The organism is Pseudarthrobacter sp. NPDC058196 (assembly GCF_042882685.1).
GTDB lineage: Bacteria > Actinomycetota > Actinomycetes > Actinomycetales > Micrococcaceae > Arthrobacter.
Genome location: NZ_JBHVVN010000005.1, coordinates 1 through 57,671 on the forward strand (window position 1 = coordinate 1; position 57,671 = coordinate 57,671).

At 65.3% G+C, this 57,671-nt stretch carries 47 protein-coding genes and 1 rRNA gene (1 of these 48 running past the window's edge); 27 read left to right on the forward strand and 21 right to left on the reverse strand.

The features are described 5' to 3' along the window. From rrf to ACFVVC_RS08260, 5 genes are all read left to right on the forward strand, one after another. Positions 1-106, forward strand: a 5S ribosomal RNA gene (rrf, locus tag ACFVVC_RS08240); the annotation flags it as partial. Between the two features lie 231 nt (positions 107-337). Next, positions 338-622, forward strand: a complete 285-nt coding sequence (locus ACFVVC_RS08245; RefSeq protein ID WP_011693739.1) for an HU family DNA-binding protein — start codon at positions 338-340, stop codon at positions 620-622. 113 nt (positions 623-735) lie between these two features. Further along, on the forward strand, positions 736-2,895 hold the full coding sequence (locus ACFVVC_RS08250; RefSeq protein WP_387451173.1) for a cytochrome c oxidase assembly protein: 2,160 nt from the start codon (positions 736-738) through the stop codon (positions 2,893-2,895). Further along, positions 2,895-4,904 (forward strand): NHL domain-containing thioredoxin family protein, encoded by a 2,010-nt coding sequence (locus ACFVVC_RS08255; RefSeq protein WP_387451176.1) that lies wholly within the window; start codon positions 2,895-2,897, stop codon positions 4,902-4,904. Before ACFVVC_RS08250 ends, ACFVVC_RS08255 begins: the two co-directional genes overlap by 1 nt. Before the next feature lie 155 nt (positions 4,905-5,059). Then, entirely contained in the window at positions 5,060-5,929 is an 870-nt protein-coding gene (locus ACFVVC_RS08260; RefSeq protein ID WP_387451179.1) for a DUF559 domain-containing protein, read from the forward strand. Positions 5,930-5,995: 66 nt separating this feature from the next. Here ACFVVC_RS08260 and ACFVVC_RS08265 read toward each other — a convergent pair whose 3' ends face one another. The 4 genes from ACFVVC_RS08265 to ACFVVC_RS08280 all read right to left on the reverse strand — a co-directional run bounded on the left by ACFVVC_RS08265 (position 5,996) and on the right by ACFVVC_RS08280 (position 11,451). Beyond that, positions 5,996-6,988 (reverse strand): hypothetical protein, encoded by a 993-nt coding sequence (locus ACFVVC_RS08265; protein ID WP_387451182.1) that lies wholly within the window; start codon positions 6,986-6,988, stop codon positions 5,996-5,998. Positions 6,989-7,164: 176 nt separating this feature from the next. Next, the gene (locus tag ACFVVC_RS08270) at positions 7,165-8,874 is read right to left on the reverse strand and encodes a helicase HerA-like domain-containing protein (RefSeq protein ID WP_387451185.1); all 1,710 of its coding nucleotides are present in this window, start codon (positions 8,872-8,874) and stop codon (positions 7,165-7,167) included. A 49-nt stretch (positions 8,875-8,923) separates the two neighbouring features. Beyond that, complete coding sequence (locus ACFVVC_RS08275) at positions 8,924-9,463, reverse strand: GNAT family N-acetyltransferase (protein ID WP_387451188.1); 540 nt, start codon at positions 9,461-9,463, stop codon at positions 8,924-8,926. Positions 9,464-9,483: 20 nt separating this feature from the next. After that, complete coding sequence (locus ACFVVC_RS08280; RefSeq protein WP_387451191.1) at positions 9,484-11,451, reverse strand: FAD/NAD(P)-binding protein; 1,968 nt, start codon at positions 11,449-11,451, stop codon at positions 9,484-9,486. Positions 11,452-11,734: 283 nt separating this feature from the next. Between ACFVVC_RS08280 and ACFVVC_RS08285 the strand changes: the two genes are divergently transcribed. The 7 genes from ACFVVC_RS08285 to ACFVVC_RS08315 are packed head-to-tail and all read left to right on the forward strand — an operon-like array spanning position 11,735 to position 19,022. Further along, positions 11,735-12,778, forward strand: a complete 1,044-nt coding sequence (locus ACFVVC_RS08285; RefSeq protein WP_387451194.1) for an amino acid ABC transporter permease — start codon at positions 11,735-11,737, stop codon at positions 12,776-12,778. After that, entirely contained in the window at positions 12,778-13,587 is an 810-nt protein-coding gene (locus ACFVVC_RS08290; protein ID WP_387451197.1) for an amino acid ABC transporter ATP-binding protein, read from the forward strand. Before ACFVVC_RS08285 ends, ACFVVC_RS08290 begins: the two co-directional genes overlap by 1 nt. 12 nt (positions 13,588-13,599) lie before the next feature. Beyond that, positions 13,600-14,646 (forward strand): transporter substrate-binding domain-containing protein, encoded by a 1,047-nt coding sequence (locus ACFVVC_RS08295; RefSeq protein ID WP_387451200.1) that lies wholly within the window; start codon positions 13,600-13,602, stop codon positions 14,644-14,646. Beyond that, the gene (locus ACFVVC_RS08300) at positions 14,643-15,767 is read left to right on the forward strand and encodes an LLM class flavin-dependent oxidoreductase (RefSeq protein ID WP_387451203.1); all 1,125 of its coding nucleotides are present in this window, start codon (positions 14,643-14,645) and stop codon (positions 15,765-15,767) included. The genes ACFVVC_RS08295 and ACFVVC_RS08300 overlap by 4 nt, the downstream gene beginning before the upstream one ends. Further along, a complete protein-coding gene (locus ACFVVC_RS08305; protein ID WP_387451206.1) occupies positions 15,751-16,584 on the forward strand; it encodes a DUF1684 domain-containing protein in 834 nt (277 codons plus the stop codon). Before ACFVVC_RS08300 ends, ACFVVC_RS08305 begins: the two co-directional genes overlap by 17 nt. Continuing rightward, on the forward strand, positions 16,581-17,639 hold the full coding sequence (locus ACFVVC_RS08310; protein WP_387451209.1) for an LLM class flavin-dependent oxidoreductase: 1,059 nt from the start codon (positions 16,581-16,583) through the stop codon (positions 17,637-17,639). Before ACFVVC_RS08305 ends, ACFVVC_RS08310 begins: the two co-directional genes overlap by 4 nt. A 9-nt stretch (positions 17,640-17,648) precedes the next feature. Then, the gene (locus ACFVVC_RS08315; protein WP_387451212.1) at positions 17,649-19,022 is read left to right on the forward strand and encodes an NtaA/DmoA family FMN-dependent monooxygenase; all 1,374 of its coding nucleotides are present in this window, start codon (positions 17,649-17,651) and stop codon (positions 19,020-19,022) included. A gap of 384 nt (positions 19,023-19,406) precedes the next feature. On the opposite strand, the gene dctA is transcribed toward ACFVVC_RS08315, so the two are convergent. Both dctA and ACFVVC_RS08325 read right to left on the reverse strand, forming a co-directional pair. Then, positions 19,407-20,717 carry a C4-dicarboxylate transporter DctA gene (gene dctA, locus ACFVVC_RS08320; RefSeq protein WP_387451215.1) on the reverse strand — a complete coding sequence of 437 codons (1,311 nt, stop codon included), beginning with the start codon at positions 20,715-20,717 and terminating at the stop codon, positions 19,407-19,409. 56 nt (positions 20,718-20,773) lie between these two features. Continuing rightward, on the reverse strand, positions 20,774-21,910 hold the full coding sequence (locus tag ACFVVC_RS08325) for a PrpF domain-containing protein (protein WP_387451218.1): 1,137 nt from the start codon (positions 21,908-21,910) through the stop codon (positions 20,774-20,776). A 128-nt stretch (positions 21,911-22,038) separates the two neighbouring features. Here ACFVVC_RS08325 and ACFVVC_RS08330 point away from each other — a divergent pair, with 128 nt between their 5' ends. Continuing rightward, the gene (locus ACFVVC_RS08330; protein ID WP_387451221.1) at positions 22,039-22,944 is read left to right on the forward strand and encodes a LysR family transcriptional regulator; all 906 of its coding nucleotides are present in this window, start codon (positions 22,039-22,041) and stop codon (positions 22,942-22,944) included. A gap of 40 nt (positions 22,945-22,984) precedes the next feature. Here ACFVVC_RS08330 and ACFVVC_RS08335 read toward each other — a convergent pair whose 3' ends face one another. The 5 genes from ACFVVC_RS08335 to ACFVVC_RS08355 all read right to left on the reverse strand — a co-directional run bounded on the left by ACFVVC_RS08335 (position 22,985) and on the right by ACFVVC_RS08355 (position 29,196). Further along, the gene (locus ACFVVC_RS08335) at positions 22,985-23,956 is read right to left on the reverse strand and encodes a serine hydrolase domain-containing protein (protein WP_387451224.1); all 972 of its coding nucleotides are present in this window, start codon (positions 23,954-23,956) and stop codon (positions 22,985-22,987) included. 78 nt (positions 23,957-24,034) lie between these two features. Next, complete coding sequence (locus tag ACFVVC_RS08340) at positions 24,035-25,153, reverse strand: ABC transporter substrate-binding protein (protein WP_387451227.1); 1,119 nt, start codon at positions 25,151-25,153, stop codon at positions 24,035-24,037. A 32-nt stretch (positions 25,154-25,185) separates the two neighbouring features. After that, a complete protein-coding gene (locus tag ACFVVC_RS08345; RefSeq protein WP_387451229.1) occupies positions 25,186-26,970 on the reverse strand; it encodes an ABC transporter permease in 1,785 nt (594 codons plus the stop codon). Beyond that, entirely contained in the window at positions 26,967-28,064 is a 1,098-nt protein-coding gene (locus ACFVVC_RS08350; protein WP_387451232.1) for an ABC transporter ATP-binding protein, read from the reverse strand. Before ACFVVC_RS08350 ends, ACFVVC_RS08345 begins: the two co-directional genes overlap by 4 nt. Positions 28,065-28,104: 40 nt before the next feature. Continuing rightward, on the reverse strand, positions 28,105-29,196 hold the full coding sequence (locus ACFVVC_RS08355) for a PrpF domain-containing protein (protein ID WP_387451235.1): 1,092 nt from the start codon (positions 29,194-29,196) through the stop codon (positions 28,105-28,107). 318 nt (positions 29,197-29,514) lie between these two features. On the opposite strand from ACFVVC_RS08355, the gene ACFVVC_RS08360 reads away from it, so the two are divergent. From ACFVVC_RS08360 to ACFVVC_RS08380, 5 genes are all read left to right on the forward strand, one after another. Further along, positions 29,515-30,183 (forward strand): GntR family transcriptional regulator, encoded by a 669-nt coding sequence (locus ACFVVC_RS08360; protein ID WP_387451238.1) that lies wholly within the window; start codon positions 29,515-29,517, stop codon positions 30,181-30,183. 119 nt (positions 30,184-30,302) lie between these two features. Continuing rightward, the gene (gene tcuA / locus ACFVVC_RS08365) at positions 30,303-31,766 is read left to right on the forward strand and encodes an FAD-dependent tricarballylate dehydrogenase TcuA (protein WP_387451241.1); all 1,464 of its coding nucleotides are present in this window, start codon (positions 30,303-30,305) and stop codon (positions 31,764-31,766) included. 40 nt (positions 31,767-31,806) lie between these two features. Next, entirely contained in the window at positions 31,807-32,442 is a 636-nt protein-coding gene (locus ACFVVC_RS08370; protein WP_387451244.1) for a GntR family transcriptional regulator, read from the forward strand. A 333-nt stretch (positions 32,443-32,775) separates the two neighbouring features. Further along, entirely contained in the window at positions 32,776-33,702 is a 927-nt protein-coding gene (locus ACFVVC_RS08375; RefSeq protein ID WP_387451247.1) for an intradiol ring-cleavage dioxygenase, read from the forward strand. 117 nt (positions 33,703-33,819) lie between these two features. Beyond that, positions 33,820-35,286, forward strand: a complete 1,467-nt coding sequence (locus ACFVVC_RS08380) for a polysaccharide deacetylase family protein (protein WP_387451250.1) — start codon at positions 33,820-33,822, stop codon at positions 35,284-35,286. An 81-nt stretch (positions 35,287-35,367) separates the two neighbouring features. Here the strand turns inward: ACFVVC_RS08380 and ACFVVC_RS08385 are convergent, their stop codons facing one another. Next, the gene (locus ACFVVC_RS08385; RefSeq protein ID WP_387451253.1) at positions 35,368-36,594 is read right to left on the reverse strand and encodes an ROK family protein; all 1,227 of its coding nucleotides are present in this window, start codon (positions 36,592-36,594) and stop codon (positions 35,368-35,370) included. 141 nt (positions 36,595-36,735) lie between these two features. On the opposite strand from ACFVVC_RS08385, the gene ACFVVC_RS08390 reads away from it, so the two are divergent. From ACFVVC_RS08390 to ACFVVC_RS08410, 5 genes are read left to right on the forward strand one after another with little or no spacing between them, the layout of a single operon-like run. Then, positions 36,736-38,148 carry an ABC transporter substrate-binding protein gene (locus tag ACFVVC_RS08390; RefSeq protein WP_387451256.1) on the forward strand — a complete coding sequence of 471 codons (1,413 nt, stop codon included), beginning with the start codon at positions 36,736-36,738 and terminating at the stop codon, positions 38,146-38,148. Positions 38,149-38,167: 19 nt separating this feature from the next. Continuing rightward, complete coding sequence (locus ACFVVC_RS08395; protein WP_387451259.1) at positions 38,168-39,088, forward strand: carbohydrate ABC transporter permease; 921 nt, start codon at positions 38,168-38,170, stop codon at positions 39,086-39,088. Then, on the forward strand, positions 39,085-39,954 hold the full coding sequence (locus tag ACFVVC_RS08400) for a carbohydrate ABC transporter permease (protein ID WP_387451262.1): 870 nt from the start codon (positions 39,085-39,087) through the stop codon (positions 39,952-39,954). The genes ACFVVC_RS08395 and ACFVVC_RS08400 overlap by 4 nt, the downstream gene beginning before the upstream one ends. Next, entirely contained in the window at positions 39,954-41,033 is a 1,080-nt protein-coding gene (locus tag ACFVVC_RS08405) for an ABC transporter ATP-binding protein (protein ID WP_387451264.1), read from the forward strand. The genes ACFVVC_RS08400 and ACFVVC_RS08405 overlap by 1 nt, the downstream gene beginning before the upstream one ends. Before the next feature lie 2 nt (positions 41,034-41,035). Continuing rightward, entirely contained in the window at positions 41,036-42,244 is a 1,209-nt protein-coding gene (locus ACFVVC_RS08410; RefSeq protein WP_387451267.1) for a CehA/McbA family metallohydrolase, read from the forward strand. 57 nt (positions 42,245-42,301) lie between these two features. On the opposite strand, the gene ACFVVC_RS08415 is transcribed toward ACFVVC_RS08410, so the two are convergent. From ACFVVC_RS08415 to ACFVVC_RS08425, 3 genes are read right to left on the reverse strand one after another with little or no spacing between them, the layout of a single operon-like run. Beyond that, positions 42,302-45,025: a hypothetical protein gene (locus ACFVVC_RS08415; RefSeq protein WP_387451270.1), complete on the reverse strand. Its 2,724-nt coding sequence runs from the start codon at positions 45,023-45,025 to the stop codon at positions 42,302-42,304. Further along, the gene (locus ACFVVC_RS08420) at positions 45,022-46,155 is read right to left on the reverse strand and encodes a Gfo/Idh/MocA family protein (protein WP_387451273.1); all 1,134 of its coding nucleotides are present in this window, start codon (positions 46,153-46,155) and stop codon (positions 45,022-45,024) included. The genes ACFVVC_RS08415 and ACFVVC_RS08420 overlap by 4 nt, the downstream gene beginning before the upstream one ends. Next, positions 46,155-46,991 carry a TIM barrel protein gene (locus tag ACFVVC_RS08425; protein ID WP_387451275.1) on the reverse strand — a complete coding sequence of 279 codons (837 nt, stop codon included), beginning with the start codon at positions 46,989-46,991 and terminating at the stop codon, positions 46,155-46,157. Before ACFVVC_RS08425 ends, ACFVVC_RS08420 begins: the two co-directional genes overlap by 1 nt. Positions 46,992-47,278: 287 nt before the next feature. On the opposite strand from ACFVVC_RS08425, the gene ACFVVC_RS08430 reads away from it, so the two are divergent. After that, entirely contained in the window at positions 47,279-47,854 is a 576-nt protein-coding gene (locus ACFVVC_RS08430) for an SRPBCC family protein (RefSeq protein ID WP_387451894.1), read from the forward strand. A gap of 2 nt (positions 47,855-47,856) precedes the next feature. Here the strand turns inward: ACFVVC_RS08430 and ACFVVC_RS08435 are convergent, their stop codons facing one another. Both ACFVVC_RS08435 and ACFVVC_RS08440 read right to left on the reverse strand, forming a co-directional pair. After that, entirely contained in the window at positions 47,857-48,123 is a 267-nt protein-coding gene (locus tag ACFVVC_RS08435; RefSeq protein ID WP_387451278.1) for a YciI family protein, read from the reverse strand. A gap of 133 nt (positions 48,124-48,256) precedes the next feature. Beyond that, entirely contained in the window at positions 48,257-49,234 is a 978-nt protein-coding gene (locus ACFVVC_RS08440) for an alpha/beta fold hydrolase (RefSeq protein WP_387451281.1), read from the reverse strand. Positions 49,235-49,418: 184 nt separating this feature from the next. Between ACFVVC_RS08440 and ACFVVC_RS08445 the strand changes: the two genes are divergently transcribed. Next, positions 49,419-50,468 (forward strand): LLM class flavin-dependent oxidoreductase, encoded by a 1,050-nt coding sequence (locus tag ACFVVC_RS08445; protein ID WP_387451284.1) that lies wholly within the window; start codon positions 49,419-49,421, stop codon positions 50,466-50,468. 558 nt (positions 50,469-51,026) lie between these two features. On the opposite strand, the gene ACFVVC_RS08450 is transcribed toward ACFVVC_RS08445, so the two are convergent. From ACFVVC_RS08450 to ACFVVC_RS08460, 3 genes are read right to left on the reverse strand one after another with little or no spacing between them, the layout of a single operon-like run. Next, the gene (locus tag ACFVVC_RS08450) at positions 51,027-53,057 is read right to left on the reverse strand and encodes an AAA family ATPase (protein WP_387451286.1); all 2,031 of its coding nucleotides are present in this window, start codon (positions 53,055-53,057) and stop codon (positions 51,027-51,029) included. Then, positions 53,048-53,530 carry a hypothetical protein gene (locus tag ACFVVC_RS08455; RefSeq protein WP_387451289.1) on the reverse strand — a complete coding sequence of 161 codons (483 nt, stop codon included), beginning with the start codon at positions 53,528-53,530 and terminating at the stop codon, positions 53,048-53,050. Before ACFVVC_RS08455 ends, ACFVVC_RS08450 begins: the two co-directional genes overlap by 10 nt. After that, the gene (locus ACFVVC_RS08460; RefSeq protein WP_387451292.1) at positions 53,527-54,435 is read right to left on the reverse strand and encodes a hypothetical protein; all 909 of its coding nucleotides are present in this window, start codon (positions 54,433-54,435) and stop codon (positions 53,527-53,529) included. The genes ACFVVC_RS08455 and ACFVVC_RS08460 overlap by 4 nt, the downstream gene beginning before the upstream one ends. Positions 54,436-55,306: 871 nt before the next feature. Here ACFVVC_RS08460 and ACFVVC_RS08465 point away from each other — a divergent pair. Beyond that, positions 55,307-55,759: a hypothetical protein gene (locus ACFVVC_RS08465; protein WP_387451295.1), complete on the forward strand. Its 453-nt coding sequence runs from the start codon at positions 55,307-55,309 to the stop codon at positions 55,757-55,759. Between the two features lie 200 nt (positions 55,760-55,959). On the opposite strand, the gene ACFVVC_RS08470 is transcribed toward ACFVVC_RS08465, so the two are convergent. Then, positions 55,960-56,499 (reverse strand): hypothetical protein, encoded by a 540-nt coding sequence (locus ACFVVC_RS08470; protein WP_387451297.1) that lies wholly within the window; start codon positions 56,497-56,499, stop codon positions 55,960-55,962. A 450-nt stretch (positions 56,500-56,949) separates the two neighbouring features. On the opposite strand from ACFVVC_RS08470, the gene metH reads away from it, so the two are divergent. Continuing rightward, positions 56,950-57,671, forward strand: the 5' portion of a protein-coding gene (metH, locus tag ACFVVC_RS08475; RefSeq protein WP_387451300.1) for a methionine synthase. 2,923 nt of this gene lie beyond the right edge of the window; the window shows 722 of its 3,645 coding nt (coding positions 1-722); it begins with the start codon at positions 56,950-56,952; its stop codon lies off the right edge, out of view.

The following is a 57,671-nucleotide window of genomic DNA, read 5'->3' on the forward strand; positions in this document are numbered from 1 at the left end:
TAGCGTGGGGGAAACGCCCGGTCCCATTCCGAACCCGGAAGCTAAGACCCACAGCGCCGATGGTACTGCACCCGGGAGGGTGTGGGAGAGTAGGATACCGCCGGACACACATTGGTCGAGGCCCCAACCACACGGTTGGGGCCTCCCACATTTAAACACCACCACGCCCCGTGAAGGGGTGGATATAGCCTCCGAATTCGGTGATTAACCTCAAAAAGTCGCGGAAACACGCGGAATTTGCGGATCGGAACGTCCCAAGCTGGTAAGTTTTCGAACAGTGGCTTGCGCGCATGCCGCGTGCAGGCTTCAGAATCAAGAATCGTCCAGGAGGACATAAATGGCTAAGAACCGTAGTGAACTTGTTGCAGAGGTAGCTGGCAAGGCCGGCACCAGCCAGGCTGCCGTCAACTCCGTCCTCGACGCTCTGTTCGAGGTTTTCGAGACGTCTGTTGCCGCCGGCGAGAAGATCACCATCCCGGGCTGGCTCGCCGTGGAGCGCACCGACCGCGCAGCCCGCACCGGCCGCAACCCGCAGACCGGCGAAACCATCCAGATCGCAGCTGGCCACAGCGTCAAGCTGACCGCCGGCTCCAAGCTGAAGGCTGCTGTCTCCAAGAAGTAGAGCATTCGCCCGGTCCGGCATGCGCCGGCTGGAAAGGAGCGGCAACCCCATGGGTTGCCGCTCCTTGGCTTTAAGCCGGATTCGCCGCCCGGGCAGGCGTAGCGGACAATGGAATGGTGTCTTCTGCCGCAAAACCCCGTTCTACCGCGCCCCAGTCCGAACCTGGCAAGGGAGCCCCGGTCCGGGACGCCGGGATCCGTGGCATTCCGTTGCCTTGGCAACTGGCGGGACTGGCAGCCCTCATCCTGGGCCTCACGGCAGCACTGCTCTTCTCCGGCGCGGCAGCAGCCCGCAGCGTCGCGGATCCCGGCGCCCTGGTCCGGTGGGGTCTTCCCATCAGCAAGGCCATCCACAACGTGTCCCTGGCCACCGTCGTCGGCGGCCTGATTTTCGCCGTCGGCATCCTCCCCAAGAACCTCAATGCCCGCGGCCGCGACCGGGAAACATCCCGGGATGCAGGCCCCGAGCACCCAGCCTTCACCCGTGTCCTGGCCGTGGCAGCCGCCGCGGGCGCGGTGTGGACGCTGTCCGCCATTGCTGTCCTTGTCCTCACCTACGCCGATGTTGCGGGGCAGGCGCTCTCAGGGGACCCCGCGTTCACCCAGGCCCTGGTGTACTTCATGACGGACATCGAAACGGGCCGGGCGTGGCTCGCCGTCACCATCATCGCCGCCGTGGTGACAACTGCGCTCTTCGGCGTCAGGTCTCCCGGCGGCCTGTTCCTCACCCTCATCCTGGCCCTCATCGGCCTGGTCCCGGCAGCGCTGATCGGGCACTCTTCAAGTTCCTCGGACCACGAAGGGGCCATCAACTCGATGGGCCTTCACCTGGTGGGCGTGAGCGCCTGGGTGGGCGGCATCGTTATCCTGGCTATGCTGTCCGGCATCCTCACCGGGCCCAAGGCCGGTACGGCAGCAGACATTACCGAACCGACGCTCCGCCGCTTCTCCACGCTGGCAGGCTTCGCGTTCGTGCTGGTTTTCGCTTCCGGCATCATCAACGCCAGCATCCGCGTGACCAGCTGGTCGGACCTCTTCGGATCGGCCTACGGCCAGCTGATCCTGGCCAAGACGGCGGGGGCCGTGGTGCTGGGCGGCATTGGCTTCATGCACCGCCAATGGGTCATCCCGCAGCTTGGCCGCAAGGGCTCCACCATGTCGTCCCGACGGGTGCTGTGGCAGCTGATCCTGGCCGAGCTGCTGGTCATGGGGGCCACCTCCGGCATCGCCGTGGCCCTGGGCCGGTCAGCACCGCCGCAGCCCACCACCCTGGCACCGGATGCCTCCCCCGCCTTCATCCTCAGTGGCTATGAGCTGCCCCCGGAACTCACGCCGGGACGCTGGCTGACCGAATGGCGACTGGACTGGCTCTGGGTTGCCGTAGCCCTTTTCGGCCTGGTGTCCTACTTCCTCGGCGTGGCAAAGGTCCGCCGCCGGGGGGACAGCTGGCAGTGGTTCCGGTCCGTGAACTGGGTTATTGGCCTGGTTGTCCTGACGTACATAACGTCCGGGCCGCCGTCGGTCTACGGCCGGGTCCTCTTTTCCGCGCACATGGTGGACCACATGGCCCTGACCATGGTGGCACCGATCTTCCTGGTGCTGGGTGCGCCGGTGACCCTGGCACTGCGGGCCCTCCCCGCCCGCAGTGACGGCTCCCGGGGCACACGCGAGTGGCTGATGGTGTTTGTGCATTCGAAGTTCTCGCAACTGGTGACGCACCCGTTGTTCGCCGCGGCAAACTTTGCCGGCTCGATCGTGCTGTTCTACTACTCGGACCTGTTCGGATATGCGATGCGCGAGCATGTAGGCCACGAACTGATGAACCTGCACTTCCTGCTGACCGGCTACATTTTTGTGCTGACCATGATCGGCACCGACCCGCTCCCGCGCCGGGCGCCTTACCCCATGCGCCTCCTCCTGCTCCTGGCCACCATGGGCTTCCATGCCTTCTTCGGCGTCTCCATCATGGGTGGCACCGGCCTGCTGGCGGCCGACTACTTCGGCAACCTCGGGCGCGCCTGGGGACCATCCGCCCTGGGTGACCAGCAAGCAGGCGGCGCCGTGGCCTGGGGCATTGGCGAAGTACCCACCCTCCTGGTGGCGATCGGCGTCGCCATCATGTGGTCGAGGTCGGACCAGCGGGAGACCAAACGCGTGGACCGGGCGGCGGACAGGAATAACGACGCCGATCTGGCCGCTTACAACGATATGTTTGCCAAATTGGCTGAACGCGACGCCAAGCTGGCTGACCGCAACAAGCTGGAAGGACGCTGATGAGCGAAACCGTACGCACGCACGCCCGGGTCCGGGCCTCCGAACTGGTGGGCCGCAACTGGTTGAACACCGGCGGCAAGAGCCTGGACCTCGAAGCCCTGCGCGGCAAGATCGTGCTGCTGGACTTCTGGACCTTCTGCTGCATCAACTGCCTGCACGTCCTGGATGAGCTGCGGCCGCTGGAAGAGCAGTATTCGGATGTCCTGGTCACCGTGGGGGTCCACTCGCCCAAGTTCGAGCATGAAGCGGATCCGGTGGCGCTGGCCGCCGCCGTGGAGCGGTACGAGATCCACCACCCCGTCCTGGACGATCCCGAGCTGGACACCTGGAAGGCCTACACCGCCCGCGCCTGGCCCACCCTGGTGGTCATCGACCCCGAGGGCTACATCGTGGCGCACCTGTCCGGCGAGGGCCACGCGGACGGGCTGGCGGTACTGATCCCCGAGCTCATCGCCGAACACGAGGCCAAGGGCACCCTCCACCGGGGTTCCGGCCCGTACGTTGCGCCCGAGGCGACCTCCGGCACGCTGCGCTTCCCCGGCAAGGCGTTGTTCCTGCCGCCGGGCCGCGGCTCCACGGCCGTGGCGGAAACGTCCGACGCCGGCACCGCCGCGGATGCCGCCGCCAAGGGTTCCTGGCTGGTCACCGACACCGGGCACCACCGCCTGGTGGAGCTCGGCACGGACTTCCAGACTGTCCTGGCAACCTTCGGCTCCGGCACCAAGGGCCATGCCGACGGTCCGGCCGCCGGTGACGACGCCACCGCCCGGTTCAACGAGCCGCAGGGCCTGGTGCTCCTCCCGGAAGACGTGGCAGCCAAGGCCGGGTACGACGTCGTGATTGCAGACTCAGTGAATCACCGCCTCCGCGGACTCTCCCTCAGCTCCGGCAAAGCTTCCACGCTGGCCGGCAACGGCATCCAGCGCCTGCTGGAGACCGGACCCGCGCGGGTGGACGAGGAGGCAGCCGGCTTCACCGGACGCCTGGGCGGGCACCCCCTGGAGGTCTCCCTCAGCTCACCGTGGGACGTTGTCTGGTCGAGCAAACTCAATGCGGTAGTGGTGGCCATGGCCGGAACACACCAGATCTTCAGCTTCGATCCCCTGACCGGCGCCGTGTCCATCGTGGCGGGCAATGGCTTGGAAGGACTGCTGGATGGTCCGGCCCACGAAGCCTGGTTCGCCCAGTCTTCCGGCCTGGCCGAGGACGCCGACGGCAACATCTGGGTTGCGGACTCCGAAACGTCCGCGATCCGCAAGCTGGTCATTGGCGAGGACGGCTCGGTGACTGTTGAATCCGCCGTCGGCAAGGGCCTGTTCGACTTCGGTTTCCGCGACGGTCCCGCAGCCGAGGCCCGGCTGCAGCACCCGCTGGGCGTGACCGTCCTGCCTGACGGTTCCGTGGCCATCGCGGATACCTACAACGGGGCCGTGCGCCGGTACGACCCCGCATCCGGCACGGTGTCCACCCTGGCCCGTGGCCTCGCCGAGCCCTCCGACGTGATCGTGGACCACACGCAGTCCGCCGGCTCCGAGCCGCTGCTGGTGGTGGTGGAGGCCAACAAGCACCAGCTGGTGTACGTCCCCATCCCCAAGGAAGCGCAGCAGGTGGATGAAGGCGCATCCCAGACCCACCGGCCCAAGAGCCCCGTGGCGTCGGGGCCGCTGGAACTGACGGTCCGCTTCACGGCTCCCACCGGGCAGAAGCTCGATGACAGGTGGGGAGACCCCACGCAGCTGAAGATCTCCTCCACCCCGCCCGAGCTGTTGGTCTCCGGCGGCGGAACCTCCGTGGGGCTGCTGCGCACCCTTGAATTGTCCCCCGACGTCCCCGAGGGCGTGCTGCACATTACCGCCCGTGCCGCGGCGTGCGACGGGCCCGAGACCGAGGACGGCGAGATCCCCGACCACGCAGCCTGCCACCTCTACCAGCAGGACTGGGGCATCCCGGTGGTCCTGCAGGCCGACGGCGACACCGAGCTGGTCCTGGACCTCCGCGGAATGGACTGACCCGGCTGGGCCTTCAGCTGAACTGGCCCGGTTTTCGGCCTTCCAAACCTGAAAACCGGGCCAGTTCTCTTCCTGCCGCACCAAGAACTGGGCCAGTATCCACATAGGCTGACTTTCTCCTCACGTCAGCGCCCGACTCCCAGCAGTGTTGTCGGATGGACGTAACGGAAATCATCACGTCAGCCGGCGGAGTTCTGCTGCGGCGCGATGTGCTGGCGGCAGGTGGCACAGAGACGGGGCTCCGACGGGCGATCCGCAGCGGCTCCGTGGTCCGGCTGGGGCAAGGCCTGCTGGCCGTGCCGGGCGCTGACCCGGAGTTTGTGGCCGCCGGCCGTGTCCGTGGTCTGTTGACGTGTGCCTCGGCCGCACCAAAATACGGCCTGTGGCAGCTGCGGCCCGCCACACGGCCCCACTATTGGCAAAGCAACGGGCGGAGCACAGTCCGCTGTGTCAGCCACCGCCTTCCCCTGACACAGCGGCCACCCCACCGGACCCTGGCGGCACTTCCCGATGTTCTCCTCCACGCGCTGCTGTGCCTGCCCGAGCTTGAGTCGCTCGTGATGGTGGAGTGTGCCTTCAACCGCGGCGACATCGAGCTGTCCTACCTTCTCCGGCATTTGGACGGGAAGCGGTGCGGCAAGGCAAGGACCGTTGTGTCCAAGGTGGAGCGCGGCGCAGACTCGCTGCTGGAGACGCTGGCCCGGGTGCTGTTCAGAGACGCGGGCATAGCCACTGAAACCCAAGTCTGGATTGACGGCATTGGCCGTGTGGACTTTCTGCTGGAGGGATTCCTCATCGTGGAGATCGACGGAATTGCCTTCCACCTTGAACCACGGCAATTCAAAAAGGACCGCCACAGGGACAACATGGCGGTGCGCTACGGCCTGCCCGTGCTCAGGTTCTTCTACGATGACGTAGTCCACGCCCCGGAATCTGTCCTTTTGCAGGTGCAAGAGGTGCTGGCGCGGGGTTCGCTACGCTGGCCGCAGCCAAACCAGCCCAGTTTTCGCCGTTATTGGGTCTAATGCTGCCAAGGCTAAGGCAGGGAGGGCTCTAAAACCGGGCCAGTCTGGCACCGGAGGGGAGGGGGCCTAGAAGCTCAGCATCGGGGTGACCTTGACCGTGTCACCGGCGACGTCCAAACGGGTGGTGAAGCTGAAGTCCACTTCCGCGTCCAGGGGATACCAGGCCCCGGTAAAGGCATTCTGCTGGAGCGCCTCCACCTTGGCCTTGCCGTCCAGCGGTGCCACCACCCAGCGGCCGCCGAACGGTTCCACCGATACGCCCGGGTACTCGGTGACGGTCCACTTGATGGTGCCGTCCTGGACTCTGTTGTTGCTTGCATAGTAGAAGGGGCAGTCGGGCTGGAGCTTCTGTTCCTTGACGGCTTCCGCCGCGCAGCCGTCAAGGAATTCCCGGACCTTGGCCGCAACGTCGCTCTTAAGCTTGTCAGTAGCCTGGGTCAGCAGGTTGAGCGGAGCCACCGGGGTGTCCTTGGAGGTGACGGTGGCGCGGGTGGCCGGCGCCGAGAAGTACTGCCCGTTCAGGGATGCCTCGTACTCGCCGGGATAGAACACGGCAAAGGAATTGCGGCCGCCCGGCATGTTTACCGGAACGCCGTTGACGGTTGCCTCATTGCCGTTGACCACGGTCACGTCCACCGTGGGCAGCCGGGACGGGACAAAGGCCCAGGTGTTGAAGAAGAGCCACTCGGTGCCGGTCTTCTGCAGCAGGAATTCGGTGCGGAGCCGGCTGCCGTCGATCGTGTACTCCAAGGGCACCATCACCTGGTTGCCTGGTCGTTCCTCGGGATCGCCGACGTTGACGTTGGACAGCCGGGATGCCGCCGTCTGCAGTCCGCTGCCGTCAAGCATCGCGGCGTTGCCGGGCGGGACAGTGGCGCGCAGGATGCCCAGCGCCCGTCCGCCGTCACCGCTCCTGAGCGCGTCGAGGTACTCCCTGACGGGCTGCTGCGGACTGGCCACGGTGTTGTTCACAATATTGATGGCCACGACGGCTCCGGCGATGGCAAGCATAAGGCCCAGCAGCCATCCGGCCGCGATCCTCACCAACGCTTGACTCATCTGCACGTTTCTTACAGTAACGGCAGTGCGGACGCACTCTAAAGTTGGGGTCCCCCCTAATCCGGCGGGCGGGACACCGATAAGTCCCGACGGCGGGTGGCCGGGAGGTCAGCGGGCAGGGCGTGCCAGCGGTGCGCAGCGCGTACCGGCAGCCAGGCAGCAGCAGTGCACCGGAGTCAGCGGCGGCGGCGCCGGGTGGAGGAGGTGCCGAACACGCCGCGGAGCAGTTCGCGTCCCAATTGCGTGCCCATGGACCGCGCCATGCTTTTCAGCCCGCCACCCAGGGCGCCGCCGAGCACTCCGCCCAGATCACCCATCACGCCGCCGGGCTGGGATTGAGGCTGCGGCTCGGCGGGCGGCCGGGGAGCTTGGGACGCGGGGGCCGGGGTTTGCGCGGGCCTGCTGCTGGGCCGGCCCAGGATCTCCTCCTCGATCCGGCGGGCCTCGGCGTCAACGTCGTAGCCGGCCGGCGCGGACTGGCCGGCTGGTACGCCGCCGGACGGTTCCGGCGCGGCCGGGCCGGTGGGTGCCGCCCCCTTGCCGGTGAGCTTTTCATAGGCGGACGGGTTGTCCACCGCCGTCCCGTACTTGCCCAGCAGCGCCGAGCCGGCCACCGTGCTCCGCACCAGCGCGTCCTCGGCAGGACCCATCACGGATTCCGGTGCTCGGAGCCGGGTGAGGGCCACGGGCGTGGGCGCCCCCTTCTCATTCATGACGGTGATGACGGCCTCGCCGATTCCCGCCGAGGTCAGCGTTTCCTCGAGGTCGTAGTCGCTGAGCGGGAACGTTGACACCGTGGCCTTGAGTGCCTTGGCGTCCTCGGGGGTGAACGCGCGCAGGGCATGCTGCACCCGGTTGGCCAACTGGCCCAGGACGTCGGCGGGCACGTCTTTGGGGGTCTGGGTGACGAAGAAGATGCCCACGCCTTTGGACCGGATCAGCCGGACGGTGGTGGTGATGGCGTCCAGGAACGCCTTGGAGGCGCCGTTGAAGAGCAGGTGTGCCTCGTCCAGGAAGAACACGAGCTTGGGCTTGTCCAGGTCTCCGGCCTCGGGCAGGTCCTCGAACAGGTCTGCCAGCAGCCACATGAGGAAGGTGGAGAACAGCATGGGCTTGGTCTGCAGCGTCGGCAGTTCGAGGCAGGTGACCACACCGCGTCCGTCCGGAGCGGTGCGGAGGAGCTCGGCAGTGTTGAATTCCGGTTCCCCGAAGAACTTCTCCAGCCCCTGCGCCTCAAGGTTCACGAGTTCGCGCAGGATCACCCCGGCGGTTGCCTTGGACAGGCCACCGAGTTCCTCCAGCTTGTCCTTGCCCTCGTCCGAGGTGAGGAACTGGATGACGGCCCGCAGGTCCTTGAGGTCGATGAGTTCCAGGCCGTTTTTGTCCGCGAAGTAGAAGACCAGCTGCAGGCTGGATTCCTGTGTGTCGTTAAGTTCCATGATCCGCGACAAGAGGACGGGCCCGAAGGAGGTGACTGTGGCGCGGACCGGGACACCGTTGCCGTCGCCGCCAAGGGCGAGGAATTCCACCGGAAACGCCTTCCCCGCCCAGGGCTGGCCGATGCTTTGGGTGCGGGCCGTCAGTTTGTCGCTCCCGACGGCGGCCGTTGCCAACCCGGAGAGGTCGCCTTTGATGTCGGCCAGGAAGACGGGGACACCGGCGGTGGACAGCTGTTCGGCCATCATGTGCAGCGTGACCGTCTTGCCCGTACCGGTGGCGCCGGCCACCAGCCCGTGCCTGTTCATCATGGCCAGCGGCAGCCGCACCGGCGCGTCCTTGTGGAGTTCGCCGTCGATGATGGCGGCCCCCAGCTCGATGGTGGCACCCTCCAGTGTGTAGCCCTGCTGGATGGTGGCAAGCTTCTCTGCTGTGGTTTTCGTGGCCATGGCGTTAGCTTAGCGGCGGGCTGCCCCGGATGGGACGGTAACTGCGTGGTCAGTTCCGCGGCCCGCCGGGCAGGTCTTTCGTGAACGCCAGGGGCCCGATGGTTTCCGGGTCCGCCGCCAGGTCGAACTGCGCCTGGTAGCCGGTGTGCAGGTAGAGGTGTTTGGCCTCCGGCTGCCGTGGACCGGTGGTGAGGTACAGCCTGGTGTAGCCGCGGGCGGCCGCCAGGGCCTCGAGTTCGGCGAGCACCAGGCGCGCCAGGCCACGACGGCGGTGGGCCGAATGCGTCCAGATCCGTTTCAGTTCCGCCGTGGCGGGGTCGTACCGGCGGAACGCGCCGCCGGCGATCGACTCGCCATTTTCCTGGATCACCAGCAGGGCGCCATGGGGGCCCTCGAATTCGGCTGCCGGGTAGCGGTTCAGTTCCTCTGCCGCGGCGCCGCGGCCGAACAGGTCCCCGTAGCGGGTGTCGTATTCGACGGCGAGCTCGTCCAGGAGTGGACGGACGCGGGGATCGTGCATGGGCAGGCTGAGGACGGTCAAGGCATTGGGGTCCAGGGGCTTCGGACGGAGGCCGGGTTCTGCGGTCACTGGTCGTTCCTTGTCACGGGTCAGGTCTTTCCGACGGCGGCTGGTTCTGGAGTTGCTGGTTCTGAAGCTACCGGTTTTGCGGGTTCCGGGGCGGACGGGCTGGCCAGGTCGCGGGCAGCGCCGAGGATGGTCCGGGCGAGGGCGTCATTTTCGCGGAACGGCGCGGCGTTGGTGTGCGGACGGGCGAAGGCGCCGGCGCCCCACCCGGAGGTTCCCGGGCCCACGCCGAAGAGGGCGGGCTGGGGTGCGCCGTCCGAATCCACCAGCTGGTGCCGGGCCGAGACCAGCAGTTTTCCGGTGGAGTGGATCCCGTCCGCGGTCAACAGCTGCTGTTCGCTGCCCAAGCCGCTTCGGTGCAGCGAGGCGAGCACCGGGTTGAGCGAGCGGGCAACGGACGTGGACGGGAGCCGCGCTTCGATCAGGGCCGTGGACGCCACCGAGACTCCGGACTGCCGCGAAGTGGCCACGAAGGTGCCGGTGGCTTCGTCGGCAGCGACGTCCAGGCCCGGCCCCAGGAACTGCAGCAGGCCGGCCCGGTGCAGCGCGAGCATCTGGCGCAGCCGGTGCGGCGGGGGCCCGGAATCGACGAAGCTGAAGAAGCCGTGCCACCAGCCGTGGACCACCTGCTGGGAGCGCGCGTTCAACCGCTCCGGCGGAACCACCCGGCCCACTTCCATGTACACGTGCAGCAGTGCCACGAACAGGGCCAGCGTCTCCGGATGGTCCGGGCTGTCACGCAGGGCAAGGTCGTGTTCGATGTAGCCGGCCACGGCGTCCTGCACGTCCTGGTGCCCGGTGAAGGTGCGCCCGTCGAAGGGCCGGTCCAGCCGCTCCAGGTCCAGGCGCAATGCGGGGTCCGGGACCGCGGCGGCAACCAGCGATTCGCGCCCGCCGCTGTACCAGTCCAGCTCCCCGTAGCGGGCGGCGAACTCGTCCCATCCCATGGCGGCACGTTCGGGGCTGCCCGTCAGGAGCTCGCGGTAATAGTAGGAGCCGGCTTCCTTGGCGATGAGCGGCCACAGGTCCCGGCGGAAGTCCAGTTCACCCTGGCGCTCCAGCAAGGAGTCCACCGCGGCTTTCGTGAAGAACTGCAGCGGCCCCGGTGCCTGTCCGCGCAGGGCTGCGGAAATCTTGGAGTGGTACGGCACGCCCCGGCGCGAGCCCGCCCACAGCCGGGGTTCGCGCCCGGACGGAAGGTAGCGGAGCCCGCCGTCGGACGTTTCCCGGAACCTGCCGCCGCGGCCCTCCATGAGCAGGACCAGCAGGTCCACGAAAGCCAGGCCCATCCCGGAGACGATCACGTCCTGCCCGGCGGCGATGGGGGAGTAGTCGACGTCGGTGGTGTAGCCGGGTGCCGCGTGGTAGCCGCCGTGCCGGGCGGCGAAGTCCGAGAACCCCGCGGATACGGCGTCCGGGCGGGAATCGGTGTGGCCCAGCGCCGTCACCACGATGTCCGCGTGCAGGGTGCGGCCGTTGCCCAGCTCGACGTCGTGCCCTCCGCCGGGCCGGGGCGTGATGCCCACGGCCGTGGTGCGGTGCACGGTGACGCTGCGGTCCAGCGACTTGGCGGCGCGGCGGAAGAACCACTCGAGGTACTGGCTCTGCAGCTGGCGGGTGGGAAACGTGATGCCGGTGAGGGCCCGGAGCTGGTCCCACAGGGGCTGCGGGAAGTCCGGGACATCGATGATGGAGGCGTCCAGCACGCCCGCGGCCCATTCGGCCAGGCCAGGACCGGGTGCCGCGGGTCCGGCGCAGTCCACGGACCCGTCGGTGAACATGGTGATGTCCGCGGCCATGGAGTTAAGCAGGAGGCCCGGGTCCTGGTCGTACCGCCAGATGCGGCCGGAACCCGGGATGTGCGGTTCCACCACATGGAGCTGCAGCGGGCCGGCGAAGACGTCCGGCCGGTTGGCCGCGATCCGTTCGAGCACGCCCGCCGTGCGCGGTCCGCCGCCGATGAAGACGATGGCCGGGATGGTGGCTGGCATGGGTACTCCTGACGGCCGGGGCTGGGTTGATTGCCCATGCTAGGCAGCCGTGACGACGCCGGTCGAGCGCCTGGTCACGGCCGTTAACCCCGCGTCACAGCGCGTTAAGGGACGCAAAAAACCGACGCATGACGCCGTGCGAAGCCCCGTGAAGTATTGCAACCTGCCGCCTTGCTGGCCCGTTCCGGCCGGTCCTAGATTTGCAGCCAGCACCGGCCGCCACGCCCCGTTCCAACGGGCAGCGGCCTACAAGGAAAACCCAGCACGAGAAGCGAGGTGGCGCATGAGTTCAGCAACAGGGGTGGCGCAGTCCCAACAGTCGCAGCCGGTACCGGCTGCGGAAGCGCCGCCGGCAGGAACAGGCACGTCCGGCGCCGGCGGCTCCGCCACGGAGGCGGCGCCCCGGGTGGCAAAGGACTACTCGTCCTACCGTGTGGTGGCCGCCAAGCATCCGTGGCGCTGGGTGGGGACTGCCGTCGTCGCGCTCGGTGTCCTGGCCGTGGCATGGTCGCTGGCCACCAATCCGCGCTGGGAGTGGGGGGTTGTAGCCCAGTGGTTCACCGCCCAGTCCGTGGTCAACGGCCTGGTGGAAACACTGAAGCTGACGGCTATCTCCGGTGTCCTCGGGTTCGTGCTCGGCTTCATCCTTGCGCTCATGCGGCTCTCGGCATCGCCGCTGCTGGTCTCGGTGTCCTGGACCTTCTCCTGGATCTTCCGGTCCACGCCGCTGCTGGTCCAGATGCTCCTCTGGTACAACCTGGGCTACCTGTACGAAAAGATCAGCCTGGGGATCCCGTTCACCGACGTCCGGTTCTTCGAAGTGCAGACCACCACGTTGATCAGCCAGTTCGCCGCAGCCGTCCTGGGCCTGACGCTCAACCAGGCCGCCTACTCCGCGGAGATCATCCGCGGCGGCATCCTGTCCGTGGACCAGGGCCAGCTGGAGGCCGCGGCCGCACTGGGCATCCCGGCCTGGCGCCGCTCCACCCGGATCGTGCTGCCGCAGGCCATGCGCGCCATCCTGCCCACCGCGTTCAACGAGATCATCGGCCTGGTCAAGGGCACCTCGATCGTCTACGTGCTGGCCTACTCGGAGCTGTTCTACACGGTCCAGGTCATCTACAACCGCACCCAGCAGGTCCTGCCCCTGCTGCTGGTGGCCACGCTCTGGTACATCGTGATCACCTCCGTGCTGAGCGTCTTCCAGTACTACATCGAACGCCACTACTCCAAGGGCGCGGTGCGGAACCTGCCGCTGACGCCCCTGCAGAAGGCCCGCAAATTCTTCGCCACCCACGCGGCAGTCCCCAACCGGAGGAACTTCTGATGACTGACACCCTCACCGCCCCCACAGCCACCCGCGGCCTGGTGGAGATCACCGGCGTCCGCAAATCCTTCGGCCCCACGGAAGTCCTCAAAGGCGTCAGCCTCACTGTGGAACCGGGCGGGGTGGCCGTGATCGTGGGCCCCTCCGGCTCCGGCAAATCCACCCTGCTGCGCACCATCAACCACTTGGAAAAGGTGGACGGCGGCCACATCACCATCGATGGACAGCTGGTGGGCTACAAACTCCGCGGCGACCGGCTGCATGAGCTGCGGGAAAAAGAGATCCTGAAGCAGCGCACCGACATCGGCATGGTGTTCCAGAACTTCAACCTGTTCCCGCACCTCACTGCCCTGGAGAACGTGGCGGAAGCCCCCGTCGTGGCCCAGGGGCGGTCCAAGGAGGAGGCACGCCGCCGCGGCCTGGAACTGCTGGACCGGGTGGGGCTCAAGGACCGGGCCGGTGCCTATCCCCGCCAGCTCTCCGGCGGCCAGCAGCAGCGCGTCGCCATTGCCCGCGCCCTGGCACTGGACCCCAAGATCCTGCTGTTCGACGAGCCCACCTCCGCACTGGACCCCGAGCTGGTCAACGAAGTGCTGGACGTCATCCGCGAACTCGCAACATCCGGCACCACCCTGATCATCGTCACCCATGAGATGGGCTTCGCCCGCGACGTGGCGGACACTGTGGTGTTCATGGACCAGGGCCAGATCGTGGAGCAGGGCACCCCCAAGGACATTTTCAGCAACCCCCAGGAACCGCGCACCCGGAGCTTCTTCTCCAAAGTGCTGGAACCGGCCTTCAACATCTAAAGGACCCACCCCATGGCTTTCTCCCTCCGCGGCCTCCACCGCAACCGCGCACTCGCGGTGCTTCCCGCCGTCGTCCTCCTTGGCACCGCCGCGCTGGCAGGGTGCGCCGACCCCGGCGCCTCTGCCGCCGGCAACCCCAGCGGCGGCGCGCAGACGACGGCGGCCCGCAACGGCGTGGTCTACAACACGTCCCCGGACCAGCAGCGGATCCGGGCCGAGAAGGACCCGGCGCTCGCCGTCAAGGTTCCCGCGCTGATCAGCAAGGACGGCAAGCTGACCGTGGCCACCACGGCCGGTTCCATCCCGCTGTCCTTCCACGCGACGGACGACAAGACGCCGATCGGCTCTGAGCTGGACATCGCCCAGCTGGTGGCGGACAAGCTGGGCCTGGAGCTGGATGTCCAGGTCACGTCCTGGGAGAACTGGCCGCTGAAGACCCAGTCCGGTGACTTTGAAGCCGTCTTCTCCAACGTGGGCGTGAACAAGGACCGGGTGAAACTGTTCGACTTCGCCAGCTACCGCGCCGCCTACATGGGCTTTGAGGCCAAGAAGTCCGCCACCTATGACATCAAGGGCGCGGACGACATCTCCGGCCTGAAGGTCTCCGTGGGGTCCGGCACCAACCAGGAGAAGATCCTGCTGGCCTGGAACAAGGAACTGGAGGGCAAGGGCAAGGCCCCGGCCACCCTGCAGTACTACTCGTCCGACGCCGACACCATCCTGGCGCTCTCCTCCGGCCGGACAGACCTTAACATCGCCCCCTACCCGTCCACGGTGTACCGGGAAAACACCCGGGACGACCTGAAGGTGGTGGGCAAGGTGAACGCCGGCTGGCCGTCCGAAACCCTGGTGGCAGCCACCACCTTGCGCGGCAACGGCCTGGCGCCGGTCATCTCCGAAGCCCTCAACTCGGCCATCAAGGACGGCTCCTATGGCAAAGTGCTGAAGCGCTGGGGCCTGTCCGAGGAAGCCCTGCCCGAATCCAAGACCATCACCGATGAGAACTTCGCGGCCACCCAGGCAACGGCCACCGCCACGCCGTCCGGGAAGGCCTCATGAAGTTCCAGGTCCTGGATATCATCCCGCACCTGAAGAATCCGGTCACGGGGGAGATCGTCTCCACCGCGGACCGGCTGAACCAGGTGGTGGAAACCGCGCGCCGGGCGGAGGAACTGGGCTTTGACAGCTTCTCCGTGGGGGAGCGGCACGCCGGGGAGTTCATCTCCTCCTCGCCCACCACGGTGCTGGCAGCCATCGCCGCGGTCACTGACCGGATCCGGCTCCACACCGGCGTCACCGTACTCTCCGTCCTGGACCCGGTCCGGGTGGCGGAGGACTACGCCACCATTGACCAGCTCAGCCGCGGCCGCCTGGAAATCACCATCGGCAAGGGCAACGAGGTGCTGCAGTACCCGTTGTTCGGGCTGGACCTGGCGGACCAGTGGGACCTGCTGGCGGAAAAGTACCAGCTCCTGCGCCGGCTGTGGCGGGAGGAAGGCGTCACCTGGAGCGGGCGCTTCCGGCCGGCGCTGGTTGAGCCAACCACCACCACGCCGCGGCCGTTCAACGGTCCACCACGTATTTGGCACGGCTCTGCTACAACCTTGACCTCTGCGGCGCTCGCCGGCAAATGGGGTGACCCGCTGTTCACGGCCAACGCCATCCAGCCGCGCGAAAACTACGCGGTGCTGATCAAGCATTACCGCGAGGAATACGAACGGCACGGCCACGATCCGCGGCACCAGTATGTGGGCTCGGGCTGCGGGGCCGGTGGCGTGTTCATCGCCGGCACCACGCAGGAGGCAATCCGCCAGTTCGGCCCGGTGTACGAGGCCCTGACCGCCAACCGCAACGTGCCGGGCAACAATTCGCCCTTCCGCGATATCCAGCACGCAGTGGCCGAGGGTCCGGCGCTGGTGGGCAGCCCTGAGCAGGTCATCGACAAGATCCTGAGCTACCACTCGCTGTACGGGCATGACCTTCAGTCCATCTCCCTGCCCACCACCCTGCCGTTCGAGCAGCAGCTGGAGATCCTGGAGCGGTTTGCGCTGGAGGTCATCCCGGCCGTCCGGGCGGCGGCCCCCACCACGCTGTGGGAAGCCGGCGACCCCTACGGCAACCGCCCCGAATTTGTCCGCCCGTCCACCACCGCCAGGAGTGAGAATGTCCTTGTCCACTGAAACCGCCCTCGAGTCCTTCGACGCCGACTGGCAGGAATGGCACGCCGCCCACGAACAGCACCGTGCCCACCCGCACGGCTTCCTGGCGGTGACCCACCTGCACTGGCTGGGCAGCGAACCCGCCCGGCCGGAAGGTGTCCCGGGCACCTGGAGCGTGGCGGCCGACGTCGTCCGCGTCCTTTTGGAACCGGGTGACAGCCTGCAGCAGGACGGCACGGAGCTGAACACGGAAGCCGGCGCATCGCTGGAGTTCGGGCCTGTCGAAGAACGCGGCGGCATCAACCTGGTCTCCGGCGAGACCGTCATTGAACTGGCCAAGCGGGGCGGCGAGTACATCGTGCGGCCGCGTCACCCGGAAAACCCGCTGTTGCAGGCCTACCAGGGCACGCCCGCCTACTCCCCGGATGCTGCGTACGCCGTCCGCGGGACCTTCGTGCCGTTCGAGGCGCCGCGGCCCACCACCGTGGGTGCCGCCGTGGAAGGCATCCAGCATGTCTACGAGGCTCCCGGCGAGATCCGCTTCAAGCTGGGCGGCCAGGAGCTGGCGCTGACCGCGTTCAACGGCCACGCACCCGGCTCCCTGTCAGTGCTGTTCACCGACCAGACCTCCGGCAAGACCACCTACGCGGCCAACCGCTCCCTCTCCGTGGTGCCCGCCGCGGACGGCTCCGTGGTGCTGGACTTCAACCGGGCCGTGAACCTGCCGTGCGCCTACACGGACCTGGCCACCTGCCCGCTGCCGCCGGCCGAAAACCGGCTGCCCGTGGCCGTCGAAGCCGGCGAAAAGATTCCCTACGAACGTCAGGACCAGCAGTGAGTACCTTTGAAAAGCCGGGCTTCCTGGCGATCGAGCTCGACGGCGCCGGCTGGGACGGTGCGGACCTTGCCCGCGCCGTGCTGGCAGCAGAGTCGGCCGGCTTCCACGCCGCCACCTTCACCGACGCGCCGGCGCCCGGCCGGGCCAACGCCCTGCAGCGGGCAGCCTTCGCGGGGCCGGGGACGCACACCATTGCGCTGGTCCCGGAAGTGGACACCGCCTACACCGAGCCATTCCACGTCTCCACCCAGCTGGCCAGCCTGGACTACGTGTCCGGCGGCCGGGCCGGGTGGATCGCCACCGCCGCAGATGCACCTGAGGCGGCCGCCGCCGTCGGCCGTTCAGCCGTGACCGGCGAGGCGCTGGGGCAGGAAGCGGCCGCCTCCATCGAGGTGTCCCGCCGGCTGTGGGATTCATGGGAGGACGACGCCGTGATCCGCGATGTTGCCACCGGCCGGTACATCGACGTGGACAAGCTGCACTATGTCGATTTCCAGACGCCTGCCGTTTTTGCCGGCGCGGGCTATTCCGTCAAGGGGCCGTCCATCATTCCGCGGCCGCTCCAGGGGCAGTTGCCGGTGCTGGTTCCCGCGTCCCTGCTCGGAGAAGTCCCGGCGGACGCGGTGGATGCCGTGCTGGTGTCCGCGCCCGCAGCGGAACTGCTGGCCGCCGAGGTCCGCGACGTCCGGGCCCGGGTGGGGGCGTCCGTTGCCGTCATCGCCGAGCTCGACGTCGTCCTGGACGCCCGCGGCCAGGACGCGGCGGCGCGGGATGCATCGTTCGACGGCGGCCGGGCGGCTTTTGCAGGTTCTGCGGCGGCTCTCACCGACTTCCTCGCCGACCTTTTAAAGGAGGCCGACGGCGTGCGGCTGCACCCGGCGTCGCTCTTTGTTGACGTGGAGGAACTGGGCCGGCTGGTCCTTCCGGAACTGCGGCGCCGCGGAGCACTCCGCCCGGTGGTGCAGGACGGAACCTTCCGCGACCTGCTCGGCCTGGAGCGCCCGGCCAGCCGCTATGCAACCGCCGCCGCTGCGCCTGCCGGTGCCGGAAAGTAAGGGAAAACCATGACACAGCACACCCGTGCTACATCCGATATCTTCACTCCGAGCGGGCAGATCCAGTTCGGTGTCTTCTTCCAGGGCGTCAACTCGGGCACCATCTGGAAGGCGCCCGAGTCGGGCTCGCAGACGGACTTCGAATCGTTCCGCCGGATCGCCCAGACGGCGGAGCGGGGCCTGTTCGCCGCGTTCTTCCTGGGCGAGGGGCTGCGCCTGCGGGAGCACTTGGGCCGCCCGCACGCGCTGGACGTGGTGGGGCGCCCGGATGCGCAGACCATGCTCGCCGCCCTGGCGTCGGTGACCACGAACATCGGCCTGGTGGCCACCCAGAACACCACCTACAACGATCCCGCCGATTTGGCGCACCGGCTCGCCTCCCTGGACCTGATCTCGGGCGGCCGTGCGGCGTGGAACATCGTGACCACCGACAATGCCTGGACCGGAGCGAACTTCCGCCGCGGCGGCTATCTGGACCACGCCGACCGGTACAAGCACGCCGAAGCATTCGTGGAGACGGCCAAACGGATCTGGGACTCGTGGGAGACGCCGGACGGCCCTGCCCGCCGGGTGCTCCATCAGGGGCAGCATTACACCGTGGACGTCACGCCCCGGCTGCCGCGCAGCGCGCAGTACCGGCCGGTGCTGTTCCAGGCCGGGGACTCGCCGGAAGGCCGCAATTTCGCAGCCCGGCAGGCGGACGTGATCTTCTCCGCCCACCCCAAGTTCGACGCCGCCGTGGAGTTCCGCAAGGACCTCGTGGAGCGGTCCGTGGCTGCCGGCCGCGGGGCTAACGCTGTTCAGATCATGCCGGCCAGCGAATTTATCCTGGCGCCCACGGCGGCCGAGGCCGCTGAGAAGAAGGAATGGGTGCGCAGCCTGCAGATCGGCCCGCAGCAGGCCATTGCCTACCTGGAGCAGTTCTGGGGGCGCGAGCTGTCCTCCTACGATCCGGACGGCCCGTTGCCGGAGATCGATCCCGTGGTGGAGGAAACGTCCGAAACCTGGGGCAGCGGTTTCCACGGCGCCAAGGCCCGGCAGCTGGCGGACCAGTGGCGGGCGGAGGCCAAGGACAAGGGGCTGTCCATCCGGCAGTTCGTCACCTCGAAGACCGCGCGGATCGATTCCACCTTCACCGGCTCCTACACCGCTGTGGCCGACCACCTGGCCGAGTACGCCCGGGTGGGCGCCGTGGACGGGTTCAACATTTCGCCATGGCTGGTCCCGACCGGCCTGGATGACATCGTGAACCACCTGGTCCCGGAACTCCAGGAGCGCGGCGTGTACCCCACCGGGTACCGGGGCAGCACGCTCCGCGAGCACCTGGGGCTGGAAACGCCCGTGCGTACCGCCGATGAAGCGGCCGCGGCGGTCCGCGCCTGATGCGCTGGGCCGGTTTTGCTAGAAGGGCCGGCTATTCCGGGAGGGACGACGACGGCGGCGAGGTTCGTGCCGTCGTCGACCCTTCCGGCGGGGATCCCTCTGTTGTGGCCGGTCCGTCCGGGACCGTCAGCCTGCAGCTGACGGTATGGGAGCAGTGGATCTAGGCTTGCTGCCGCGCTATGCCGGTCCCTAGTCGGTTTCCGGGCTTTGGCAGTAGAAACAGGTGCCGGCGTCGCAGTCTTCCGCTGTGTCCTGGTCCGTTTGTCGCTCACTCATTCCGGTTCCTTTCCGTGGGGGTTGTGAAGTAGTACCCCTGGCAGGGGTTTGCCCGGGACCCCTGCTGGGAGCCCGGGCAAACACTGGGGGTGGTGGCCTGCCGGCCGGTTAGTGGGCCAGGGCCGGCTCGGCCAGCTGCACCTTTTCTGCCTCGGTGGGCACGAAGCCTGCCTGGAGCTCGGAGCGGAGCTTGCCCATGTCCAGCTCGCCCTGCCATTTGGCGATTGCCACGCAGGAGACGATGTTGCAGACGGTGCTGGTCAAGGCGCGGGCCTCGCTCATGAACCGGTCGATGCCAACGATGAGGGCCACGCCGGCCACCGGCAGGGTGGGCATGACGGTCAGGGTCGCCACCAGGGCCACGAAGCCACTGCCGGTGACGCCCGCCGCGCCCTTGGAGGTCAGCAGCATCATGCCGAGCATCAGCAGGATCTGGCCCCAGCTCAGGTGGATGTCGCAGGCCTGGGCGATGAACATGGAGGCGAGGGTGAGGTAGATGGCCGTTCCGGTGAGGTTAAAGGAGTAGCCGGTGGGGACCACGAGTCCCACGACGCTCCGGTCGCAGCCGATCCGCTCGAGCTTGGACAGCAGGCGCGGCAGGACCGGTTCGCTGGAGGACGTGGCCAGGACGATCAGGAATTCGTCCTTGAAGTAGCGCAGGATCTGCCAGAGGCTGAAGCCGGTCACCTTGGCCAGGATGCCCAGGCCCACCACCACGAAGACGATGCAGGCGGCGTAGAAGGCAAGGATCAGCATGCCGAGGTTGCCGATGGAGTGGGCGCCGTACTTGCCAACGGTGAAGGCCATCGCCCCGAAGGCGCCCAGCGGAGCCACCTTCATGATGTAGCCGAACATGATGAAGAGCAGCTTGTTGAAGCTGTTGACCACGTTCAGGGCCAGCTGGCCCGGCGCGCCGAGCTTGCTGAAGGCGAAGCCGCACAGCAGTGCAATGACCAGCACGGGCAGGACTTCACCGTCGGCGAAGGCGCCAACGAAAGTGGTGGGGATGATGCTGAGGATGAAGTCCACGGGGTTGCTGCTGGGCAGCTGCGTGGTGTACTTCTGCGCCACCGAGGAGTCCAGGTGCGTGGGGTCGATGTGCATGCCCGCGCCGGGCTGGAACAGCATCACGGAGGCAAGGCCCAAAGCGAGGGCGAGTGCCGTCAGGGCGTAGAAGAGGCCAAGCGAGCGGACCAGGGTGGGGCCCACCTTCCTGGTGTCCCGCAGGGAAGTGATGCCTCCCACGATGGTGCAGAACACGATGGGCGCGATCATGAACTTCACGAGCTTCACGAATCCGTCGCCGATGGGCTTGAGGGACGAACCGAGGTCCGGCCACAGTGCGCCCACAACGACGCCGAGGGCGACTCCGATAAGTACCTGGACATACAGGTGTCCGAGGATGGATTTGATCTTCATTGAACAACTTCCTGGTTGGTGCAGCCCCTTAATGATGGGGCAAAGAGATGGGGGTTTTAGGCGGACAGCTCTGCGGCCGGGGCCACATCGATATCTGCGGTGGCGATGTGGCGGGCTGCCCGGTGGAGGGCCACTTCGCTGACGGTGCCGGAGTCATCGGTGATGATTTCGGCGGTGATCACCCCGGCGGGCGTCCCGATCCGCAGAACGCGGGGACTTCCGGCGGTGGTGGGCTGGCCTGCCGCGTCAGCTACGACCGAGGACGGCTGCGACGCTGCGAGGGCTACTGCCACGGCTGAGGTCAGGCCTATGGCCGGGTGGGGCGCGAGCATGGACAGCATCCGCACCCGCACGTCGTGGCTGCCGGCGCTGATGGTTGTTCCGTCCGCGGCGGTGTAGTCGCCGGCAGGCGCCACAACACCGACCTTCGGGACAGCGTTCTGCGGCGGATCCTCAGGCTTCCGCAGCCCCATGATGAGGCCTGCTGATGCCCGGGCCGCGATGAGGTCCGGCAGTTGGGCGGTGAGGTTGTCCGTCATCGAGGAAAGATCGACGCCGGCCTCGTCGGCGGGCAGGAACACGGCGGGCGCGCCGGCATCCACCATCGTTGCGCTCAGCGTGGTGCCGTTGACCTCGAGCTGGTCCACCGTGTTGCCGGTAGGCAGGAGTGCGCCGGTGTTCTGGCCCCAAGGACCGTGGAACGAGAGGCTGACGGGAACACCGGCTGCACTGCTGCCCGGAACCCGTGCCAGGCCCGACTTGGGAATGTGGCCGCCGGGAGTTGGAACCGCTCCGCTGAGCACAGCGCCGGACGTGACGTGGCGCATGCGGACCGTGGTCATGCCGTCCCGGGCGGGAACGATACCCGTCTGGACTGCGAACAGGGCAATGGCGGTGGCGCAGTTTCCGCAGTTGGAGCCGAGTTCAACGGTGGGGTCACCGATCCCCACCTGGGCGAAGAGGTAGTCAAGGTCAGCCTCGGGGCCAGGGGTTGCCCAGATGACGGCAGCCTTTGACGTGGTGGACGTTCCTCCCCCGACGCCGTCCAGCTGCCGCGCATCCGCTGCGCCGAAAGCGGCTGACAGCAGTGCGGGGATGTCCTCGCGGGTGGGGGCGTGGACGGCCACGTCCCTGGCATCGAAGAGCCAGCACTTGCTGGTGCCGCCCCGGTACCAATGTCCTTTGAGTCCCACTGTCTATCTCCCTCGTAACTTGCAGGTGCTCTACTTCACAGCACCTCGTACTTCTACGATCCGGGATGCGAGGCTTCAGCACAATCGCAAATAAGTGGACGACTATCTACTTTTGCTAAACTCAGTGCATGGCAATCCTCGATCTCCACCGGCTCCATGTGCTCCGCGAGGTGGGCCGTTCCGGCTCCCTGACCTCCGCTGCCGCCGCCCTGTCCTTCACCACCTCGGCGGTCTCGCAGCAAATAGCCAAACTCGAGCAGGAGATGGGCGTGGTCCTCATCGAGCGCCATCCGCGGGGCGTGGTCCTGACCGAAGCGGGGCATGCCCTCCTGCACTACGCCGACGACATCGACAGGACCGTGGAAGCTGCCCGCGCCGAGATGGGGGAGTTCGCGGGCCTTCGGCGCGGCCAACTCCGGCTCGGGACCTTTCCCACCGGCGGGGCCTCCCTGATGCCGGACGTTGTGCTGGCGTTCCGCGCCCGCCACCCGGAGGTCGCGGTAACAGTGGTGAGCGCCCGCCGGGACGGCCTGTTGGAACGGTTGCGGCGACGGGAAATCGAACTCACGCTGCTGTGGGACTATCCCTGGCAGCAGATCGAGGATCCTGACCTGACCCTGGTCCGCTTGACGAACGATCCGACAGTGCTGCTGGTACCGCGGGAGCACCCCATTGCGAAACTGGGCTCGGTCCGCATCGGTTCATTGAGCGACCAGGAATGGGTGGTGCGGGACGAGCACCCCGTGGCCGACGTCCTCAGCCGGGTGTGCCGCGACGCGGGGTTCGAGCCGCGGATCGCGTTCGCCGCCAACGATTACCAGGAGACGCAGGGGATGGTGGCGGCCGGAATCGGGATCGCCCTGGCCCCCAGGCTGGCGTTGACGGCCCTGCGCCCTGACGTCGTAGCGGTTCCCCTCGCCGGGTCCCCAAAGCGCCGGATCCTCCTGGCCCACCTGGCAAACCGGCGGCTCAGCCCGGCGGCGCAGCAGGCAACCACGGTGTTCCGTTCCATCGCCAAGGGCGCGGCTTCCTGACAATGGATGGTGCCGCCGTCGTGCGGTGCCTTTCCTGGCGCTACCGGGCCAGGGGCCCGGCAACCAGCGCCCTGGCAAGGTCCATGAATTCGGCGTGGGTCACCGGAGGGGGGCCTGCCGTCGAGGCAGTTGCCGTACGGGAGTTCCGTGTGATGGCGAAGCTGTCGCTGACGAAGCGCCGGTGCACAATGACGCTCCCGATCGCCGGCAGGACCAGCAGGAACTGGCCGTAGTTGCCCGCAGCCAGGAACGACCCCTCCCACTGGGGGCCGGATTCCCGGGGGAGCCACCACAGGTAGCCGTAGTCGCAGGTGCCAAAACCGGTGGCCGGCGCCATGTCTGCGCGCCTCACATGTGAGGCCACGGTCTCCCTGACCCACCCCCGGGGGACAAGCTGCCGGCCCTCCCACTGTCCGCCGGCAGCCATCAGCAGCCCTATCTTTGCCAAGTCCCGGGCGGAGAGGAAGAAGTGGTAGGCCGGGAAGGCGGACTTTCGGGCGTCCCCGAGCATCTGCTGGCGTGTGGCGACGTAGTCGTCGAACCCCAGCGGACCGGCCAGGTGCTTCTCGAACGCTTCGAAGACGGTCAGGCCGCTCGCCTTCTCGAGGATGGCGCCGGCCGCGTTGAAATCCCAGTTGTTGTAGAGGAAATATTGCCCGGGCGCCTTTGTGCCACGTGGAGGGAAGGCATCCTCGTCACTGCCCGGGCTGGACGGCGGATGGTAGACCCCCGAGCGCGAGGTCAGGAGGTCACGGAGCCGCGCCGTCCTCTCGATGGGCAGCAGGCCGCCAACATCATCAACACCGAGTTCATCGAGGGTGGCGTCGAGGCTGACCGTGCAGGCGTCCACCTGGATTCCGAAAAGGATCGAGAGCAGGCTTTTGCGGACCGAGGCGACGTAGCTGGCGCGGGTGGTGTCGCCGAGCTCAAGGATGGTCCTGCCGTCCCGGCGGACCAGCAGGGACGAGGTGTTCCGGGGCAGCGGAAGTGCAGCGGCGTGGACGGCGGTCACGGGGCTCCTGGTGGTGGGTGAATGAAAAAAACCTGGGGACCCGGCGGAGGCCGGGTCCCCAGGCACGGGATTTCGGGGTTACTTGGTGTAGCCGAAGACCTGGTTCCACTTGGCAAGGTCGTCCTTGCCGAAGGTCACGGCGTCGGTGTTCTGCATGCGGTACACCTTGCCGGAGTCGACGGCGGGGAGGGTCACGCCCATGATGGTGGGGGGTGCCACGTCCGTGCGGACCGGGTATTCACCGATCTGCGCGAAGACCTGCTGGCCCTGCTTGGAAAGGTTGTAGTTCATGAAGACCTTCGCGGCTTCCACGTTCGTGGCGGTACCCGTCATGCCCAGGTAGTAGTCGTAGGAGACGAGTCCCTCCTCGGGAACGATGAACTTGACCGGAGCCTTGTCCTGGACAGCCGAGATATTGGTGCCGCTGACGGTGACCGTGCCCACGGCCACCTCGCCGCGGGCCAGGGCCGTGGCTTCAGCACCCAGGGAATCGTAGATCTTCGGCTTCTGCGCAGCGTACTTGGCGAAGTAGTCGCCGCCCATCTTGGTTTCCATGAACCTGTTCAGCGCGGCGGTGCTGCCGCCCGAACCACCCTGGACGATGCCCAGCTTGCCTTGCCACTTGCCGCCCACCGCATCGGCCCAGGACTTGGGGGCGTCGGCTTCCTTCACGAGCTGGGTGTTGTAGCCCAGGGTGTAGACCGAGTTGAACATGCGGGTGAACTGGCCGCCGTCGACGGAAACGTCCTTGAGGGCCGAGGCGCCTGGCACGTCATAGGCCTTCCAGACCTTGGCGTCCTCCATGGACTTGGCAATCCGGTAGTCGGACGTGCGGATGACGTCGGCGCTGAGCTTGCCGGCGCCCTGTTCGGACAGCACGCGCTCGGAGAGCTTGTTCGGGGTGAGCCGGACAACGTTGACCTTAATACCGGTGTCCTTGGTGAAGGCGTCCACCAGTGCGCTTTCGGACGAGTCGGTGTAGCCGGAGTACAGGGACAGGGTCTGCGTTTTTGCCTTCTCGTAGGTGGCCTTGTCCGCGATGGACTCACCGTTGATCACCAGGCCGTCGTCGGTGTTCACGGCGGCAGTGGCAGTGACCACGCCGGCACTCTGGGCGGCGCTTCCACAGCCGGTCAGGCTGAGGGCCAGGAGCACTCCGGCGGTGGTGAGGGCGGGGAGTTTGGACGCTAACTTCATTGAGGGTGTCCCTTTCAAAGGTGGGTGTGAGGTCAGTTCTTGGTCTTGCGTTCGCCGCCGACTTTTTGGGCGATAACGGCGAGGATTCCGATGACGAGGCAGTACAGGACGCTGACGGCGGCAGCTGCCTGGCTCTGGCCGTTGTCGAAGTTGTCGAACACGAGGATGGACAGGATCCGGGTGTTCGAGGTGAAGAGGAAGATGGAAGCGCTGAGCTCACGCATGGAGAGCATGAGGAACAGCAGGAACGAGGACATGATGCCCACGCGCATCAACGGCAAGGTGACGTCCAGGACGGACCTGGTCCGCCCGGCGCCGAGCATGACGGCGCTGTCCTCGAGATCCTGATCCATCTGGAGCATCGACGCGGAGACGCCGCGGTAGCCCTGGGGCATGAACACTGCAACGCAGGCGACGGCGAGGATTGCCAGCGTGCCGTAGATGGGCAGTGGCAGCAGCAGCCAGGTCCAGAGCAGTCCGATGCCCATGACGATGGCGGGGACGGCAAGGGGGGTCATGGCCACCAGTTCGATCAGGCGTCCCACCTTGGACTTGGTGCGGTAGCGGATGTAGGAGGCGATGAAGCTGAGGGTGGTGCCGGCGAATGCTGCGATCAGGGCCACCAAGACACTGTTCTTGAGGGCGAGCTGGAAATCGTTGGATCCGAGGACTTCGATCAGCTTGGCGAAGCTGAGGGAGTTGGCCTCCAGCAGCTGCGACATCGAGGAGACGAACGGGGTGGCCTGCATGGACGCGGCGAGCAGTGCGAGCATGGGCAGGACGACGGACACCGCGAAGTAGGCCAGGGCCAGGATGGTGAAGGGCCAGCGCATCTTGCGCAGCGGGACCTGGCGGGGACGGTTGCCCTTGCCGGTCATGGTGGTGAATTTGCGCTTGTTGATGATGCGCTGCTGGATGAGCGTCACGGCCATCAGCGCCACGGTCAGGATCACGGCGACGCTGGCCGCCTGGTTGCTCTTGGCCGGCGTGGCGCTCATGAGGCGGTAGATGTAGGTGGGCAGGGTGTCCACGCCGGCGGGGTTGCCGATGACCTGGGCCACCGGGAAGTTTTCCATCGTCAGGGCGAAGACCAGGACGGCGGAGCCCAGGATGGCCGGCAGGGCCAGGGGCAGGGTGACCGTCCGCAGCATGGTGCGCAGGGGAGCACCGTGGACGGTTGCTGCTTCTTCGAGGTCGGCGTTCATCATCGACAGCGAGCTGTGCAGCAGCAGGAAGGCGTATGGCGCATAGAAGATTCCCAGCACGAACACCAGGCCCGGCAGGCTGTAGATGTTGATGGCGGCATCAATGCCAAGGTCGCGGAGGAAGATGTTGATGTAGCCGGCGCTCGGCGAGCACAGCAGGGACCAGGCCAAGGCGCCCACCAAGGCGGGGATGAACATCGGCGCCATGCCGATGAAGAAGATGAACTTCCGCCACGGCGCATCGGAGCGGGCGCAGACGAAGGCCAGGAATGCCCCGATCAGCAGGGCGATGAGTGCGGAGCCGGCACCGACCATGAGCGAGTTGACCAGGGCCCCGAGTGCTTCCGGGGTGGCCAGCAACGCCAGGTTGGACAGCGTCAGACCGCCCAGGGAGATGCTGCCCGGCCGCGGAACACTGTCGGAGAAGGCGGCGAGCAACACCAGGGCAAGCGGAAGGACGATGAGGACGCCGAGGATGACCAGGACAATGAGGCCCGGCGTGTTCTTCCGGAGGCCCGAGAGGGTCCGGGCAGCGCGGTAGTCCCGGGGCGCCGGCATGGGTGCGAGGCGGGCGTCGGCGCGGGTGGTCGCCTCGGTGGTCTTGAGGCTCATGCGAGGACCTCAGCCGGCAGGATCTGGACTTCGCGGGGGTTGACGGTGACCCATACGCGGTCCCCCACTTTGTGCTGTTCGCCGCGGCGCAGGCCGCCCAGGGCATCCAACTCGGGCCCGGATTCCAGCTGGATGGCGTACCGGATGTCGTTGCCCTGGAATCCCGCTACCCGGACAGTTCCCGGCCAGGAGTTGGGGTGTTCCGTGGGCATCGCGGTGATCTGCAGGTCTTCGGCCCGGATGCAGACCTTGGGGGATGCGCCGGCATCGCCGGCCTGCTGCGCCGACTGGACGCTGAGCTCGCTGTTGGCGATGCGTGCCGTGGTGGCGCCGGTGGCCGTGCCCTCCGGAGTGCAGTCCATGATGTTCGAAACACCCAGGAAGTGGGCAATCGAGGCGCTGGCGGGAGCCTCGTACATGTGCTGCGGGGCGCCCATCTGCACAATCCGGCCGCCCTGGAGCAGGGCGATCCGGTCGGCCAGGGCGAAGGCTTCGTGCTGGTCGTGGGTGACGTACACGCAGGTGAGGCCCAGCTGGAGCTGGATTTCGCGCAGTTCAACCCGGAGCCGGTCACGCAGGCGGGCGTCAAGGTTGGAGAGCGGTTCGTCGAGCATGAGCACGCTGGGCCGCATGACCAGGCTGCGCGCCAGGGCGACGCGCTGCATCTGGCCGCCGCTGAGCAGGCTGGCGCCGCGGTCCGCGTAGGGCTCCAGGCCGACCAGCGTGAGGGCCTCCATGACGCGCTCATCGATCTCGCTCTTGGAGAGTTTCTTCTGCTTCAGCGAGTAGGCAACGTTCTGGGCCACCGTCATGTGCGGCCATACCGCGTAGGACTGGAAGACCATGCCGACGTTGCGCTTGTTCGGGGGCAGGTTGATGCCTTTTTCGGAATCGAAGACCACCACGTCGTCGATGATGATCCGCCCCGAGGTGGGCTCCTCCAGGCCGGCGATGCAGCGCATGGTGCTGGTCTTGCCGCATCCCGATTGGCCCAGGAGGACGAGCGCTTCGCCGTCCTCGATGTCGAGGTTGAGGTTTTCGATGGCAGTGAAGCTTCCGTACTTCAGCTGCAGGTTTTGAATGCTGATTTTCATGGCTGATTCCTTGGGCTGGGTTTTTCCGGTGTGGGTTTCTTCAGTCACTTGGCACCAGGATGGTGCTTTCGCTGATGACGCGGGCCGAGCGTTGGAAGGAGACCTCAGCGGGATCGGCTGCATCCAACGCCAGTGCGGTCTTGCCTGTGAGCAAGTGGATGAAGAGGCCGGCCTCGGCGGCCGGAACCATGCTGCGTTGCACCACGCTGCCGGCTGTCCCGGAGGCGGCAGCGACGGCGACGGCGCTGGTGAGCCCGATGGCAGGGTGCAGGGCGCTCATCGAGATCATCCGGGCGGAAACACCGGTAGTTCCTTCAGGCGGAGGCCCCACAATGCCCACCTTCGGAATAGAGCTGAGATTTTGTGGAAGGCCCATCTTTTGCGCAGCCGCGGCGCGCAACTGCGGAGCCACCCGGACCAAGGCTTCCAAAGCTTCTTCGCTGCCGGTCGCGTCCAGCCCCAGTGCTCGGGCGTCAAAGAGCGCAGCCGGGGCGCCTGCGTCGACCAGGGTCGCCTGGTACCGCCGCCCGTCGACGTCGATGTCATCGATGGCGTTCCCCGTGGGGAACTGTGCCCCGTAGCTGGACCACGAGGTTTTTTGGAAGACAACGTCGATGGGCACGCCGGGGTAGTGCTGGCCATCGAGGCGCCGCCCGCCGTAGGTTGGGACCTGGCCCCCCGGCGTCGGAATCTCACAAACGAGTCGCAGCCCGGTCACGGTGTTCAGGATGGGTACCCGGGTGACTTCCCCGGTGGGAGCGGCGAGCCCGGCATGGAGCGCGTAAAGGCCCAGTGCAGTTGCGCAATTGCCGCAGTTGCTGGCCCACTCAACGGCCGGCTGGTCGATGGCCACCTGGGCGAACCGGTAGCGGACCGTCCCGTCCGGGTCGGTGCCGGCCACGGTGATGGCCTTGCTGGTGGTGGACGAGGCGCCGCCTACTCCGTCGATCTGGCGGAGGTCCGGCGAACCGAAGGTGCGGATGAGGAGGCGGTCCGTCTCCAGGGCGTCAGCTGGAAGGTCCTCGTCCCGGAATATCCAGCACTTGCTGGTGCCGCCACGGACAAGGGTGGCCGGTACCGGCGTGACCGGGAGGGTGCCGGCTTGCGGCTCTTCCCTGAATAGAAGCGTCATTGGTTCTCCTGAAATACCCCGCGCTGCCGTGTGCAGCAACCGGGTAAATGTTCAAAGCCGGGCAAACCAGAATCCGTTCTGTACCCAACTGTATGGCGTTGGTCACAAACGGTATACCGTTAACATTACTTAAGCAACAGTCTAAAAAATATGAATACAGATAGATCGGTTGGGGTTCCGTGGAGGCGCGGGGATTGTGCGGGAATGGCGCACGGTGTTCACAGCACGCCGTAACGGTATGCAGTGCGTTAGAATTGCGGCTACTGGTATGGCGCTGGCGCGTCCTGCCGCTTGTTCCATGAAGACCGGAGGCCGCCCGTGGCGTCGCAACCCGAAACAAGCCCCTACCTGATGATCAGGAACGCCATCATCTCGCAGGAGCTGCCTCCCCGTGCCCAGCTCGTTGAAAGTGCCCTGGCCAAGAAGTACAACGTCTCCCGGACTCCCATCCGGGAAGCGTTGCGCCGGCTCGAAACGGAAGGGCTCGTGGAGCGCTACGGTTCACGCATGCAGGTGCGGGAGTATCGCCCGGAGGAGATGCTGGACCTGTACGAGGTGCGCACCTTCCTGGAGGAGGCGGCTGCAAAAACCGCGGCTCTCCGGCACACGGACATGGACCTCATGCTTATCGACCGCGCGCACCAGGCCATGGTCACCCTTGATTTTGATGCGGCCACCCCGGCTGAGCTGGCCGCCGCCAACCGCACTTTCCACGAGCGCATCTGGGCCGCCAGCCACAGTGCCGCACTCCTTGACCTGCTGGACCGGATCCTGGTGCATTTCATCCGCTACCCCGGCACTACGCTGTCCACCAGGGAGCGGTGGGACCGCGTGCTGAAGGAACATGAGGAACTGCTGGTGGCCATCCGTGCCCGCAATGCAGAAGAGGCCGGCCGGATCGCCAGCGCCCACATGGATGAGGCGAAGAATATCCGGATCCAGATGTACATCGACGCGCAGGAAATCAGTAACCCGCGCGTGGGTTAGCCGCAAAATACGCCACTACGCCTCTCCCGCCGCGCCCCAACACTCGCAGCGAGACCCCATTGCATACGTCGGCATACTTATGTATACAATCGTGTACAGCGATGGAGCTGAGGAGATGGATGATGGTCAAGAGCGACGTCTTGGTAGTAGGTGGCGGTAACGCCGGATTTGCGGCAGCACTTGCAGCCGCTGAGCGTGGACGCAAAGTTGTCCTGCTGGAAAAGGCCCGGGAAGCCGCATCGGGCGGCAACAGCTTCTACACTGCCGGCGCCACCCGCATCTCCCACAACGGGCTCGGGGAGCTGATCGAATTTGTGGAGCCTGACGACCGGCACGCCGCCAGTGAAGTCCCCGCCTATACGGCTGCCGAATACCTTGCCGACCTGTCCAAGGTCTCTGAAGGGCGCAACGACCCCGAACTGTCCGCGGTCCTGGTCAGCGAAAGCAACCCGACGTTGCGCTGGCTTCAGGGCATGGGACTCAAATACCGCTTGATGTATGAACGCCAGGCGTACCGGACCCAGGACGGCGGGTACCTGTTCTGGGGCGGACTGCACGTGGGTAACGTCGGTGGCGGCAAGGGGCTCATGGCCGACCACCGGGCGGCCGCGGAGCGCGTGGGCGTTGAGGTCATCTATGACTGCGCAGCCACCGGACTGATCAGGGAGGACGGCCGCGTCAGCGGAGTCCGGTACCGCACCCCATCCGACGAAGGCGAATTCCGGGCCGAGTCGGTCATCCTCGCTTCGGGAGGTTTTGAAGCCTCACCTGAACTTCGCCGCCAACACCTGGGTGAGGGGTGGCAGAACGCGAAAGTTCGCGGCACGCCGGGCAATACGGGCGAGATGATCCTCGCTGCCCTCGACGCCGGTGCGGCGAGGGGTGGCGATTGGTCCACCTGCCACAGCGTGGCCTGGGACGCCTGGCACCCGGAGAACGAGAGCAACCTTGAGCTCACCAACCAGCTCACCCGCGGCGGTTACCCGATGGGCATCGTGGTGAACACTGAGGGCAAGCGTTTTGTTGACGAAGGCGCCGACTACCGCAACTACACCTACGCAAAGTATGGCCGGGACATCCTTGCCCAGCCGGGATCAGGTGCCTTCCAGATCTTTGACGCCGCCTCCCGTCCCATGCTGCGGGCCGAGGAGTATGACATGCCGGGTGTATCGGTGGTCATCGCGCCGACTCTCGCCGAGCTGGCACAGCAAGCCGGGATCAGCCCCGAGGGCCTGGAGGAGACGGTGCAGAACTTCAATGCCTCGATCACTGAGGGTGCCCCGTTTGACCCCAACGTCAAAGACGGGCGCCGGGCAGACACCCGGCCGCCCAAGAGCAACTGGGCCCGAAGCATCGCCACCGGCCCGTACTACGCGTTCCCGGTGACCTGCGGCATCACGTTCACGTTCGGCGGCCTCAAGACAGACACCTGGGGACGCGTGCTGACCCAAGATGCGCTGCCGCTTCATGGGCTCTATGCCTGTGGGGAAGCCCTGGGCGGATTGTTCAGCGGAAACTATCCCGGCGGCTCCGGGCTTGCGGCGGGCGCCGTCTTCGGCCGGCGCGCCGGCTCCATAGCCTAGGCAACCCACCCGCACGGACCAGCAAAGGAAAAGAGAAAAAGTGGCCATTCCCATCCACCAGCGGCTTCGCGAGGATGTTCTCGCGAGCGTCTTTGCGCCCGACGAGCCGCTCACGGAGGCCAAGCTCACCGAGCGGTACGGGGCTTCCCGGACACCGGTGCGGGAGGCGCTGCAGCGGCTGGAACAGGACGGACTGGTTGAACGGCGCGGCAAGGCGGTAGTGGTCCGAACGCATTCGGCCGAGGAAATCATTGATATCTACGAGTCAAGGATCATCCTGGAGCAGGCCGCCGCGGCCAAGGCTGCCGTCAAGGCAACCGCCCTGGACCGGCAGCTGCTCACGGGGCTGCTGACGCAGATGCAGCAGCTGGACCCCGGCGACGGCCGGGCGCTCGCGGAAACCAACCGCGCCTTCCACACCCAGCTGTGGCGCGCCACGCACAGCCCGTCGCTGATCGGGCTGCTGGAACGCCTGGACCAGCAGGTGCGCCGGTACACCCTCACCACCCTGACCTACCCGGGAAGGTGGCCGGTGGTGCTGGCGGACTACACCGACCTGTTGGCTGCAATCGGGGACGGCGACTCCGCCCTCGCCGGGGAGATCGCGGCCCGCCACATGTCGGACGCCTTGAACATCAGGTTGAAGATGTACGCCGAAGATCCCAGGACGCTCTAGGCCGCATCGGCGGCCGCGGGCGTCCCGCACAAGACCCGCCGGCAGATGTTCCTGCATACTCCATCGCAACAGGAAACCCGAAAGTCGGGCGCAGGGCATCAGCCGGTGCACAGAGGTGGGGCAGGCTCCAATGGGCCTGCCCCACCTCGCTTTTTCCGGCACCTCGTGCGCCGGGCTGCCTTTGCTGGAACGGACGACGACGGCGGCGGGGCAGGTGCCGTCGTCGAGCCTTCCGCGGGGCAGGCTCCGAGCAGGAAGAAGACCGCCCGGACGCACAGCAAGGGCACAGACACAACCGGTCCGCCGCATAGCCGCATGCGGTTTCCTTGGACCATGACCACTTCACGCACACCCGACCAGCCGGACTACGACCAGCCGCATCCCAACCACGACCGGGGGCTGGAGTTCGATCTGTCCACCCTGATGAGCCGCCGGTCCCTGGGGATGCTCCTGGGTGCAGGCGGTGCGGCCGCCGCGCTCGCCGCCTGTACCCCTGCCGGAACCCCGGGTTCCACGTCTTCGGCCACGTCGCCGGCCAGTTCTTCGGCGGCATCTACAGGGTCCGCCGCAGCATCCACCGGCTCCGCTGCCGCCTCGGCCACGCCAACGCTGACGCGGGCGATCGCCGAATGCGGGGTGGAGATTCCGGAGGAAACGGCGGGCCCGTACCCCGGTGACGGCTCAAACGGGCCGAATGTCCTGGAAGCGTCCGGCGTGGTGCGCCAGGATATCACCTCAAGCTTCGGCGCCGCCTCTGCAACGGCGGAGGGCGTGCCGCTCACGTTCACCCTCACGCTGCTGGACAACGCCAACGGCTGCAGCCCGATGGCCGGTGCCGCGGTGTACGCCTGGCACTGCGACCGGGACGGGAAGTACTCGATGTACGACTCAAGCCTGAAGAACGAGAACTACCTCCGCGGCGTGCAGGAAGCGGACGCCAACGGGCAGGTCACCTTTGCGTCCATCTTCCCGGCCGCCTACTCCGGGCGCTGGCCGCACATCCACTTCGAGGTCTTCGAGTCAATGAACAATGCCACCTCCGCCGGACAGGTGCTGGCCGTCTCCCAGATCGCATTGCCCAAGGCGGCTTGCGACGACGTCTACGCCACCGCCGGATACGAAAAGAGCGTCACCAACATGACCCGCACCACCCTGCAGTCGGACAACGTGTTCGGGGACGACGGCGGCATCTACCAGCTGGCGACGATGACCGGCTCGGCCGCGGCCGGCTACACGGCGGGGCTCAACGTGACCATCTAGCACGCCGACGCTCCCCGGTTCCAGGCAACTGCCCGCGGTTCCGTCATGTTGGCCTGGTATTAAGGGACAATCAAGGGGTCAAACACCGGAGGAGCGGGCGGATCGATGGGGCTGGGTATGGGGCGCACCCGCGGGAGCGTAGTTGCCTCCTGCCTGCGTATCCTCCTGGTGGCGATTTGCGTGGTAGCGCTCGCCAGCGGCGGTGACAGTGTGGCCGGGGCACCGTACCCGACGCTGCACTCCCACGAACGGGTTTCCAGTCACCCGGGGACCGTGGCGTTGCCCCAGCCGCTCTCAGATGCGCTGGACGGCCCGGTAGGGGTGCCGGGCGGGTATGGGATGTCCTTGGCGGCCCACGTGGGGGAGCACCATGTGCGTGCGTCCTGGACCTACGTTGACGGGGTGCCGGCGTTGAACGCGCATGTGGACTCGTGGCTGCTTGGACTCCTCGATGCGGCTGCACCTGCGGGTAGCCGTTACCGGCCCGCGATGGCGCTGAACCCACCGCAGTCCGCGGGCCAGGAAATGACCGCTTCCGCGGCACCCGTCCTGGCCGCGGGGACCATCATTGTTGTCCGTGAAAAAGTGAAGGGTTCCGGGACGGACGGGACGGGCTCAGAGCGGTCGGAAACCGTTTACGTTGACGCGGTTTCCGGGGCTGTCCGCGGAGGCGCGGAGCTTCTGCGGCCGGAGGCGATTCCGGGCATCCAATCGCGCATGCTGGGCATCCCTGCGCAGATCGCGGCCCCCGTCCGGCAGGACATCCCGGTACGCGACCTGGTCCTGAAACCGTCCGGGGAGCTGGCCGTGTCCGCGGAGGTTCCCGGAAACCCCGGGGGCAACGTGACCTTGACGATGAACGCCGGCGATGCCGGGGCGGTCCTCAGCGACTACGGCCGGCAGGTCCTGGGACAGCTGAACGCCGCCGCCGTCCCGCGTCCCGCGACAGCGCCCGCAGCCAGGCACGTGAACTGCGATATCGTCCCGTGCGCTGCCTTGACGTACGACGACGGGCCGGACGCCCGCACCACACCGCAGCTTTTGGCCATCCTGGCAGAGCGAAAAGCCCAGGCCACGTTCTTCATGACCGGGTCCAATACTGCGGCCAACCCAGCAATCGCGAAACAAGTGGCCGACGCGGGCTTCGCGATCGGCAACCACACCTTCAGCCACCCTTACCTGACCAAGCTGCCCGTCCCCGCGGTCAAGAAGGAAATGCAACGTACGGACGCCGCCATCCTGGCCGCCACCGGGGCCGCTCCAATCATGATGCGGCCGCCCTACGGCGCGGCCGACGCCGCGGTGCAGGGCGCTGTGGGCAAGCCACTCATTATCTGGGCCGTGGACTCGCTGGACTGGCAGAGCAAGAACCCGGCGGTGTTCGTGCCCAAAGTGCTCAAGGAGATCACGCCCGGCGCGGTGGTGCTCATGCATGACGTCCAGCCGACGACGATAGCCGGCCAACAGGAACTCATGTCCACCCTGCAGGCCCAGGGCTACCAGCTGGTGTCCGTCCCCCAGCTCTTCGAAGGAACACCCTTGGTCCCGGGCCATGTGTACAGGTCACGGCCGGTGCGCCCATAGGCGGCCTGCCGGGGTTCCGGCCGCGTTGAGCCGGATGCCACGCCTCCGGGCGGAGGGCTGCGCTGCCCGCCGTGACGTGGGTCATTCCAGCAACAGGCCTCCGGAACGGGGTGCCAGGACGTGGTCAAGGACGATGCAGGCGGCTCCCACGGCGGTGATGTCCTCGCCAAGAACCGATCCCACCAGCTCCACTTCGTGGATCATGCCCATGGCCAGGCGGTTGGCAAGGGCGGCGTGGAGGACCTCAAGGTAGCGGGTTCCCACCGGAGGCCAGGACGGTCCGCCGAAAACGATGCCATCGACGTCGAGCAGGTTGGCGATGTCCTCGACGGCGCGGGCAAGGCGGTCTGCTGCTTCCTGGAACAGGGACGAGGCGCCTTGGTCTCCGGCATCCGCCAACGCCGCCAGCTTGTGGAAGTGCTCGGTTATGTGGCGCAGATCCGCCTGGTCGACCGGGCCCGGGAGGATCCCCTTGCCCACGGCGTCGTTGACCAGTTCGACGGGCATAATGGATATGCCCAGGCAGCCCTTGCGTCCGCAGCCGCACAGCCGGCCTCCGTCACCGGTGGAAAAGTGTCCGATCTCGCCCACATTGTTCGAAGATCCGCGCACCACTTCGCCGTTCATTACCACTGCCGCGCCGACGCCGCTGCCGAGGTACACGAAGGCGAAATTCTGGTCTGATCTCTTGTTCCGCACCCACAGTTCGGCGTGCGCTGCCGCTGCCGAGTCCTTGTCGAGGAAGACGGGAAGTCCGGTCGCTTTCCCGAGCGATTGCCGCAATTCCACGCGTTCCCAGCCGGTAAGCATCGGCGGTCCCACCACGGCGCCCTGATCGAATTCGATGGGTCCGGGTGCGGCGATTCCTACTCCCAGGACACGGGTCCGGGGTATATCCGTTTCGCTGATCAGGGCTTCAATGGCAGCCGCAATCCGTGCCACGGTTTCTTCCGGTCCGGCAACGGCCACCACCGGGAGGTGTTTGCGGTGCACCACCCTACCTGCCAGGTCCAGCAGCACGAACGTGAGCATGGATGGATCCAGGTGGGCCCCCACAGCATATTTGCTCTTCGGATCGATGGTCAGCGTGGTTCGCGGCTTGCCCTGCGGGACGTGCACTTTTCCGCTCTCCAGGATCAGTCCCAGGTCCAGCAGGCGCCGCGCGATGTTGGATACCGTCTGCGTGGACAGGCCCGTTGCACCGATGAGTTCCACCCGGCTCATCCCTGATTCCGAGCGGCGCACGAGGTCCAGTACAACGGCCTGATTGAAGGCGCTGACACGCTCCAGATTCGATCCGCGAGGCATCCAAACTCCCTAACTCAATTTATTTGACTAAGCCCGATCCTAGACTATAGTGGCCTGTATCACAGGCTGTCTGTTAGTTCGGACACTCCAACAAGTAGCTTCGCAGAGGCGGAGCTCTGTCTCCCAAAGGGATCCCCTGATATGACTAGGACGAGATTTTTTGCGGCTGCAGCAGGTCTGCTCGCGGGCACCGTTGCCCTGAGCGCCTGCGGCAGCTCATCTGCACCATCCCAGGCAACCGACCAGAACGCGGACGCCAAGGAGGTGACGCTGACCATTACCGCCAACTCCATTTCGGGCGGGAAAAACGCTGCCGGCGCCGACTGGATCACCAACTACGTCATCCCCAAGTTTGAGGAGGCGGAAAAGGCCAAGGGCGTCACTGCCAAGGTCAACTTCCAGCCCAACGGCGTGGATGACCAGGCCTACAAGACCAAAGTCTCCCTGGACCTTTCCACGGGCCAGGGCGCGGACGTCACGTCCATCGACGGCATCTGGCTGGGAGAGTTCGCAGACGCCGGGTACATCAGTCCCCTTGAGGACATTGTGGGCAAGGACAAGGTCCAGGCGTGGGACGGGTGGAAGCAGATCAAGCCTGCCGTCCAGCAGCTCACTACCTACGAGGGCAAGCAGTACGGCGTTCCGGACGGCACGGATGGCCGTGTCATCTACTTCAACAAGACCCTGTTCGCCCAGGCGGGCCTGCCCGCTGACTGGCAGCCCAAGAGCTGGGACGACATCCTCGATGCCGCCCGCAAGCTCAAGAAACTTCCGGACGTGACGCCCCTGCAGATCAACGCTGGCAAGGCCATGGGGGAAGCGGCAACCATGCAGGGGTTCCTGCCGTTGCTGCAAGGTACCGGCCAGCCGATCAACAAGGACGGCAAGTGGCAGGGCAACAGCCAGGGCGTCCAGGACGTCCTGAACTTCTACTCAAAGGTCTACGGTTCGGAGCAGCTGGGCGACCCCCTGCTCCAGCAGGATGCCAAGGGCCGGGACAAGTCCTTCCAGGAATTCTCGCAAAACAAGTTGGGCATCCTGATCGAAAGTGACTACCTCTGGCGCTCCGTGATCAACCCCGTCAAGGGTGTGTCTCCCATGGCCAACCGGGACAGCGCAGTGGGATGGGCCAAGATCCCGGCCCAATCGTCCGGCAAGGGCCCCAACGGCGCTGACTTTGTCAGTATGTCCGGCGGTTCGGGCGAAGTCATCAACCCCAAGACGAAGTACCCGCAGCAGGCGTGGGAACTGCTTCAGTTCATGTCGTCCGCAGACGCAATCAAGGCACGCATCGGGTCAACTCCCCAGATCTCGGCCCGGGACGATGTCAACGGAGAGATCCTCAAATCCGACCCGCTGCTGAACTTCATCTCCACCGAGGTCCTGCCGGTGACGGCATTCCGCCCCGGACTCGCGGACTACACGCAGGTTTCCGCTGCACTGCAGGACGCCAGCGGGATGGTGGCCTCGGGCAAGTCGGCCGCGGACGCAGGCAGCTCGTACCAGAAGGCGTTGGAGGGAATCGTCGGTGGTAGCGACAAAACCTTCAAGTGACCCAACAGTGGAGGCCCCGGTGACCGCTCCAGCAGCGGGCACCGGGCCCTCCCGGGCCGTCGCAGACGACGGTGACGTAGCAGGCCTGGGCAAAGCGAGGGCCATGGCCTTCCTGGCCCCTGCCCTGCTCCTGATCTCGCTGTTCCTCGTCTTCCCCGCCCTCTGGACGCTCTACCTGGGCTTGACGAACTACCGCCTCAGCGGTTCAGCGGCCAAAAACCCGCAGTTCGTCGGCATAGACAACTACATCAATGCGCTCTCCGACGACCGCTTCTTCAACTCCCTGGGGCTGACGCTCATCTTTGTGTTCGGGTCTGCCGTCATCGGACAGTCCGCACTGGGGTTCGCCATCGCCTGGACCATGACCAGGGTCAGGAAATCGGTGCGGGCCGTCGTCGAATTCTTCGTGCTGCTGGCCTGGATCATTCCCAGTTCGGTCACCACCTTCCTGTGGTACGCCATGCTGGACCGCAGCGACGGAACCCTGAACGCGATGCTCTCCACGGGCAACACCGCGTGGCTTCTCGATTACCCGCTGCAGAGCATCATTGTGTTCAACACCTGGGTGGGCACCGCCTTCTCAATGCTCCTCTTCAGTTCCGCCCTCGCTTCGGTGCCGCCATCCCAGCTGGAGAGCGCGCGCATGGTCGGGGCCGGCGCCTGGGCACAATTCCGCGATGTGGTGTTCCCACACATCCGTGGACACGTCCTGACCAACACGCTGCTCATCACTCTCTGGACCTTCAATACCTTCACCCCCTACCTGCTCACGGCGGGCGGACCCGATGACCGCTCCAACATCCTGCCGATCTTCATCTACCGGCTGGCCTTGAACGATGGAGCACTCGGGCAGGGCTCGGCGATCTCGCTGATCATGATCATCATCAACCTGGTGATCGCCACCGTTTACCTGCGCCTGCTGAAGGAGAGGAAATCATGACCGCCGTGACTGGATCCAAGCGAACCGCCAACGGTGAGAGCCGTCAAATGCTCAGGCACTTCCTCGGGCTGATGGGCAAGAGCGTCTTCACCGCCCTGGTCCTGGCGTTCTTCGTCATCCCCGTGCTGTGGCTCGTCTTCGCACCGTTTGACGCCCACCCCGGACTGAACGTGAAGCTGCCGGAGTTCACCTTCAACAACTTCAAGATCCTGTTCGACAACCCGACCGCCATCGCCTCGCTTGGCAATTCCCTGATCCTGGCACTTGGTTCGATGGTGGTGGTGCTGGTCCTCGGATCGCTGGCGTCCTACTCGCTGTCACGGGTGAAAATACCCGGCCGGGACCTGCTGCTGTACACCCTGCTGCTGCTCTCGTCCATCATCACGGGCACCGCGGCCATGGTGCCCACGTTCCTGTTGATGGTGAAGCTGGGGCTCATTGACTCCCAGTTCGGCGTGATTCTCGTGCTCAGCGGCGGCATCCTCCCCACCGTGATCTTCATCCTCAAGGACTTCATGGACTCAACCCCCAAGTCCTACGAGGAATCGGCGCGCCTCTACGGTGCAAAGCCCTTGCGGATCCTGTGGGACGTCGTCATTCCGCTGGCCCGGCCCGGGCTCGCCACCATCGCCGTCTGGGCTGTCGTCCAGGTCTGGGGCAACTTCCTCGTTCCCTACATCCTGCTGCGGTCACCTTCCAAGTCGCCCGCGTCCGTGGTGATGTACACCTTCTACACCGAAGGCGGCCAGCCGAACCTCGCCCTGATTTCCGCCTTCTCACTGCTCTTTTCAATCCCCGTCGTCGCGATGTACTTCTTCGTCAACCGGCGCTACGGGTTCCGCTTCCATGGAGGTATCAAAAGCTAATGGCCAGCATCACCACCAGCTCCCTGATCAAGGAGTATCCCGGCGGAGTCCGCGGCGTGGACGAAATGGACGTCACCATCCACGACGGCGAGTTCTTCGCCCTGCTGGGTCCCTCCGGCTGCGGCAAGACCACGCTGCTTCGCACCATCGCGGGCCTGGAGAAATCCACGTCCGGCAGCATCAAGATCGGCGACCGGGAAGTCACCAACATGGAACCGGGGCAGCGCCGCGTCGCCATGGTGTTCCAGGACTATGCGTTGTTTCCGCACATGTCCATTGCCGACAACATCGCCTACCCGCTGAAGATCCAGAAGGTCGCCAAGCCCGAACGGCACTCCAGGGCGGAAGAAGTCGGTGACAAACTCTCCCTCCAAGGCTTGCTGGAGCGCCGTCCCGGGCAGCTTTCGGGCGGCCAGCAGCAACGCGTCGCCCTGGCCAGGGCGGTGACCAGCCGCCCCGATGTCTTCCTGTTTGACGAACCCCTGTCCAACCTGGACGCCCGCCTCCGGCTGGAGGCCCGGACCTTCCTGAAGAAGCTCCAGCTGGACCTCGGCGTCACCACGGTGTTCGTCACCCACGACCAGGCCGAAGCACTCGCCCTGGCCGACCGGATCGCGATCATGCGCGCGGGCAAGATGCAGCAGCTCGGAACGCCCCGGGAGATCTTCCAGCGCCCGGCCAACACCTTTGTGGCCTCGTTCGTCGGCTCAACGTCCATGAACCTGCTCAAGGGCGCCGTTGGGGACCGCACCGTGACGATCGGCAGCCAGCAGGTGCCGTTGCCCTCCGATGCCGTGGGCAGGGTGGCCGAGGGCCAGGACGTCACGTGGGGAGCCCGGCCGGAATACCTGGGCATATCCACCGCCGCGGCACCCGGCAGCCTTGAGGGAACGGTCACCGTTTCCGAGAACCTGGGCGCCTCCGCCCTGATAACGGTGGAACTGGCGGACAGCGGGGAACCGGTCCAGGTGGTGGTCAGTGAGGACCATGAGCCCGGAATCGGAACGCGCGTATGGGTCACGTTCGAGCCCCGGCGGACGCTGTTGTTCGATGCTGAAGGCCTGCGGATCGGGGACTGACGGTGCGCATCAGCCGGGCGCTGACCCCGGATGACCGGGCCGGGAGCCTGTACTTCGATGTTCCTTTCGAGGTGGGACGCTGCGAATCCTTGGAAGTGCTCCTGGACTACGACACGTCCCGGGCCGTCATCGATCTGGGCTGCATGGGTCCTGACGGGTGGCGGGGCTGGTCCGGCGGAGCCAAAAAGCGCTTTGTGATCGGCAGGACCGCGGCGTCCACGGGATACTGCCCGGGCGAACTTGAAACCGGTGTGTGGAAAGTGGTGCTGGGCCTTCACCAGATTCCGGCTGAAGGTGTCACGGTGGAGTTGACCATCAACACACCGGCAACAGGTGCGGTGGAAGCCGAGCCGCCGGCTCCCGCGCCGGCCGGCACTGTCCCGGCCAGCCGCCGTCGAACCCTTCCTGCCGCGGCAGGGATGCGGTGGCTTGCCGGGGATTGCCATGCACACAGCCTCCATTCCGACGGCAGCCTCTCCCTCCGTCAACTGGCGGGCGAGGCAGCACGGAACGGGCTGGATTTCCTGGCCGTAACCGATCACAACACCGTCAGCCATCACCCGCACCTGCAGGGCGTGGGCAATGAGTATGGGATCGCGCTTCTGCCCGGACAGGAGGTCACCACCGTCCGCGGCCACGCGAACGCCTACGGCCGCATCAACTGGGTGGATTTCCGGGACCACCCCGACGCCTGGCTCGACCAGGTTGAAGGCGATGGCGGATTCCTGTCCATTAACCACCCGGTAGCCACCGATTGCTCGTGGCAATGGCAGTTGTCCCGGAAGCCCACCCACGCCGAGATCATGCACGAAACCTGGCTGCCCAACCGGCGCGACACCAGCATCTGGGCGTGGTTGAGCGCCTGGGGCGAGCCCGTCATTCCGCTCGGTGGCGGAGACTTCCACCGGCCGGAGGACGGGCATCCCACCGGATTGCCCACCACCTGGGTGCAGTCCGCGGACCCGTCGGAAGAAGGACTGCTGGCGGCGCTCAAGACCGGGCCGACCGCCCTCAGCATGGGAATCGACGCGCCGCTGCTGCTGCGCGTCGACGGCGAACTGCTCGCCATCGACGCGGAAGGGGCCATCCTGGTGGACTTTGAAGGCCGCCGGCAGCTCATCCGCGACCCCTATGCAGCCATCGACGCCCAGGGTGCCGGCCCGTACCGGCTCGAAACGTCGGACCGCCGGATCCTCGCCCTCACCACATAGCCTGACCACAACAGCTACGCCCCGCTTCCGGTGAAGCGGGGCGTAGCTGTGTGGTGGCTACTTCCCGGGAGTCAGGCGAAGTGTGCGGATCTCCCACGGATCCAGCTCGAACTTGTACTCACCGTCAGCCTGTTCCGAGGCCAGCGTCCGGCCCGCCAGGTCCACGGTGGACACGCCGCTGAAGGAGCCGGTCACCACGCCTCCGGTGGGCTGTTCGGCCAGCAGGACAACGCGGATTTCGACGTCGTTGCCCACCTGGCGCATGCTGCTCAGCCGGATGCCATCACCCCTGAGCCGCAGTCCTTCCGTGGGGTCCGGAACCGAGGGTCCCGGGGTGCCGCGGCCGCGGACTGCCAGGCCGGGGGCGTTGAAGTGGTCCGCGAGCTGGACTGCGTCCGCTTTGCGGTAACCCTGGGCTGAGGCCATGACCGCGAATTCGACGTCCACCTGCGTTCCTGCTTCTTCGGCGCCCGGGATGGGGATCTCTGAGGCGGCCGGTTCGTCTCGAAGCGGGTGCACGTTGACGCTGATCGATCCCACGGCGCGCAGCAGCGTGAGGGCCAGTTCCTTTCCTTCCACCACCTCATACTCGGTGGCGTCGTGCAGGAGCACGGTGGCTGGTCCCGCGGACACGAAGGTGTAGGCGGGGAACGTCGGAAGCGGAAATTCTCCGCCGCCGCCCTCTGCGGTAAGCGGGCGGGTGGTGATGGCGAACTGGCCTTCCGACGCGGAGGATTCCACGGGGGACGGCAGCGGGATGTGCATCCGCAGCCTGTGGTCTGCCGCCTCGTTCGTGAACTGGACGCGAAGCCTCACGAACGGTTCCCCGCGGCGCAGCTCCACGAACGTGCGGACCGGAACGTCTACGGTGTCGGTGTTCCGGCTCCCGATGCTGCGGTCAAGGGAACGCGGCCAGGAGTAGTGCCTGGTGACTTTGACGACTGCGCGTACGGGGCCGCGTTCGACGACCTCCACGGCCACCCGGGAAGGTTCGGTGATGATGGTGTCCACGGCCGGTGGGCCGTAGTTGTAGCTGTCCCCGCAGTCCCCGCCGTCAACCAGCCGTCCAATATCGTGCAGGACGGTGCCGTCCGCGCCGGTCAGGGTGATGTCCCCGTCCGGGCCGATGCGCGCCGAGACGAGTCCGTTGTCCAGGATGCCGTCGTCGCAGGATATGTGCTCCGGCTCGGGGCGCTCCGCCTGGAAGACCTTGAACGGGGTAATCCCCATGGCCGCGACGGGGACGTCCACCAGCACCCGGCGCCGTGGTTCGGCGACGATCCGGACTTTCCAGTCGCCCGGGTGTGCCTCGACGGCTGCTGCCAGTTCGGCCTTGAACGCGACGATGTCGAACACCGGGGCTGTGGGCACCTGCGCCACATCGAATTCGAGGGAATACGGTGCCACCCGGTACTGCTCAATGAGCTGGCCGAACAATTCGCGTCCGTGGATGCGGTTCATCATGCGTTCCACCAGGACGGAGGCGTCCATGGTCTCATCACCGAGCATGGTGGGAGCGTGCCCGGTTTCCTGCACCGGCAGCAGGGTGCCGTCGCCGGTCATGGCGGCCACGGGCATTCCTGCGTCCGGGGCGGGTACGTCGAGTTCGACCACCACGTTGCGGTCCGCGGCCAAGGTGTTGAAGGCCACGAACGCGTCGCTGGGGATGCTGCCGGCCACCGTGAGGGCCACTTCGTCGCGGGCGGCGCGGGCAATCTGGGCTGCCTCGTGCAGCCGGGCCTCTACTTGGCTGACGGTCTCATCGGTGCCGGAGCCCACCACGGAGTCGTGCGCGGTGGACTCGATGATGCGGCGCCAGGACATGCTGATGAAGGGCTCGAAGTCGACGCCCAGGTGGGATGCTGCCAGCCGTTCGGCGTCCAGGACCATGCGCTCTGCCGCGGCCATGGCGATCTTGAGGTTGCGGCGGATGGAGAAGACACCCGGAAGGATGTTGCCCCGGGCATGGGAGCGCAGTTCCCCGCGCACTGCCTCCAGGCGTTCATTGTCCGGGTCGTACGCCGACACGTAGTCCTCCAGCGTGCCGACGCTGATGGGGAAGGCGGATGAACCGTAGGTGTCCACGTGCCGCATCAGTGCCGTGTCGGGCGGCATGTGGTCGGTGCCGACCATGCCAAGGATGGGGTCGCCGCGGTACCTGTCGGCGGTTTGTTGCCGGTATTCCGCCAACGCGTGCGGGATGTGTTCGGGAATGGCCAGGAGGTCCAGGGCGCTGCCGTATCCGTCGAAGAGGTATTCCACCCGGACCGATGATCCGTCCGGGGCTTCCCACCTGAACGAATGCCCGGAAACTTTGGATGGCACTCCACGCCAGAGGCAGGCGTGGGCGATGCCGGCCCGGCTCAGGATCTGCGGCATTTGGGCCACGTGGCCGAACATGTCCGGAAGGTAGCCCACGTTCATGTACCCGCCCAGCCGCCGGGCACCCGCCATCCCCATTTGGAGGTTGCGGATGATGGTCTCGCCCGAGCAGAGGAATTCGTCAAGCAGGATCTGCCAGGGGCCCAGCGCCAATTGGCCGCTTGCCACCACGGCGCGGACCCGCTCTTCGTTTTCCGGCCGGATTTCCAGATAGTCCTCGATGGCGGCCGTCTGGCCGTCAAGGGTGAACCGGAACCGCGGGTCCTCCTCCGCCATTTTCAGGACGGTGTCAAACATCTGGACAAGCTTGAAACGGAACACCTGGAAGGGTTCGTACCACTCGCGGTCCCAGTGCGTGTGGGGCACCAGGACGATGCCGGTCTCCTCGGCCGGGCTCATGCCGAGGCCGCCTCTCCACCGAGGGAGACCTTCAGGGACTCGGCCAGGGCTGCGGCGATCAGCTGGGCAACCCGGACATCCGCCTCACCTTCGGCGATCCCGGTGGGAGGCTTCTCTTGGCCGTCCACCATCCGGTGGAAGGCGACGAGTTCCTGCTCAAACGCTTCCGTGACATCCTCGAACACGGAGTCGGAGACCCCGCCGCCGGCTTTCTCGGTGATCTGCAGCCTGGTGGGGGCGTTGAGGAGGTAGGGGACGGTGAATTCCAGTTTTCCGCTGCCCGTGGTGTGGTGGACGGTCACGGTTTCGCGGTACACGGGGTAATCGGCCAGGTAATGCCAGTTGAAGTGCACGCGGACCCCCTCGGCTGCTGTCGCAGCGATTTCGATGGACCCCGGATCGTCCTGTTCCGCCCAGTAATGGACGGCATCAACTGCCTGCAAGGGGCCTACCAGCGCCCGCACCACCGCGATGTCGTGAATCAGGCTGCCAAGGATGACGTTTGAATAGAGCCGCCGCAGCAGGCCGGGGCTGTCTTTGCCCAGGGCTGCATCCAGCTTTTGTTCATCGGCTTCCACCAGCCCGGACAGCACGTCGGCGGGGACGTCCCGGGCTCCCGGGTGGAGGTTGGCGAAGGCCAGCTGCGCGGAGCCTGCGGGGTGGAGCACTTCCACGTTGACGTACCGCGTGTCTTCCAGGCCGGGCAACCGTTCCTTCAGGGTCAGGACGGCGGGGTCGTACTCCTTCATGTAGCCGAGCAGGAGCATAGGCCTGCCCTGGCCCTGTTCGGCTTTGCGCAGCAGTTCGATCTCTCCGAGGGAGAACGCCAGTGGCTTCTCGCACAGCACGGCCACCCCTGCTTCAATGCACTGCAGCGCCGGCTGGCCGTGGGATCCGGAGGTCAACAGCACGACGGCGTCCAGGTCCTCACCGTCCAGCATGTCGGCAAGGTTTTGGTACTGCTGCGTGGCCGGGATGCCGTATTGGGCGCCCACCCGGCCAAGCAGGGCGGGGGAGAGGTCTGCCACCGCAACAAGGTCGAACAGATCCCACCGCCTTGTGATCAGGGGAAGGTGCACGGACTGGGCAACGGCGCCCAGCCCCACAACTCCGATTCGAAGCAAAGTCATTAGGGGATCCACTTTCTGAGTACGTTCCGGTTGATGGCATGGTGTTTGTCGGCGAGATCGGGAGCGTCGTCAGGCTGGGGGATGGAGTCCTGCTCCAGCACCAGCCAGCCGTCATAGCCTGTCCGGACGAGGCCGTCCATGAACCCCTCCACGTCCAGGTCGCCGTCGCCCAGGGGCACGAATGCCTTCCCGGCCCAGACATCACGCATGTCCCCTTTGTCCCTGACCACGGCGCGCAGGACGTCGGCCCGGGCATCCTTGATGTGGACGTGGTTGATCCGTTCACCCCACAGCCCGAGGCTTTCCAGCGGGTCACCGCCGCCAAGAATGAGGTGGCCGGTGTCCAGCGTGAGGCCCACGTCCGTGAGGTCGAGGAACCGTTCGATTTCCTCGGGCGTCTCCACGTGGGTGCAGGCGTGGTGGTGGAACGTGGGTTCAAAGCCGCGGTCCCTGACAAGGCGTGCCGCGGCGGCGACGTTCCGGGCCAGCGTGGCCCAGCCGCCGTCGTCGAGGGCTACGTCCGGGCCTCCACCCGGGTTGGCCCGGCGGCGGTCGGACCCGCTGTCCGCCAGGGTTGGCAGCGGTGGGTGACCCTGAACGCCATCGGAGGCTTCTTCGAAGACGTCGAGGGCTGCCGAGAGGGCGGGGACGGCGGCCGCGAAGGCGTCGTCATCGGTGAAGGGAAGGTCGATCCAGCCGCCGGCGAGGGACAGGCCGTGCTGCTTCAACCGGCTGCGGAGTTCGCCGTCCCGTCCCAGGAACCCGACCGGTCCCAGATCGATCCCCGTATACCCGTGTTTACTCAGGACCGCGCAGACCTCGTCCGGCCCGGGCAAGCGGCCTCCTGCTGTTGCGCCCAAGTCAAAGACGCCAAAACTCACGGGTGCACCCGCAACTCCGATCAAGGGAAACTCCTCGCAAGGCCAAAAGGGAAAGTCGTGGTGGCCCCAGTGAGCCGGCAGCTTGAGCGGCCAGGAGGGACCAAGTGTGGACAAAAGTAATCTAGCCCACACTCCGCACTAAATCAATTTAGTTGAGTAAGCGGGTTGGTGGGCACCCGTTGACCACAAACAACGGCGTGAGTACTGTGGGCGGCCTATTCATCCTCGCCGTGGAGGCACCAATGGCCGGCACTTCGACCAGCAGCACTGACTACGAATTCCTGACCGTCTGGCGCGTGGCGGGAACCCCGCGGGAGGTCACGGACATCCTGGGCGATGCCGGCACGCTTCCCCGCTGGTGGCCGTCGGTGTATCTGACTGTTGAGCAGCTGGATCCGGGCAACCCGGACGGCACCGGGAAGGCGTTCTTCCTCCACACCAAAGGCTGGCTGCCGTACACGCTCACCTGGCAGCTCACCGTCACCGAGCCCGTCACGGAACACGGATTCGCCATCTCCGCTCGGGGCGACCTCAACGGCGCCGGCCGCTGGACCTTCGAGCAGGACGGGCCCGAAACGGTGGTCACCTATGAGTGGCGGGTCAGCGCCGCGAAACCGCTGCTGCGGCGCCTGAGTTGGCTGCTCAAGCCGGCCTTTGCCGCGAACCACCGGTGGGCGATGGCGCGTGGACAGGAGGCGCTGGCGTTGGAGCTGCGCCGACGGCGGCCGGGCGCCGACCCTGCCAAGATTCCGGCGCCCGCGGGGCCCACCTTTTCACGGCTGCCCCGCTGGCCGGGGAAGGCGACAAACCGGGGGTAGCCCTACGGGAAGCGCACGGCATTCCAGTCCAGGAGCCGCGGTTCGGCGAGCCCCTCGGCAACGAACGGGTCGCCGGCGACGAAACGTTCGGCTTCCTGCCGGGACGTGAAAATGCCCATGGAGCTGGCAACCGGGCCGGGGTCCTGGAACGCGCCCAGGGCCACGAGGCCGCCGCCGTCAGCGTGAAACGCCTCGTAAAATGCCTTGTGGCGGGGGAAGGTCTCCATGATCCGGGAGCGGTCCACGCCCTCCCGCACGGTGTACAGCACCACACATTCCATGCGGCGAACCTACCACGCGGAACCAGCCGCCTCCGGCTGCCTTTGCTGGAAGGTTCGACGACGGCGGCGTGGCGGGTGCCGTCGTCGTACCCTTCCGCCGGGGTGCTTTCTTCCGGGACGGTCAGCCTGCAGCCGGCGGTGTCGGGGAGTCCTGGGGTTGGTGCGTAACCCGCTGGATGAATTCGACCGTCTCGCGCTCGGTTTCGGCGCGGGTGGTGGGTTCGTTGTGCACCTCGTGCCGGACGCCGGGGAACACGCGGGTGCGGACGTCCGCGTGGCCTGAATCGGTGAGGCGGTTTGCCACGTGGTAGGCCCCTTCGCCGTAGTTGGTCACGGGGTCCTGGTCGCCGGCGATGATGAGGACGGGGAGGTCCGCGGGGAGCTGTTTGTACCAATCGTCGGCGTTGACCTGGTCGTAGAGGTCAACGAAGCCCTGCAGGAACCGGGCGCTCAGCGGTGCGCCGAAGTTGTTGAAGGGGTCCCTGGCGTGGTCGGCCACGACGTCGGCGTCCAGCGCCACCCAGGCTGTGGGGCCGGGATTGTCTCCGAAGCGGCCCACGAAACCGTCGAACATTTGACCCACGAGTTCCTGGGGTGCCGGGTCCGCGGCGGTGCCGCCGGAGGCAAGCCGTGCCAGTTCGGGACGGTTGATCAGTGTCTCGATACCCCGGATTTGGGCGGCGATGCCGCAGAGGATCAAGCCGGACAGCTGAGCCTGTGGGTCCACAGCCATGCCGCGGGCGATCATGGAGCCCCAGCTGTGGCCGAACACCACGTAGGGAAGCTGAGGGAGGGCCGCCCTGGCTTTGGCCTGGAGCGTTGCCTCGTCCGCGACCACTACCTTGGCGGCGTCCTCGCCGGCGTCTCCCCAGGTGCCCTGCTGCATGGCGGTGCGCCCGTGCCCGGCGTGGTCACCTGCCACCACAATGAATCCGGCGTCCACCAGAGTGGAGATGAGGTGGAGGTAGCGGCGGGAGTGCTCGCCGAGCCCGTGGATCAGCTGCACGATTGCCTTGGGCTGGCCGATGGGTTCGTAGACCCAAGCCTGGATGGTGTCGCGGCCGTTGGCAGACGTGAACTCGATTTCCTGCAGTGACATGTATTCCTCCTGTGGCGGCGCCGTCGCGTGCCCGTGGTGAGCCTAACCCGTGTGCGGACGCGTCCGTCAAGGGTGCGGGTGCTTCTGGTGGAGCCTTGGGGCCGGTGGGACATGTTGGTTCATCCGGTGGCCCACGGCCTAGTCTGAAAACCAGCCACGTTCCCTGATCACTTGGAGGAAGCCGATGCCGCAGCCCACCCGTCCTTTGCGCAAGCTGGGCTTCCTCACCATTGGGCTGTTCGAGCCCGTTGATCCGGCCGCGGGCCATGAATCCACGTTGCAGATCATCGAGCTGGGCGAGCAACTGGGATTCGACAGTGCCTGGCTGCGCCACCGCCACCTGCAGTTCGGGATTTCTTCGCCTGTGGCCGTGATGGCGGCCGCGAGCCAGCGCACCTCGCGGATTGAACTGGGCACTGCGGTGACGCCGCTGGGCTGGGAGAACCCGCTGCGCCTGGCCGAGGACCTGGCCACCGTGGACCTGCTCGCGGGAGGCCGCATCAATCCCGGCGTGAGCGTGGGGGAGCCGATGCAGTACGACACCGTAAAGCACGAGCTGTATCCGGACACCGCGGACGCGGAGGACTTCAGCTACGCCCGGGTGGAGCGGTTTGCGCGGTTGGTGGCGGGGGAGCCGGTGCGGGAGTTTTCCGGAAAGCAGGGCGTGGTGGAGGAGTTCTCCAACCGGGTGGAGCCGCACTCGCCCGGGCTGCGGGACCGGCTTTGGTACGGGGCCGGCAGCACGAAGTCTGCGGTATGGGCCGGTTCGAGTGGGTTCAACCTGCTGTCCAGCAGCGTGATCTTCCCGGACAAGGACCAGGAACCGGACTTCGCTTTGGTCCAGCAGTCCCAGATCCGGGCGTTCCGCGAAGCGGCTTTGGCCAGGGGGCATGCTCAGGCGCGGGTCTCGCAGGGGTTGGTGGTGATTCCGACCGACTCGGCGACTCCTGCCCAGCGGGAGAAGTACCAGCGGTATGTGGACGAACGCACGCCGCGCACTGCAGCTCCGCAGGGGCCGCGGGGCATGATGTTCGCTGCTGATCTGATCGGCACCAGCGAGAAGATCGCGGAGCAGCTGTACGCGCACGCCGGATTCCAGGAGGTGGACGAGGTGGCCTTCGCGCTTCCCTTCAGCTTCGACCACGAGGACTACGTGCAGATCCTGACTGACATGGCGGGGAAGCTCGGGCCGGCTTTGGGCTGGGATCCAAGTCGCGGCAGGGCGGCGTCGTAGGCATCCTGGGTTGGTCGACAAGCCCGCACAGGAAGCTATTGTCATGCAGCGGGAAGGCGGGGCAACCTGAACGGGAATATCGAGGAAACGAAGGTCGGGATGCGTCGGTGAAGGCGGTCGGCTGCTAAAGCGAGGTGGAGGAGCATCCGCGACAGGAGAACCGAAGCCGCTAGGAAGCAGAACGAATGCTCACGCGGGTGGTCGAGAACATCCACCGCTCCGCGCTGACCGAGGCAGACGAGGCCGAGGCCTAGGCCTACTACCGACTCTGTCTGATAGCGTGTCAGCGGCACAGATCAAGAAAGAAAGCCAAGTCCACCACCGCCGGGGACGCCGCCCTGGGCCGGGGCTGCACCATCGAGGAAGCTCTGATTCTGGCCGAATTCTTTCATATGTGGGCACTGCGGGGACCGAGGAACTTGAATCAGTTCTCGCCGACGAACCCGAACAATTCAGCTGCGCTGAAACACAGATTTCCTTTGCAGAAAGAAACCCTAAGGGGCCGGCACCTACCAGTGCTGCCCCCCACTTGTTGCTTGGCGGTTCCAGACGAACTGCTCACAGACTGGTGAGAATTTTCTCACCATCAGGGATGTCGATGAGGTTGTATTTTGCATGGTTCAACATCGCCAGCAACGTCGCGTTGCTCTCACTAGTGGCAAAAATGATCTGCGACCCACGATTGCCTTGCTCGGATGCTTCTTGCAGGAGTTCGGCGTAGCTCTTTGAAGCCGTTTCTTGCTGTTTGGGTTCATCAAAAATGAGGAGACCCAAGTGGTTGCCGTTCTGTTCCTCGCTCACCCTCATCACTGCAAACAGGTAGGACCATATGACGCGAATCATGTCGCTGGCAGAAAGGTCGAAGCCCAGTTCATATCCTTCGTGCGCTGGGCGGTAGGTGTCTCGGCTGATTTCGACGTCTTCAGGCTTGAGTGAATCGAAATGGTACCTTTTCAGTTGCTGACGGAGATACATTTCGACTGTTCTCAGCTTTACCTGGTCCGAGTCGGAAAGAGCCGATGTCGCGAGGGCTTTAAGGGCAGCAGATTGAGCTTTATGGCTTTCCGCCAAATTTCTTAGAGTCTCGCGGGGAGAATCCAGGTTCCTTCGATTATCGAGGAGTCTGTCCAGCTGTTCTTGGAGTGCGGCACGTTCGGAAACGTCTGTGATCGAAGGAGCATCGCCGGGTCCTAATAGACTATTTTTCATGCGCCGTACCTTGTGACGCAGACGCCCCAAGGAATCCCTCACGCTTCGCTCTCTGACCACAAGGGCATCAAGCGTTCGCCCGATATCTTCGCGCGCAGCCGAAAATGTGGACCTCTGGCGCTCGATGAAAGCAATATTTTCATCGACTGTCATCGCGTGGGCTGAGATATCCATGCCATCAGTGACTTCCTGGTGGCAGGTTGGACAAGTGTGATCAACGGTTAGCGCTTTTGCATGCTTAGCCCCCAACCGCACCAGCAGTGCGGAGTCTTTGTGGCGCTGAAGGTCCTCAGTCAACGCTTCAAGCCTGAGATCAAGTTGGCGTGCCTGGTCCTGAAGTTCGTTTCTCTCCTCCATAAGCAATGACAGCGAGATCACGGCTAAACGCACAGAGTCTTCGGCCTGTTCCAGCTCCGCTTCTAGTGCGGATGAGTCTTCTTCTACCGTCCGAGCAGTGCGGCTTTCAGTCCGCACTATGTTCGCGCGCAGTTGGTCGATTGCTAGATCAAGCGGTAGCCAAGCACCACCTGCAAATGCAGTCGGGATCGCGCTGTCATCAGCCAAGGAATCAACAATGCGACGAGGTTCATTTGAGAGGGTTGATCCCAAAGTGGTTGCACTGGTTTTCAGTTCCGTAAGCGTCCGGCGCCAAGACGCCTCAAGTTCTGCAATGTTGGAGGTGATCCGCTGCCGCTCCAGGATGCGCTGAAAAACCTCGAGCCCTAGAACAAATTCAAATGATCGTTTACCCACCTCCCGTATGCCTAGATAGGTGGGAATACGAGCTTGCACACCTGACCAGCCGTGTTTCTGTTCGACATAAAAGAAGGGGAAGAGGCATTCGCTGTACAGCGGCCTTTCGCTACCGTCCATGTGTGTCACAAATGGAAGATTCCATCCAAGGAAGCCCGATAGGAAATGATGGAAGCCGCGCTCTCGTTGGGCAGATCCTGACAGCCGTACAAAGAAATCTTCAACTGCATATGATCCGCCCTGAGTTAGAGCTGCGCCGTGTTCGATGGAGATCACTGTGTTCTTGATCTCCGGATGCTTCACCCATCGTGCGGCAGTTACTACCGTCCCCTCGGCGTTTTCAAACTCGAGTGCCACGTAGGACTGCAGGACCACCTGGTCAACACCGTCGACGGAGACACGGTCCGTCATGGAGTGGGGCAATGGAACTTCGCGGCGCGGGCTTAACATGCCTTCAAGGCCAAGGGCATAGATGATCGCCTGAAGAGTGGTCGACTTGCCGCTGGTATTGCCGGCCCGGAGAACGTTGAGGCCCTTCGTGAAGGAGATCGTTCGCCCAACTTCCCCATCTGGCGTTGTCGCTGAGAGCTTCACTGCCCTCAGTACGAGCCTTGGCGTTATTTCCATTCGGTGAGTTCCTTCAGTGAGCGTTGAGTCATCTTGCGTGGGAGCTTTGCCAGGAAAGTCTTTTCTTCCCTGAGTAATTCCGTCTCCGTCCACAGGTCGGCGGCCAAGGAAACCCCGGCGGATTCAAGCCCGATGGAGCCCGTACTAGTAAGGGCCACTAACTTGGAACCTAAAGCTAAGTCGACCGTTACGCTGAGTGAGGGGTCGAAGCGGACAATCAGTTCATCGGGGCGCTTATCGCCGTCGAACCATCGAATAAAAAGGCGTTGTGTTTCTTCTGACCGAATGGCCCACCACAGTATGTGCAGGTGTTCGAGTGTCGCAGTGTTGCCGCGGAAGCGCTGCAGGAGGAGACACAGTAGGGAAAGTCGCCAGGTGATCCGGAGATCCCCCGGAATGGCTTCATTACGTCGGGTAAAAACAGCGCCTGGAGATGATGCAAATAGCTCTTCCAAGGCTTCGATGGCACTCACTTAGCCTGCTCCTCAAAATCCAATGGGCAGCGGAGTATCCAATCGGCAACCATCGACCAGGCAAACACTTTCGCCAGCCTGCTCGATACAGCAGGAACATCGCGCTCGATCTCAGCCGAAACGTCTTGGACGATAGTCCTGACATCCATCCCGCTCGTCGTGGAGCCTGGTGGGTACTCCAATGCGAGCATCATCTCTTTGTCCGACTTCAATGTTGATACCAGAGACCAGCTACTTGGATATTTAGAACGCAGCGTCGCCAAACTGTTTTCCCCTCTGAGGAACTGCTGAGCGAGTGAGTCAACGTATGAATCCAAAGCTGCGCCAGTCACACCTAGGTTGGTGATCTTCCTGCGTGCGTCCCCTAATAGCCCTGAGTTCTCGGTGCCCCACTCCGTTAGAGTTTGGGCGTCCACTGCCTCTGCTTCGACTAGGTGTGTCGGGATCGCTCGGAGGCCTTCTCGCTCAGTGGCATAGTTGTCGTCCGTCTCGATGGTTATAGCGAAGTCAGGGTGGACAAATGGCAGAGCCCAAGACCGTACCTCACTGGCCTTACTCTGGGCATGGACAACCAAATCTTTGGAGTCGTTGCGATGGACCATGTAGACGTATCGACGAACGTCCACACCTTTCAGGAGCTTTTTGAGAGAGTCTTCGTTCTTCTTTAGCTTTCCGAGGTCTGTGGTGAGTTTGTCTCTCTGGTGTTCGTAGAGTGCCTTGACACTAAGTGGCTCCTGTGCGGCATAACACTGGAAGGCGTATCCGTTATGCGTGAAGGCTTCCAAACCAAGATCACCGTTGTGCCGGTCCGGGACTTCAACGAGGTTGTGGTTTGAGTAGCGAATACGAAGTAGCTCGACGCAATAGTCCTGCCACTCTGTGCCGTCCCAATTTCGCACAACCATCTGGCTGGCATCCTACTTTCACCTAGTTCCCCCGCGCGTCGGAGTGTACTGATCCTCCCACGTCAGGTGGAGGCTACCGGAAGCAACGCGACTTCGCGATCCGAACTGTTATGTGTCGATAGGGTAAATCCAAGATCGTTGGAACCGGACAAGGGTAGCCATTCTTGATGACCGACTCGGGACCAGCAAAGCGGCCGGTTCTGCAGGCATCTTGCTCAAACAGCGACGAGGAGCGTGTCATTCAGGTTCCGGTTCTCCTCCGCCGAGATGCTGACCGAGGAAGGCTCGGATCTCTCAGGTCCGCAACGGATACCCCTTTTCTCTGGTCCATACTTAGGTCACAACGTCGGCTGGATAGGCTCTTCGCATGACCGCAAAAATCATTCGTCCCCTTACCGGACGCATTCAGGGACATCGCCTTCGGGCGCCGCAAGGCGACGAGCCCTCTAATAAGAGCATGTTCAGAAGTGCTGCCGGCGCTGCCATAAGACCTACCTGGGTTCCGGCCCCCAACGTCAGCCCGGTTGGGCTGGGCACTCGACGATTGCCCGCACACCTCTGACCGATGTTGCTGAGTCAATCGCCATCCGCGACGGAAGTGTAGAGATTGAGATGCACTACAACCTTACAGAGAAGTGCGATCGCCGTTGCAGAGGGGCCGACGGGGACGAATGGACATGCGCATGTGAAGGCAAGCATCATGGCAATGCACAGCATGCGTTTTGGGTGCCAGTAGGGAAAACAACCCTCGTCCGCAGTGAAGGACCGAAGGTAGTGAGCCGTGTACTAAAGCGTGATCAAGCGAAGCGGGACCGCGAAACCTGCCTTGAAGAATTAGCCAGAGAGTTCACCAATCGCCAGGGGAGTCAGCATGGGCAGCCTAATGCGTGAAATGCGGGAAACTGATGGGTTTACTCGCGACGGGCCCGGTTGGGGCCTGGGATGGTCGAAGTGGCACGAGAACAAGCGCCGAGATCGTCAGGCCGTCGAATTCGCTTTCTTTGAAGATCACGAGGAGGTAGCCCGCGCCAGAATCTTTCCGAAATCGAGGCTCGATGCGCCTTACGTAGGGCTGCCTGCGGAGCCCTACGTTGAGATTGACCTTGTTGTGGTTCGAGATGACAAGATCTGCACCGGTATAGGGTCATGGGCTATATCGAGTTTGGTCCATTTGTATCAGGGACACGAGATGATCGCCTTTTCGGCAGCACCGGCCGAAGGATTTTGGGTCGAGATCGGATGGACGCGTGCCGTCCGCCGTCACCGCGATGACTTCGCAGCGGCCTTGTTTCATCTGCCGATCCAAGCGAAGAACCTGCACTAGAACCGTTTCGTCGAGCATGGCTACAGCTCCTCGGGGCCGCAAACCAAAGGCTAACAACACGCTCCACGCCGGGGTGGAGTTTGGCCCCTCTATCTGTCAGGTGAAGCCGTGATCACGGCGTCCAGACCGGACCGAGACGAGTATGCAGCAAAAACGACCGTTTGCGGGGGTAGCGAGCAAACGCCTCAGTTGATACTGCTTTACTTCGGTGCTGCAGGTCGTGCGCTCGGATCGCCAAGTGACGTCGTCGGATACCCAGTATCGAATATCACCGGATGACCATCGTCGTCTGAGCTATGCCAGGACCAGCCGGCATGGCCCAGATTGCCCTCGAATCTTTCCTGCTCCTCCGGCGGAACTTCATTGACGAGCACCATGGCCCCGGACCCATCAGGTAGATCAAGTTGACCGACTTTCCCGACGCAATCGAAAGCGACAGTAACATCAGGAGCGCCGTCGGAAATCATGATTTCAAACCATAAAGCGGACCCAACAGCGGCGGGAGCCCACCAAGAGATGTTAGCCTTCAAGCGTTCGGCTGACCTCGACTGGGCGGCGCGGAGATTTGCAGTGGGGACGATAACCGAGACAGCTCTCCGCCATTTTCCTGCCACATATGGCGGTGGTTCAAAACGCGCGAGTACCCGGTCCCCTTCTAATCCTTCTTTTTCCCACCACGCGCTGGTGTAAGCCAGGCGCCATACGTCGGATTGGTGTAAAGATAGCTTCAACTGGTTCATCTCGGCCCGACTTCCGATGTATAAGTCTCGGGTCTTACGAGATCCCTGTAGCTTCCAGCTGGCTGATCTAAGTCCTCCAGGACTACCTACTGCAAAGCGCAGTTCCCCTCCGGCCTTAGCCGTGATCTCCGTGGGTGGAGTCGCGAAGCCATTCATGATGCGACGGTATTCGATTGTCGGAATCGAAACTAGTGACGACCAGCCAGATAGGCCAGAAACGACCCTTTGGGCCAGCGGCGACGGCCAGGCGAGGAACCTTGCCAAAAGGCCCGATCTTCCTTGCATCGTTGGGTCAGAACTTGGCTGCGAAATCTACTGCAGCGAACGTGGTCAAAACTTGGCAAGGGAGGGTTTTTGAATTGAGGAGGCGGAATGTGCGGCGCCCACCACTCCCGCCGTAGCATCCGGACACACAGCGCAACGTTGGCGCCCCCCACGTAACCTGATTAAATGCCTCGTTTCGCACTGGACATCGAGTCCGTCCCCCGCCCCGCCCGTTCCCAGGAGCTCCTGGACGCCGTGAACCACCGGGTGGTCATTGCCGACGGCGCCATGGGCACCATGCTCCAGGGCCGGGATCTGCAGCTCGAAACGGACTTCCAGAACCTTGAGGGCTGCAACGAGATCCTCAACGACACCCGCCCGGACGTCATCGCGGATATCCACGACGCCTACTTCGCCACTGGCATCGACGCCGTGGAAACCAACACCTTCGGCGCCAACTGGTCCAACCTGTCCGACTACGGCATCGATGACCGCATCGCAGAGCTCGCACTGAAGGGCGCCAGAATCGCCCGCGAACGCGCCGAAGCCGCGGAAGAAGCAGACGGCCGCATGCGCTGGGTCCTCGGCTCCATGGGCCCGGGCACCAAGCTCCCCAGCCTGGGCCACACCAGCTACGACTACCTCAAGCAGACCTTCGCCCTGCAGGCCGAGGGCCTGATCGACGGCGGCGCGGACGCGTTCCTCATCGAAACCAGCCAGGACCTCCTGCAGACCAAGGCCGCCGTCAACGGCTGCAAGCAGGCCATCGTCACCCGCGGCGTCCGGCTCCCCATCTTCGTCGAAGTCACGGTGGAAACCACCGGAACCATGCTCATGGGCTCCGAAATCGGCGCCGCCCTCACCGCACTCGAGCCGCTCGGCGTCGACGCCATCGGCCTGAACTGCGC

What these genes read in the sequence shown, in the direction of transcription:
- ACFVVC_RS08245 (WP_011693739.1), top strand. Translation starts at nt 338, where the DNA reads ATGGCTAAGAACCGTAGTGAACTTGTTGCAGAGGTAGCTGGCAAGGCC.
- ACFVVC_RS08250 (WP_387451173.1), top strand. Translation starts at nt 736, where the DNA reads ATGGTGTCTTCTGCCGCAAAACCCCGTTCTACCGCGCCCCAGTCCGAA.
- ACFVVC_RS08255 (WP_387451176.1), top strand. Translation starts at nt 2,895, where the DNA reads ATGAGCGAAACCGTACGCACGCACGCCCGGGTCCGGGCCTCCGAACTG.
- ACFVVC_RS08260 (WP_387451179.1), top strand. Translation starts at nt 5,060, where the DNA reads ATGGACGTAACGGAAATCATCACGTCAGCCGGCGGAGTTCTGCTGCGG.
- ACFVVC_RS08265 (WP_387451182.1), bottom strand. Translation starts at nt 6,988, where the DNA reads ATGAGTCAAGCGTTGGTGAGGATCGCGGCCGGATGGCTGCTGGGCCTT.
- ACFVVC_RS08270 (WP_387451185.1), bottom strand. Translation starts at nt 8,874, where the DNA reads ATGGCCACGAAAACCACAGCAGAGAAGCTTGCCACCATCCAGCAGGGC.
- ACFVVC_RS08280 (WP_387451191.1), bottom strand. Translation starts at nt 11,451, where the DNA reads ATGCCAGCCACCATCCCGGCCATCGTCTTCATCGGCGGCGGACCGCGC.
- ACFVVC_RS08285 (WP_387451194.1), top strand. Translation starts at nt 11,735, where the DNA reads ATGAGTTCAGCAACAGGGGTGGCGCAGTCCCAACAGTCGCAGCCGGTA.
- ACFVVC_RS08290 (WP_387451197.1), top strand. Translation starts at nt 12,778, where the DNA reads ATGACTGACACCCTCACCGCCCCCACAGCCACCCGCGGCCTGGTGGAG.
- ACFVVC_RS08295 (WP_387451200.1), top strand. Translation starts at nt 13,600, where the DNA reads ATGGCTTTCTCCCTCCGCGGCCTCCACCGCAACCGCGCACTCGCGGTG.
- ACFVVC_RS08300 (WP_387451203.1), top strand. Translation starts at nt 14,643, where the DNA reads ATGAAGTTCCAGGTCCTGGATATCATCCCGCACCTGAAGAATCCGGTC.
- ACFVVC_RS08305 (WP_387451206.1), top strand. Translation starts at nt 15,751, where the DNA reads ATGTCCTTGTCCACTGAAACCGCCCTCGAGTCCTTCGACGCCGACTGG.
- ACFVVC_RS08315 (WP_387451212.1), top strand. Translation starts at nt 17,649, where the DNA reads ATGACACAGCACACCCGTGCTACATCCGATATCTTCACTCCGAGCGGG.
- dctA (WP_387451215.1), bottom strand. Translation starts at nt 20,717, where the DNA reads ATGAAGATCAAATCCATCCTCGGACACCTGTATGTCCAGGTACTTATC.
- ACFVVC_RS08330 (WP_387451221.1), top strand. Translation starts at nt 22,039, where the DNA reads ATGGCAATCCTCGATCTCCACCGGCTCCATGTGCTCCGCGAGGTGGGC.
- ACFVVC_RS08340 (WP_387451227.1), bottom strand. Translation starts at nt 25,153, where the DNA reads ATGAAGTTAGCGTCCAAACTCCCCGCCCTCACCACCGCCGGAGTGCTC.
- ACFVVC_RS08345 (WP_387451229.1), bottom strand. Translation starts at nt 26,970, where the DNA reads ATGAGCCTCAAGACCACCGAGGCGACCACCCGCGCCGACGCCCGCCTC.
- ACFVVC_RS08350 (WP_387451232.1), bottom strand. Translation starts at nt 28,064, where the DNA reads ATGAAAATCAGCATTCAAAACCTGCAGCTGAAGTACGGAAGCTTCACT.
- ACFVVC_RS08355 (WP_387451235.1), bottom strand. Translation starts at nt 29,196, where the DNA reads ATGACGCTTCTATTCAGGGAAGAGCCGCAAGCCGGCACCCTCCCGGTC.
- tcuA (WP_387451241.1), top strand. Translation starts at nt 30,303, where the DNA reads ATGATGGTCAAGAGCGACGTCTTGGTAGTAGGTGGCGGTAACGCCGGA.
- ACFVVC_RS08375 (WP_387451247.1), top strand. Translation starts at nt 32,776, where the DNA reads ATGACCACTTCACGCACACCCGACCAGCCGGACTACGACCAGCCGCAT.
- ACFVVC_RS08380 (WP_387451250.1), top strand. Translation starts at nt 33,820, where the DNA reads ATGGGGCGCACCCGCGGGAGCGTAGTTGCCTCCTGCCTGCGTATCCTC.
- ACFVVC_RS08385 (WP_387451253.1), bottom strand. Translation starts at nt 36,594, where the DNA reads ATGCCTCGCGGATCGAATCTGGAGCGTGTCAGCGCCTTCAATCAGGCC.
- ACFVVC_RS08390 (WP_387451256.1), top strand. Translation starts at nt 36,736, where the DNA reads ATGACTAGGACGAGATTTTTTGCGGCTGCAGCAGGTCTGCTCGCGGGC.
- ACFVVC_RS08400 (WP_387451262.1), top strand. Translation starts at nt 39,085, where the DNA reads ATGACCGCCGTGACTGGATCCAAGCGAACCGCCAACGGTGAGAGCCGT.
- ACFVVC_RS08405 (WP_387451264.1), top strand. Translation starts at nt 39,954, where the DNA reads ATGGCCAGCATCACCACCAGCTCCCTGATCAAGGAGTATCCCGGCGGA.
- ACFVVC_RS08415 (WP_387451270.1), bottom strand. Translation starts at nt 45,025, where the DNA reads ATGAGCCCGGCCGAGGAGACCGGCATCGTCCTGGTGCCCCACACGCAC.
- ACFVVC_RS08420 (WP_387451273.1), bottom strand. Translation starts at nt 46,155, where the DNA reads ATGACTTTGCTTCGAATCGGAGTTGTGGGGCTGGGCGCCGTTGCCCAG.
- ACFVVC_RS08430 (WP_387451894.1), top strand. Translation starts at nt 47,279, where the DNA reads ATGGCCGGCACTTCGACCAGCAGCACTGACTACGAATTCCTGACCGTC.
- ACFVVC_RS08440 (WP_387451281.1), bottom strand. Translation starts at nt 49,234, where the DNA reads ATGTCACTGCAGGAAATCGAGTTCACGTCTGCCAACGGCCGCGACACC.
- ACFVVC_RS08445 (WP_387451284.1), top strand. Translation starts at nt 49,419, where the DNA reads ATGCCGCAGCCCACCCGTCCTTTGCGCAAGCTGGGCTTCCTCACCATT.
- ACFVVC_RS08450 (WP_387451286.1), bottom strand. Translation starts at nt 53,057, where the DNA reads ATGGAAATAACGCCAAGGCTCGTACTGAGGGCAGTGAAGCTCTCAGCG.
- ACFVVC_RS08460 (WP_387451292.1), bottom strand. Translation starts at nt 54,435, where the DNA reads ATGGTTGTGCGAAATTGGGACGGCACAGAGTGGCAGGACTATTGCGTC.
- ACFVVC_RS08465 (WP_387451295.1), top strand. Translation starts at nt 55,307, where the DNA reads ATGGGCAGCCTAATGCGTGAAATGCGGGAAACTGATGGGTTTACTCGC.
- ACFVVC_RS08470 (WP_387451297.1), bottom strand. Translation starts at nt 56,499, where the DNA reads ATGAACCAGTTGAAGCTATCTTTACACCAATCCGACGTATGGCGCCTG.